Raw genomic sequence first — 57,671 nt, forward strand, 5'->3', positions numbered from 1 at the left:
ATCTGCAGATGGAAGACAGCCCGGTACGCCTGCTGATTCCTCAGACTGTTTAATTCGGGCCTGTTTAATTCGGGCCTGTTTAATTCGGGCCTGTTTAATTCGGGCCTGTTTAATTAGTGTTAACAGACCCTGGTCTATCTGGCCCTGATTCATCTGCAGGCAGCGGTTACATGTAACCCTCAAACTGTTACTCTTCACGATAACGGATGAAGGATAACAGGGAGGGTTATATGCGCATAACGCTGTCGTTACTGCTGTTTTCATTATGGGTCGCCAGCGCGCAGGCTCAGGTTTATAAATGGACCGACGATAAAGGTCAGGTGCATTTCAGCGACAAGCCTCCGGCAACCAGTCAAACGCCTGCTAAAGTCGAAACCGTTAATCCCGGAGCTCAGAAGCGTAACAGTCATTTGTCGACTGCTCCTGATAGCGCAGCTGCGCAGTTTGTTTCTTCATCCTCTTCTGATGCCATTCAGTTCATCGTTTCCTTACGCCAGATGCTGGCTGAAAAGAATTACACCAGCCTGAATCTGCGTCTTCAGGCTCTGAGCCGTTTGCGTGAAAAAGATATTCGCAGTGAGCGCAGTGAAGTTGCCGCCTATGCTGCTTTCCGGGTAATCCGCGAAAATTATCTCCAGCAACTGAACGACTGGGTGAACAGCAGCCCGGTTAATGTGCAACCCTATATGGCAAGGGCAAATTATTATTACGCGATGGCCTGGGCCAGTCGTGGCGGTAACGTCAGCTCCGAAACCAGTGATCAGCAGATTCAGGGTATGACATCCTATGCAGAACTGGCCCGTGCTGATTTACAGCGGGTTATTCAGCGTAAGGCCGATATGTTGCCGGCCTATGCGTTATTAATCTGGACAGAAAAATTATTAGGCAATAACGAGGGTAGCCAGCAGGCTTTTTTACAGGGCATTGAATTACAACCGGCCAGCTATACGCTTTATCGTAATTTTATTATCACTCAGGCTCCACGCTGGGGTGGCTCCTATGAAAACATGAAGGCTATCGCTGAAGCGGCAGTCTCAGAGGTAAACAACAATTCACTGCTGGCGCAGATTCCCGGATTTATACTGCAGGAAGCGGGCAAAGATTCACGCATCACGAATCATTATAACGATTCGCTGAAATATTATGATACAGCGCTGCAGCTGGGTGATAACGATGAAGCGCTCGATGGTAAGGGCCGGACGCTGTACGACAAAAAAGAATATTCCGCGGCGGCACAGGCGCATCAGCGGGCAATCACTCTGTATCCTTATGAAAGCAGCTATTACCAGCAACTGGCCTGGAGTGAATATAAACGAGAGGAATACAGTGCTGCCGGTAAAGCAATACGTCAGGCCTGCCTGCTGAATCCGGAGAACGAAAAATATCAGAGCCTGCGTAAAGATATTGCATTGAGTCTGGCGCGAAAGACCTATCAAAAGCGCTCAGAGATGTTACCCGGTGCACAGGTTGCGGCCTATGAACAAGCACTGCAGTTAGCCCCGGATAATGATGAAGTGTATTACTACCGCGCACTTTATTATGGTCATCAGGGAGACTGGCGCAATGCCGAGATTGATCTTAAAAAGGCCATTGAGCTGGACCCTGAAGATTTCGACAACTATTACCAGCTGGATTATGCCCTGATCCGGAAGAATAAAGATTTTGCCCAGATCGCCAGATACTGGTTGCAGTATCTTGAATTAAAACCGAATGACAGTAAGGCTCTGCTGGAGATTGCCGGGACTTATTATCATATGAAAGACAAAGAAAAAATGCGCTTTTATGCCCAGAAATCCGTCGATCTGGGCAATGTTGAAGCGCAGCAATATCTGCAATAAAGCGGGTTTTTACACCCAGTCGAAGGGTTTTTCTTCGCCGCGGATTAATTTAATCCAGCCTGGCTCATCGCCATCATGTTCTTCCTGCCAGCCACTGTCAGAGCAGCGTACTTCGCTGCTCAGTGCTGCGTGGGCAGCGCGGCCACAGTCGAGGTCGGTTGCCCATGGCGTCAGGTTCTGTTTAAACCACAGGCTGGCAAAATTTTTCTCGGCATTTTCGTTGAGAAAAATATCCATGCTGTTGCCATTCATCTGCACCTGCCAGTGGTGGCTGCCGGCGTTATCTTTCAGCGTCTGCAGAGGCTGTTGCAGCGCATCCTGCAGCCACTGGCGTACCGCCGCAGGGTCAGCTTTCATGATGTAAATTTCAATATCGGGGAAGTGTTCAGTCATTTTTCCGGGTCAGCCTTATGATGCGCAGAATGCTCAGCGCAATATAACCGAGAGCGGCACACAGAGCACCCACTGCTGCCAATATCAGGCCTGCAAGACTGATAATTTCCTGTACCAGTGAAGGCAGAAGATACTTTTGTGCCATCAGCATAATCCCCAGCCCGGCAAAGAACACCGCGGCTCCCAGTACAAATAAGCGCAGATTGGCGCGGTCCTGCTCAGCCCTGTGCTGCAGCCAGCGCAGCAGCGCAGTCCCTTTGTTTTCAGCCATTTATGATCTCCTGTCGACCGGCAGAGCATAGCAAAACCGTGGCTGCGGTGTGAGCTGGCATAACTTTGCACTTCGCATTGTTGCGAATAAATATCATTTGCGTTTATTATCTAAAAGATAATGATTCTCAATTGGTGTTTGTATGACACGCTGTCTGGTCGCCGGAGCAGAACCGGTTTTTTGCCATCTGCGGTGGTGGCGCTATGCATTCTGTGGCTGCCTGTTGCTGGCTATGTCTGCGGCTCATGCCAGCGGATTGCAGGGTGGTGCGGTATTTAATCTCAGCGATGTGGTGGTATCGGCCAGCCGCAGCGAACGGCCGCTGGCCGATACGCCGGTGCGTACCCAGATTCTCGATCAGGCCACCATTCAGCGTCTGCACAGCCGTGATCTGCGCGATGCCCTGCGTATTCTGCCCGGTGTGCAATTACGTGAGATTCACGGCAAGAGCGGCGAAGAAGTCTATCTGCAGGGCTTTAATGGCGACCGCGTATTAATTCTGGTTGACGGTCTGCCGGTGTCCGCCAGTACGGGTTCGACGGTGGATACTTCGCAGCTGGCGATGCTGGATATAGACCATATTGAAGTTGTGCCCGGTGCGGCTTCGGCCCTGTATGGCAGCGCGGCGATGGGCGGCGTTATTAATGTTATTACCCGTAAAAACCAGAATTCAGAGCGGCGCTTAAGTGGTCATGCTTCTCTGGATTCTGGCACCTATGGCTCGCGCCAGCTGGACGACAGCAGGGTATCCGGTGAGCAGCATCTGAATGCCAGCGTAACGCAACGGCTGGGGCAGAGTGAGCTGCGTCTGGGTCTTGATCAGCGTTATTCCTCCGGCTACGACCTGAACCCCGACAGCTGGAGCAGCGATGGTTTCAGCGGCTCGAAAAGTAATCTCAGCGCCATGCTGGCACGGCGTTTTGGTGACAGTCAGTGGCGACTAAATGCCGAGCGTTTTGAGGAAGACAGTGAAACCCGTCGCGCCGGCAGCAGCGGCAGCGATGGTGTTAAGCACGAATTATTACAGCGTAATCGTCTGGCGCTGCAGGGCGAATGGCAAAGCCGTATTGGCCAGTGGCAGTTGCAGGTTTTGCATGAAATGCAGGATGACCAGTCAGATCAGCTGAACAACGACAACGCGGTCCCTGCCGGTAATCTGTGGCGTGATACCCAATACCAGCAGCAGAAAGCCGCTTTGCAATGGCAGTACAGTCTGGATTCAGCACTGGGCTATGGCGCTGAAATGGTGGCCGGTGTTGAAGGTTTCCGTGAATCCATGGAGCAGGATAAAAACGAAATTAAACTGACTGATGAAGGCCTTGGAGAGAATGATCAGGTCAGTCAGCGTCCGGACGGTACCTATTATGTCAGCACCAATGAAGTGCCCTATGCACAGCGTAAAAGCGGCGAATTTTTCACCCAGCTGATTATTCCTCTGGGGGTTAACGGCGATATTTCTACTGGCGGTCGCTGGCAGAACGATAGTGATTTCGGAAGATTTTTCTCACCAACAATCAGTGTCAGACAAATATTTCAGTGGCATAACCTGCAACTTCAATGGCGGCAATCCGCCGGGTTGGGTTACCGCGTACCGAATTTAAAAAACCGCTATTTTATTTTTGACCACAGTGTGAACGGCTACAAAGTGCTGGGGAGCGAAGATTTAACCCCGGAAAAATCCCGCAGTTTACAGATGTCATTTTCCCTGACCGATAACGAACACTTCCATGCCGAACTGGCGCTGTTTAATAACCGCATTCAGGATTTAATCGAGGCGCAGGATTCCGGCGAAAGTGAAGATGGCGGCCGTGTGGCTATTTATCGTTATGCCAATTTTGCCAATGCCCTGACCCGTGGCTATGACCTGAGCCTGCAATGGCAATTACTGCCGGGGCTGCAGCAGCGTCTGTCATTTGGCTATCTCGATGCCCGCGATCTGGATCTGGATACGCCATTAATTAACCGTGCCCGTCATCACGCTAAAGCTCTGTGGCTGTGGGATATCAGCCATCGTTTGCAATTAACGCTGAGCGGTGAATATCAGGGTGAGCACGTCAGCAGTATCAGTGAAGCAGACAGTGGCAGCAGCCAGCTGAATGTCAGCCCGGCATACAGCCGCTGGGATATTAAAGGCAACTGGCTTTTAAACGCCCGCACCAGTGTCTACGGCGGTGTGAATAATCTGTTCGATACCGTACGCGACAGTGCAGATGCCTATGACCGCCGCCCGGTATTTGGCCGTATGCCTTATGCCGGTCTCTCTTATCAGTTTTAACCATCCCTAACCAAGGAAAAGAATATGAAACCATCAGGATTAATATCATTTAAACGTCTCATGCTGCCACTGGCGACGGGCAGTGCTTTATTGCTGAGCGGTTGTGGCGGTGATGATGGTGACAGCAGTAATGGCAATACGGACAGCAACAGCTTTTCCAGCCTGAAAATTAATGCCGCCAGCTATACCGACTGGCAGTACGTTAATCTGAGCAGTGGCGAGCTGGTAACTGTAACTGCAGAACAGACGGCCACTTCAACCGACTGGCATATTGCTCTGCGTCGTACCGAAGTCAAAATTAACGGCGGTGTTTCCGGCAGTGGTAACGGCAAGGGCGCGCTCGCAGCGACTCCGGATGGTTTTTACGATGCAGAAGGTAATGCCGTTGCTTCGGTATTTACCAATGCCGATGCAGACATTCAGGCTCAGGCATTAAGTGCGGAATATAATCTGGCTGACCTGACGTTTAAAGCCGACAGCTATGTTCCGGCCATTCAGGATTGGTATATCTATAACCCGGCCAACCATCAGATTAGCGCCAACAGCGCTAATGGCTGGTTATTGCGCCATGCCGATGGCACCACCTACAGCAAGTTCGTCCTTGATGCGGTGAGCTACAGCGAAATCACTGTGCGTTATGAAACTCAGGCAACGGATACCACACAGTTTGCCGGTGGTGAAAAAACACTGACCGCTACTGTTGCAGACGGAGCCACCGAACTCTGTCTGGATTTTGATGCTCAGGCTGCAGCAGATTGCAGCGGCTCTGACTGGGATCTGCGTTATGAAATAAACCTTGCCGCACGGGCAATTAATTTATGGAGTAACGGTGGTGTTTATGGCGACGGTAACGGCGCCGCCTTTGGTGCAATCGCCGCTGCTGAACTGGCGGCCTACACCAGTGCCACCATGGTCGACAGTACCAGTATTGCCGCTCATTACAGTGCCGATTCTGCCAGCAGTATCTTCAGCGAGTCCAGCTGGTACGCTTACAACCTGAGTGGCGCTCATAAACTCTGGCCAAATTTCCGTACTTATATCGTCGATGCTGACAGCAATACTGAGAACAGCGAAAAGTTCGCTGTACAGATCAGTAACTACTACAGCCTGGGCGGCTCTGGCAGCCCGGAAATCCGCTTTAAGAAAATCACCCAGTAACTCTGCCGGAGACATATTATGACCACAGCAACTATTAATTCGGTATCGGCCAGCAGCACAGCTGCGGATATTGTTCAGTTTTTTTCTGACCTTGCCCGGCGCTGGCAGGCACTGCGTGATGAAAATGAAAAACTGCGTATCCGCAATGCCGCAGAGCAGCTGGGAGTCAGCGAAGCGGAATTGCTGGCGACCAGGGTAGGTAATGGCGTTACCCGCCTCAACAGCGATTTTAAAAAACTGTTCACCGAAGTAGAAAGCCTTGGCTCTGTTATGGCGCTGACCCGTAATGACGCTATGGTGCACGAAAAAACCGGCCAATATAAAGACCTGAGTATTCACGGCAATATGGGGCTGGCGCTGGGCGTGATTGATCTGCGTATTTTCTTCAGCCGTTTTGTTTATGGCTTTGCGGTACAGGAGGGTGCGGGTAACAGTATGCGTGAAAGCCTGCAGTTCTTTAATGCTCAGGGTGAGGCTGTGCATAAAATTTATGCCAACACTCATACGGATATGCAGGCCTTCCGTGCTCTGGTGGAGCGTTATCGTGCGGCAGAGCAAAGCGCATTTATTGTATTGGAAAGAAACCTGCCGGAAGGTGATCAGGCAGAAAAGGATAACGCATTATTACAGGCGCCGGCACAGCTCAATGTACAGCAGCTGCGTAAGGACTGGAGTGAACTGAAAGATGTACATCATTTTCAGGCGATGCTGAAAAAACATCAGCTGGAACGCATCCCGGCATACCGTGCTATCGGTGCCGATTATGCCCAGCAGCTGGATAAGCAGGCCTTTGAAGATGCGCTGCTGCAGGCCGCAGCCAGTGAGCTGCCGATTATGGTGTTTGTCGGCAGCGAAGGTATGGTGCAGATTCATACCGGCCCGGTTAAAACCCTGCTGCGTACCGGTCCATGGTTTAACGTCCTCGATCCTGATTTTAATCTGCATGCCAATACTCAATTACTGGATCAGGTCTGGCTGGTGCGTAAACCCACAACCGATGGCGTTGTCAGTGCCCTGGAAATGTTTGATGCCGAAGGCAAACAGGTTGCTTTGTTATTTGGTGAACGCAAGCCCGGTAAACCGGAGCTTGAAGGCTGGCGCGGGTTGCTAAATAAATTACTGGCAAAGCATGCTCTGGCTGTTAATTCTGCCGTTGATGCAGATGCTGTGCAGTCCGTGGCCGGCGGAGAATAACTATGCGTTATTTTATTCAACTCCGCAGGATAGCGGTATTTTCAGCAGGACTGTTCTCGTTTGCCTTGTTCAGTTCCGCTGTGCTTTCTGCCGAGCGGGTGGTCAGTATTGATGGCTCGCTGACGGAAATTATTTACGCGCTGAATGCGCAGGATGCTTTGGTTGCGGTTGATACCACCAGTCGTTACCCTCAGGCGGCAACAGAACTGCCGGATGTGGGATATATGCGGCAGTTATCGGCGGAAGGCATTCTGGCGCTGTCGCCAACACTGGTATTAGCCAGCACCGATGCCGGACCTGACAGCGTGTTTGAACAACTGCAGCAGGCGGGTGTGAAGATTGTACGTGTCCGTAATCATTACTCCGTCGACGGTGTGCTGAATAAAATACAGGCTGTGGCTGACGCACTTAATAAACCGGACGCAGGACGCGCACTGGCGGGCAGTATTAAACAGCAGGCCGATGCGGCGCTGGCCAGTATTCCTGCAGATGCAGCAGCGCCTGCTGCGTTATTTATTCTCGGTGCCGGTAATCGCGGGTTAATGGCGGCAGGCAGTAAAACCCAGGCCGATGCCATGCTGGCACTGTTAAATGCGCGCAACGTTATGGCTTACAACGGCTATAAACCCGTCAGCGCTGAAGCGGTATTGCAGGCCGGACCAGAGGTTGTACTTATTGCCAACACAGAAGCCGCGGCGGATACATCGCAGGCGCAGAGTGCGGCATTAAATACACAACTGGCGATGACGCCGGCCTTCCGTCAGCAACGTATTCATACCCTGGATACTTCATTGGTTCTGGGTTTTGGGCCGCGTATTGGTAGCGCTTTAGAGCAATTAGTGACGCTGCTTTATCCGCCTGAAATACAGACGCTGTCTTCTGCGGAGCAACCCTGATGCCCGGTGCGGCAATACGTTTGCAAGGGCCACGCCTGGCCCTGTTGCAGTCTGCGGCGTTGCGTCAGGCGCTGTTAATTTTTACCGCCGCCGGGTTACTGGTTTTGCTGATTTTATTATCGCTGCGCACCGGCCCGGTAGAATTAACCAATGCCCAGGTGCTGCAGTCGTTATGGAATGCCGTCACCTTTGCCGACATTCAGGGGCAGAGCGACTGGGTGGTGCGTGAATTACGCCTGCCGCGCACTCTTCTGGCGGTGCTTATCGGTGCGGGTCTGGCGGCGGCCGGAGCGGTTACTCAGGGAGTTTTCCGTAATCCGCTGGCCGACCCCGGATTAATCGGTGTTGCCAGTGGCGCGGCACTGGCGGCGGTTGCCGTTATTGTTTTAAAAGACTCTCTGCTGGCGTTCTGGGTCGTGGTTATGGGGCCTCTGGCCTTACCGATTGCTGCATTTCTCGGCGGTCTGGCAGTTACTCTGGTGATTTACCGTTTAGGTACCCGTAATGGTCAGACGCAGGTAGCAACGCTGCTATTGGCAGGCGTGGCCATTAACGTATTAACCGGAGCATTAACCGGCATTCTTACCTACATGGCCGACGATCAGGCATTGCGTTCTATGACGTTCTGGTCAATGGGTAGTCTGGCTCACGGTCGCTGGCCGGAAATTGCGGCCCTCAGTGTCTGTATTATTTTGCCTTTATGTTTTCTGCCGCGTTTTGCGCGGTTATTAAATGCATTATTACTGGGCGAAGCGGTAGCAACCCATCTTGGTTATCGCGTGCAACAGGCCAAGCTTTGGTTAATTGCGGCAGCCGCGTTAATGGTTGGTGCCGGTGTCGCAGTGGCCGGCATGATTGGTTTTATCGGTCTGGTGGTGCCGCATTTATTGCGTCTGTTAATCGGGCCGGATCACCGTGCGTTATTACCGGCCTCTGTGTTATTGGGCGCTTCGTTGTTATTGATTGCCGATATGATTGCCCGTACCTGGCTGGCACCGGCTGATTTACCTGTAGGGCTGGTTATGGCGGTGATTGGCGGACCGGTATTTTTAAGCCTGCTGTTGCAGCAGGTAAAACACAACCGTGGCTGAACGGGGAGCTGTCAGCAACAGGAGCAGATAATGCTGAATGTTAAACACCTGAGTGTGAATCTGGGAAGCGCTGCAGACCGATCATCAAAAACACTTCTGAACGATATTAATCTGCATCTGGGTTATGGAGAAAAACTGGCGGTACTGGGTGCTAACGGGGCCGGTAAATCGACGCTGCTGAAGTGCATGTGTGGTGAATTCAGCAATTATCAGGGCGATATTATTCTGGATCATTTATCGCTTAAATTCTGGAACGACGCTGAACGTGCGCGGCAGATGGCGGTGATGCCACAAAAAGTGGAGCTGGCATTTCCGTTCCGTGTTGATCAGGTCGTGGCTCTGGGGCGCGCTCCCCACGGTGACGAACTGCACAGCACCGCGCTGCAGCGGGCGGCCATGCAGTGTGCTGATGTCTGGCATCTGCGCCGGCGCAATTATTCCGGGTTATCCGGCGGTGAACAGCAACGGGTGCAGCTGGCACGGGTACTGGCGCAGATCTGGCAAGCGGAGAAAAACAGCGATGGCCGCGAACTGCCGCGTTATTTATTGCTCGACGAATGCACCTCGGCCCTCGACCCGGCCCATCAGCACAGCATTATGCAGCGTGTTGGTGAATTTGCCGGGCAGGGCGTGGCCGTACTGGCGGTGATGCACGACATCAGCCTGGCGGCCTGCTGGGCTGACCGGGTGCTGATCTTACGCCACGGCGAAGTGCTCGCCTGCGGCGCGGTGGAGTTGCTGGCGGATGCGCAGTTACTGGCCGAAGCTTATGCGCTGGATATGCCGCTGGCGCAGCGTTATGCGCAGCAAAATCTGGGCTGGATGCAGGCCTGATACAGATTGTTCTTCAATAGCCGCTAAAGTCGGGGTGCATGGCCCCGGGCTTTCTGATAAAAAACTTATCTGCAGAAATACAACAAACACACAGAAGCAGAGGTTTTGATGAGCAGTATCTGGTTTGCCACCCCCGACATCGCGGATATGAACCGCCAGATGGAAAATACCGCCTGTAGTAATCTGGGCATTGTTATTACCGAAGTGGGTGATGATTATGTTGCCGGTACTATGCCTGCCGATGAGCGCACCTTTCAGCCGGTTGGGCTGGTACACGGTGGCGCCAACGTATTATTTGCCGAAACTCTGGGCAGCATGGCGGCCAACCTGTGTCTGGATAACAGTAAGGAATATGCGGTGGGGCAGGAAATTAATGCCAACCATCTGCGTGGCGTGCGCTCCGGTGAATTAACCGGTATCGCCAGACTGGTACACAAAGGCCGCAGCTCTCAGGTCTGGGAAATCCGTATTAATAACGCCGAAGGCAAGCTGAGCTGTATTTCACGTCTGACCATGGCCGTCATTGCCGCGCAATAAGCAGCAAGAGAGCGCAGTAAACTGCGAAAGAGCGATACCTGTTTACCGGTATCGCTTTTTTCTTCACCGCAATCAGAGCATTATTTTGTGTCTGGCTGCCATTCTTCAGCAGCTTTAATCCGCTCTAATGTATCCGGGTGTGAGCTCAGATATTCCAGTAATTCCTTACCATTGTCTTCACCGTTCCCATTGCCCTGCAGTTGTTCATCGCTGGCACCGTGAGATTTCATCAGTGCGCGCATGGCGTTGGCAAAATCCACCGGCGAATGGCCGATTTTATGCAACTGGGTGTAGGCATAAGCATCGGCTTCACGTTCCATATCGCGCGAAAATGCGCTTTGCAGCAGGCTGGTGCCGGCACCAATAATCATTTCTCCGGCACCGTCGATATCGCCGAACATCATGGCAAACATCATGGTGGTCGCCGTGGCCTGCGCCAGTGTTTTCAAGCTGTGCTTATGTTCAACATGACCAATCTCGTGCAGCAGAACCGCATTGAGCTGCTCCGGGTGATCCTGCATCAGCTCAACAATTCCGTCGGTCAGAATCACGCTGCCGTCGGGCAGGGCAAAGGCATTGGCGCCGATATTGCTGGCACGGAAATATAAGCGGAATTTATCCTCTGGCAGTTCCAGTCGCTGCAGAATGGCATGCCAGTCGGCGGTGATCTTTTCCTGTTGTTCGTTGCTGACCTGAGTGGGTTCCATATAAAACCGGTCAAGCAGGTCCAGGGTTTGTTCACCCAGTTCGGTGGCAACAAATTCGGGTAAATACTGCACGCTGGCACTGGCGGCAGAAGGAATCACCTTGTGTACCATCAGCCAGATAAAACCCGGAACCAGAATAACTGCGGCCAGTACGGCTACCCAGTGGGTTTCAAGCCAGGCCGGTAAACGTTTGGCACCGGATAAACCCGGCCAGCGATAGGATGCATCGGTGGGAATAAAACGGGCGCCGTCGGCAAAGATTAATTCGGCCGGCAGGCCAGGAATAATATCGCCATACTGCATATCCTGAGCGTTACTGTAATGCAGTGGGCGCTGATCATTGGCGGCGATAATCTGTACGCTGCCATTATCATTAATACGGGCAATGGCCGGGTGTGCTTCTGCACGACCGGCCAGCTGGAAGGTGCCCGCAATGGGTGAGCTATCGGTTGCCATGCGGGCTTCTCCCTTTGGGTTTACTGATTAATCAGGTCAGTGACAGATCCGCGTCAAACAGACCGGCGGCTTCTTCGCCAAAGGCGGAGTATTTATCATCAACCGTATTTACCAGATGATCTGCGGCTGGTTGCAGATTAACCAGTGTGGCATCCGCCAGAAACTTGTTTTTACGGATCTGGGTTACCGGATAGGCCAGACCCAGAGTAAAGATCAGCAGCAGTGAGTTAGACAGCATCAGCCAGATATAAGGCTTCACTTCCACACTGGAATTAAAAGACACCACGCCATCAATGCTCAGGTTGTTCATTACATGGTTGCGGATCATGCTCTGATACACCGCACCAATTACATAACCAAACATGAAATAGCTGATTGCGATAATGACCAAGCCGCCCAGTGCCGCAGGGTTTTCAGCAGCCAGAGCGGCAAATACGCCACCCCCCAGAAGGGCCAGAGCAATAAAATACAGAACAGACAGACCAATGCAGACCAGAACGGCTTTGTAGTAGTAACCGGCCGAAGAATTCAGGCTGAAGTTATGACCGCCAAAGCTGATGGAGTCATGAATATATTTTTGCAGACGCTGAATTACCCACGGCATAGCCAGACCAAAGGTCAGAGCGCCGAGAACAGGCAGCAGAATAAAGTGCAGTAATACGCCGCCGTAGTTGGCATCAAAAGAAAAACGCACATTACGGTAGGCGGTCATGCGCAGGGTAAAACGCAGCCCCTGAATCAGCAGCCATGGCAATGCAATCAGTAACAGCAGCATTAATACCAGGTTGGCAACCGGATGCAGGCTGGAAACAATCACATATAAACCAAAAAGAATTACCGCAATAATACGGCCGCGCAGAATCTGCAGTGGAGTAGCCAGATACTGTAAACGATGACCTTCAACCTGAGTGTGACCATACAGGTATTGGGTATTGCGGACTTTGGCCCAGGCACTGTAAATGCCCAGAGTGAGAATGCTGAGCAGCATATTCACCAGCCAGAGTTTCAGGTATTCACCTTTTTTACCGGAAAAAATAACCGGCAGGGTGCGGGTTTCGCCAGCATTGCTGTTGGCAGAAGAAACAGATGGATTCATCCGGATACGTCCTTGTTTGATTGGGCCGCAATTTATAACGAAATCAACGGCGGGCTGCAATCCTGTCAGCCGCCGAAAGGGTATATGGGTAAGGATTTTTTGTAACAGATCACAATGATTTGTTATATGGAGCGATTACAGCGGATAGATCAGCGCCTGCCGGATAAGATTACTTTTAGAGATGTTGTAACGCGATGCTTTGGCCAGAAAATCTTCCGGCCCCAGTATGCGGACAACAATATCCTCTTCTTTCAGCCCCTGTTGCTGCAATTGCTGCGCCTGCTCACACAGCCGGTAAAGGTTGTCGCGTTTTTCCTGCAGTGCGGCTTTGCCATCTTCAACAATGCCACGGTGTGGACAGAATAAGACGCTGAAATCCAGCGCCAGCAGTTTATCCAGACTGTGAATCAGATCGCCCAGATGCTCATCGCTGCGCAGATATTTCAGTGATTTGGAAATATACATATCGCCGCTGAATAAATATTTCTGCGCTGGCATAAACAGGCAGGTTAAATCTTTGGCGTGGCCGGGAGTATGCACAGGAATAACCGGGCTGCCATCGCTCAGCGTCAGGTTGTTATGCAAAGCCTGGGTCGCTACCGGCCGGGGGCTGCCCCAGATGACTTTTTGCAACAACGGGGTGCGATAACCGCGCGCCAGTTTTTCCTGCCCCTGAACCGGTGCATAAGGCAGAACACCGGTCAGCTGACTGATACGGCGGGCGTTACCGCTGTGATCTTCATGGTGATGGGTAATTAACAGCTGGCGCAGCGGTGTGTGTTGCTGGCTGCGCTCCAGTACCTGCTTTACTTCACGCCACTGGTTGGACGGGCCGGTATCAATCAGCGTGTCGCCAATACGATAGACAATAAAGGTGGTATTAATCCCCAGATTAAAACGACCGACACGGGTGCCGGTAACGGAATGCTCACCATTGTCGTAACGGTATTCTTTGCGGATCGGCATGGTCAGAGTTGCCCTGGCGTCGTTATTATTTTTGAAGTGGCAGTATGGATTTAAAACAGACCGGGGTTAATAGCCTTATGGCGCAGTCTTTATGGCAAAAATGCCAGTTTCTGCCGCAGCGGAGCTATTAAACAGGGGTAGGAGCGCAAAGCAGGGCTGGGTTTTACGGTGGGCACCTGTGCTTTGCGGACAATATACCGTGGCAAAGAACAAAGGAGCTGACACAAATCCACCCGCAGGCAGGCGGCCATTATCCGCCAGACCAGAGACGGCGCGGCTCTGGCGCGAAGTATGGCTGCTGTTGCCTGACGGCCTGGGCGTCTCTATCAAAATTGACGAGCTATTCCGCTTTGGGTAGTCTGCACTAAACCGGAATGGGTAATCAGCTTTGAGCCAGGAACAATAACAATGAAAAAAACACACTGGGATACCATCATCATCGGTGCCGGCGTCAGTGGTATTGGCGCTGCGATTAAACTGCTGGAGCAGGGCTTCAGCGATTTTCTGATTCTGGAAAAATACCCGGATCTGGGTGGTTGCTGGCGCGACAATACCTATCCGGGTTGTGCCTGCGATGTACCCTCGGCGCTGTATTCCTATTCGTTTGCGCAAAAGCCGGACTGGAGCCGTGCCTTTGCACCGCAGGCGGAAATTCTCAGTTATGTGCGCAGCACAGCAGAGCGTTTTGGTATCACACCTTTCATCCGTTATGGCATCGCAGTGGAAGACAGTTTCTGGCAGGAAGAGTCACAGCAGTGGTTAATTAAAACCGCAGAGGGCGATGTTAAAACCGAGCTGACGGCCAACAAAATCATTTCGGCGGTAGGCTATCTGCATGAGCCCATTATGCCGAAGCTGCCGGGCCTTAAGGAATTTAACGGTGAGGTGTTCCATTCTTCGCGCTGGAATCACGACTGTGATTTAAACGGCAAGCGGGTGGCGGTGATCGGTACCGGTGCCTCGGCCATTCAGTTTGTGCCGGAAATACAGCCCAGAGTTGGCAAGTTGAGTATTTTCCAGCGCACGCCACAGTGGATTCTGCCCAAACCCGATCACCGTATTCCGGCCGTTGAGCGTGCATTTTTCCGTTTGCCGTTAACTCTGAACAGCTGGCGTAAACTCATTTACACTGGCTTTGAGGCCTTTGGCGTCGGTTTCCGCAAACCGCTGTTATTAAAGTGGATGCAAAAAATCGCCACCGCGCACATTAACCGCAAGATTAAAGATCCGGAATTACGCCGCAAATTAACCCCGGATTACACCATGGGCTGTAAGCGTGTATTGCTGTCGAATGATTATTATCCGGCGGTGGCACAAAGCAATGTTGAGGTGCTGGCCACCGGTGTTAAAGAAATCCGTGGCAATACTGTGGTTGGCCAGGATGGCAGCGAAGCCGAAGTGGATGTGATTATTCTCGGCACCGGTTTTCATGTGTCCGATGTGCCTATTGCCCGCCATGTGCACGGTCGCGATGGCCGATCGCTGGATGATGTCTGGCAGGGCAGTCCGGAGGCTTACCGTGGCACCTGTATTCATAATTTTCCGAATTTCTTTTTAATTCTTGGTCCTAATCTGGCGATTGGTCATAACTCCGCCTTTATCGTGATCGAAGCGCAGATTAATTACATTATGGGCGCAATAAAAACCATGCAGCGAAATCAGCTGCAGACGCTGGAAGTAAAAGCTGAGGTGCAGCAGGGTTATAACCAACGGGTGCAGCAGGAACTGCAGGGAACGGTCTGGAATACCGGTGGCTGCTCCAGTTATTACCTCGATCAGAATGGTAAAAACAGTATCGGTTTTCCCTGGAGTACTTACCGTATGCGCCAGCTGTTAAGCCGCTTTGATATGGCGTCTTATGTTGGTCTGGCTAAGGTCGACTGGGCGGCTCAGAACATAACAGCCAACAGTACGAAAAAAACAACAGCACGGCGGAAAAAAGCCACGGAGGCCAGCGTATGAGTCAGCCAAAACGGGCGCTGGTGTTGGGTTGTGGTGCCGTTGCCGGTGGTGCCTGGAGCATTGCTGCTTTGCAGGCGGTGAGCAAGCAGCTGAACTGGAATCCGGCCGATGCCGATATTCTGGTGGGCACTTCGGTTGGCGCAGTGCTGGCTGCACTGCTTGCCAGTGGTGTCAGTCTGGAGCGCTTAGTCGCCGCGCAAAATAATGAGCCACAGCATGGCTGTTACTGGAATCATGCAACCGACTCCGGCGGTAAATTACCACCCTGGCCACAATGGAAATTCAGCGGCCCGGCGTTATTTAAAAAAGCCTTAAACCGTGAAGTCAGTTTATTAACCGGACTCTGCGGCATTTTGCCCCGCGGCCGTACCGATATGTCGGGCTTTGTGCGTCTTATTCAGTCGGCATCGGCTGGTGACCTCTGGCCACAAGCACTACAGACCGGACAGCAAACACAGAAAAAACTCTGGCTGATGGCAGTGGATGCAAAAACTGCCGAGCGCCGTGCCATTGGCAGTCAGGCCGATGATTTTACTCAGGTGCCATTATCGCGTGCGGTGTGTGCATCCTATGCGGTGCCGGGTTGTTGTCCGCCGGTGAATATTCAGGGGAATACCTACCTGGATGGCGGCATTATGTCACCGGCGTCGGCGGATTTACTGGTTAACGAAGACGTCGATGAAGTCATTATTATCGCACCGATGGCATCACGCTGGCCTGGTAAAGCCGGCAGTCTTTTTAATGCCGTTGAACGTTATGCCCGGCGGGGGATGACACGCATAGTAGACCGTGAAGAAGCCATGCTGCGCGCCGCCGGTAAACGGGTTATCCGCATTGAACCGAACGAAGATGACCTGCACGCCTTTGGCTGGAATCTGCTTGATCCGGCACGGCGGCAGGGCGTGTTTGATACCGCGTTATTAACCACACCGGCAACGGTAGCTCAGGCCATCGCTATGGCCTGAGCCCGGGTCTGAGTCTGTGCCTGAGTCAGGATCAGATGTTTAGCTGTTCAGCTGTGTTGCCGTCGTTAAGTTGCCTGTTAATTTGTCTGGCAGCGCAAAGTCCAGTAAGGCAAAGCCCAGCAATGTCAGACCGCTTAACGGGAACAGTAGCGCAAAGCTGATCAGCAGCAACAGCCATAACGGGTTTAATGTTTTATCCGCAGCCGGCGGGCGTAACAGGCTGCCTTTATTTGGCGAACGGCGCTTCCACCACAACACCAGACCAGCCAGTGCCAGCAACATTAATAACAGGCAGGCGATAATGTTGAGCCACAGATTCCACAGCCCTGCCTGACCTTTATGCAGGGCAATTCCGGCGGCCATGCTTTTTGCCAGCAGGTTGTAATTATCCCAGCCAATATCGGCTAACACCCGACCATCCGCTGGGTTAATATGCACCGTTCTGTCCTGCATCGGATCGGTAATATCACCGCTGCCGGTTGAGGCAATCAGGGTATATACGCCTTGTTCACCACGCGGAAAGCTGATGCGGAAATAACCGGGCAGAAGCTGTTTGCCGATATTTATAATCTGTTGCGCTGTAAGCGGATGCGCGGTGGCAGGTTCTGCTATCGGGATCGGCAATTGCTCAGCACTCCAGGATATTTCATTCAGATTTCCACTGTTTAACGTCGCGGTATCCGCCATGGCGCTGTGGTGCCCTGCATGAGGATTAACTGCTGAATTTTTCTCCGGCTGCCAGAATTGGGCCGATTTTTCTGCGGGAAAACTGCCCCAGGGTTGTACGATTTTTTGCCCCCATACGCCGCTCCAGGCCAGGCCGCTTAAGGCAAAAAATACCAGTAGCAGACTCAGCCATAATCCCAGCGCGCCATGCAGCTGGCGCCAGCGTGAGCGTTTATTATTCAGTTGTAGCGGAATATGCCATAAAGAACTTTTACGGCTGCGTGGCCAGTGCAGGTAGAGCCCGGATATTAATAAAAAAATACACAGGCCTGCAGAGGCTTCGAGCAAAGCATCACCAAACCATCCGGCCAGCAGGGTGCCATGAACATCATCGGCAATGGCATACCAGGTATCCGCTAACGCCATACTGCCAATAATGCTGGCCCGGTAAGGATCAACAAAAACAATACGGTTGCTGTTACCTTCACGGATATGAAAACGTGCACTGCTGTGCGGTGTTCTGGCCGGCAGGTACTGTTCAATCGCTGCGTCCGGAAAGGCTGTTTTTACGGCCTGGTATTGGTCGTCGGCAGATAGCTGCTGAGCGCTGGGGCTAACGGTTAAATAATTGCCAAACTGCCATTTTTCCAGCTGTGGTTGCAGCAACATGGCAATCCCGCTCAGGGCCAGAATGAGCATAAAGGGCAGTACAAATAATCCGGCATAAAAATGCCAGCGCCAGATTTTCCGGTAGAGATTATGGTTCATTATCAGAAGCGGTAACCGCCCTCCAGATACAGTGTGCGTGACGGATAAGGGTGATGAACGTAGGCTACCCGGTCAGTAATATTATCGGCACCAACCGACAGCTGAGCATGGCGGTTAAACTGGTAACGCATTTTGGCATCGATAAAGGTGTAGGCATCAATCGCACCGAATACGCGCTGCTCGTGGTCGCTGTTATCCAGTTCGTTATAGCTGTCGCTTATATGGCGCACACTGGTGCTGAAATCCAGTGCTGTACTCTGATGCCAGGTCAGAGTCAGATTCTGACTCCAGCGCGGAATACGTGGCATATCTTTGCCTTCGCTGTCAGCCACGCCGTCGTTTTTATCAATACGGGAACGCAGGGCGGTGGCATTAAAACGCACATCGAGCTGCGGCATAAACAGCGCGCGGCGCTGCAGGCTGATATCGGCTCCGCGGGTTGATACGCGGTCGATATTCAGAAACGAACTGATGGTCAGCGGATTACCGAAAGCATCGGCATAAATGCCGCTCTGGTTAAAAATAGTGTCGCGGATTTTTTCGTAAAACAGATTAATCTGCAGGCTTTGCCGGCCATCATCGAACTGAATATTGAGGTTATGGTGGATACCGGTTTCGGGCTTCAGACTGGCATTGGCAATTTGTTGTACATCGTCGTTGCTGGCATTTTCGTACAGCTCTTCAACGATAGGAAAACGTACCGCGCGGGCAAGGGAATAACGGCTGTGCCACAGCGGAGCCAGTTGCCAGCCAAGGGAAAATTTGGGTGAAACGGCGCTTTCGTTGCGGTCCGGATTTACATCATTGCCTTTAAAGCCGTTCAGCCCCTGCCAGCGCTCATGGCGCAGGCCCAGTGTCAGATCCAGTGTATTGGTAAATTGCCAGCCATAGTCGGCAAACATTGCCTGTATCCGGGTTTCACCTCCCGATAACGGTGTCTGTCCGGCACTTTGTCCGGCGGCATAATCGTAAGCGCCTTTTTCCAGCTCAAGCTGATAATCTCCATAGTGATAACCGAGCAACAGGTTCATATCGCGGCGGCCAAACAGTCTCTGTGTGCCGCTTTTAATATCCGCCGTTTGCCAGCCGGTATCGCGGAAATTCTGAATATCACCACTGCCATCCCAGGCAGGATCAGCAGGGTTTCTGGCCGAGCGTATCTGCTCGTCTTTTAAAATATCAAACTGGCTGATATCCGCCTGCCAATACCAGCTGCCCGCTATTGGCAGAGTCACGCCCAGCGCACTGAGCAGCGAATGGCGGTCTTGCCGGCTGTGGCGGAAACTGCTGCCACTGAGGCTGTAGTTATGACCATCCTGACTGATATTGCCGCTGTAAACGGTATTGCCGCCGGCGTCACGTATCAGGCTGCGGGCATCGGTATTATTATTCTGCCGTTGCTCATATACCAGGCTGGCGCGGACTTCGCCGTCGGGCAGATTGTAGCGTGCGCGGATTTTATATAAATCAGTTAGGGTATCGGCGATACCGGCATCACCGTAATACAGCACCGGGTTGCCCTTACTGTCCCGCCCCTGAATTCCGCCACTGGCTGCGCTGCCGGCGGTTGGTTTTTCGGCGCTGTAATAAAAGCTTTGCGGCTGACCATCATTTTGCAAACGCTGAAAACCAGCCAGTAACTGCAGGTTACCAAAACGCTCGCCCCAGCTGGTGTATAAACGCTGGCCGGATAATTGTTGTTTACGGCCGATGCGGTCGTAGTCCTGTACAAAGCTGCTGCCTTCAATGCTGATTTCCCGCTCGTCGGGCAGACGGGTCTGAATATTAACAACCCCGCCCATGGCGTTGCCGGAATATTCCGCTGCAAAAGGGCCGTACAGAATATCCACCTGCTGGATTTCGGCCGGTGCAACAACCGACCAGCGCGGTGCACCGCTGTAGCGTGTCTGCAGGTGATAATGCAGTGGCATACCATCAGCAAAAACCAGCGAACGGGTGGTCTGGAACATATTGCTGCCGCGCATGCCGAGGGTGGCATTCGGATCACCGATGTAACGTTTACGTACGATAATACCGGGCTGGTCACGTACGGCATCTTCGGTATTAATAAAGTTGATGCTCTGTAATTGCTCGCGGGTTATTTCCCGCAGCGGGGTGCTGACATTTTGTGGCATACCACTGGCACGGCTGACCTGCGGTTCCAGCTCGGCATCAGCGGCAGATACATTCTTGCCTGCGAACAGCAGGGGTAATAACAGGGGGAATAACAAGGGCAGGGGTGTGGTTGCCAGCAGGCGGGCAGGAGCGATTGACGTCGGCTGAGCCATTACAGCATTCCATATCTGAAAATTTGCGCGACGATAGCAGAAAGTTCCCGGCCTTCCCCTGCGGCGACTTGTCGCACCTGATCTTGCCCCGATAAAACGGACATGCGCTCTGTCCGGCTTGTGATGCGGAGCTTGTACCCGGAGCGCAGGCTGGTTATAACAATGCACCATTTAATCTTCAGGATATCGCCATGTCCGCTGCTATTACTCCTCAGCCCTTTGCGCCCTGTGTGTCTTTTATTCTGCTGCGCGATGATTGTGTATTGCTGGAAAAACGCCGCGACGATAAAGAAATCGATCCGGGTCTGGTGATGGTGCCGGGCGGGCATATGGAAGAGGGCGAACATCAGCACGACACTTTGCTGCGCGAACTGGATGAAGAGCTAGGCATCCGGCCGCTGAATGCCCGTTATGTCTGTTCGCTGTTGCACCCCACCGATGAACTGCAGCTGCTGCATTATTATTTAATTACCGAATGGCACGGGGATATTCAGGCCCACGAGGCAGAAGCCGTATTCTGGCAACCCTTGTCGGAGCTGGGGGCGCTGGATATTACGCCTGATCATACCGCCATCGCCGAAGCGCTGCGTTTATATGGCGCTTAATTATTTAATCAACGCGGTAAAAAATTCCTGTGCTGATTATTAAACCCGGCATTCTGGCCTTTTACAGCCCGCATATACTCGCCGATAAGCACCAGCATGCGGCTCTGCAACTGGTGTGGCCCGGCGCGCAGGGGCACTGGCAACTGAACGCTGAAAAAGGCACTGGCCCATTGCTGATTGCACCGCAAGCGGAGCACGATCTGGCTGCTGAACAGTGCTGGATTATTTTGCTGGAGCCTCTGTCTGTTGCCGGTAAACATGCTTTGCAACAGATGAACGGCCAGCTGTCGGTATCCATGCCTGGCCCGGCATCTGCGGCTGACAGCACAGAGTTACTGGCGGCGTTAAGCCATTTGCTGGGGCTGGATAAACAGGCATTTAATCTGCAAATAACCGACAGCCGCCTGCTGCGACTGCAGCAGCAACTGGATCAGTGTTTTAACGGCGGCTGCATCAAACCTTCGCAATGGCGTGCGCGGGATATTGCCGCCGGACTGGCGTTGTCGGAGAGCCGTTTTCTGCATCTGTTCCGTGAGCAGATGCACATGCCCTGGCGGCCCTATCTGTTATGGCGCCGCCTGCTCTGTGCGGTGCAGGCGTTACATCAGGGGAAGAGTGCGACCACTGCAGCGCAGGATGCGGGCTTTGCCGACAGTGCTCATCTGAGCCGGACTTTCCGTCGTCATTTTGGGTTATCGGTGCGTGAGGCAGTGCAGCTGGCCCGCAATTAATCACCACCATAAATCACACGAGCAAGTCAGCCAGTTTATTCAAGTTATCAGCCTGTACCGGCGCTAGTCTGGTAAAAAACAGGAGGTACACCATGGCTGACAACACAACAAACACAGCAGATAGCTATCTGGCCACAACCCGCATGCTGGATTACCGGCATCCGGCCATTCAGCAGCTGATTCAGCAACGGGGCTGGCGCCAGCTGGATACCCGCCAGCAGATTGCAGAGGTTTATCGTTTTGTGCGCGACGATATCCGCTTTGGCTACAACGCCGATGACAGCCTCAGCGCGAGTAAGGTGTTGCGTGATGGTTACGGCCAGTGCAACACCAAAGGCACGCTGCTGATGGCGCTGTTGCGGGCGCTGGGCATTCCTGCCCGTTTTCACGGTTTTACCATTTATAACGAGCTGCAGAAGGGCGCAATTCCGCTGTGGATGTTCGCTTGTGCACCCGCGCGTATTCTGCACAGCTGGGTCGAAATCTATTACGATGGCCGCTGGCTGGAAATAGAGGGTTATATTATCGACCAGCCGTATTTGCAGCAGGTGCAGAAAGCCTTTGCCAGCGAGTGTGAAGCCTTCAGTGGTTATGGCATTGCCACGCCTTGTCTGCAAAAACCACAGAACGACTGGCAGGGCGGCAATACCTATATTCAGAAGGAAGGTATTGCCGACGACTACGGTGTTTACAACACGCCGGATGAATTTTACGCGGCGATGGGTACTAACCTGCGTGGGCTAAAACGTATTCTGTACCGTTATCTGCTGCGTCATCTGATGAATATCAATGTCAGAAAAATCCGCCGCGCCGGTATCCGTTAAGCGCAAGATCCGGGTTGTGTTCGTGGCCCGGATTTTTATGATGAAGTGAATTGGACCTGTTTCACTTAGTGTTAACAGGCCCTAATACCTAACCGGCGCGGAGCTGCTTATGTCTGACTATCAACGAATCGCAACGGCTATCCGTTTTATTACGCAGCATGCGCGCGAGCAGCCAGCGCTGGAGGATATCGCCGCGGCGGTTAATCTCAGCCCTTTTCATTTTCAGCGTCTGTTCAGTCAGTGGGCGGGTACCAGCCCCAAACGTTTTCTGCAGGTATTAACACTGGAGCGCGGTAAATTCCTGCTGCGTCAGCAATTGCCGTTGCTGGAGGCGGCCGATGAGCTGGGCTTAAGCGGCAGCAGCCGGCTGCACGATCATTTTGTTCAGCTGGAAGCGGTAACGCCGGGTGAATATCAGCGCGCCGGCGCCGGGCTGACCATCCGTTACGGCGTGGCAGACACGCCCTTTGGCCCGATGTTTATTGCGCAAACACCCCGTGGCTTATGCCGTGCTGCTTTTATTGCAACAGGAGCGGATGAACCAGATTCACAGCAGCAACATCAGCAACAGCATCAGGAACTCAGTGCCGCCGAAGAACTGGCCGCGTTACAGGCTGAATGGCCGGCGGCCGACTGGCACGAAGATAACGCCGCAGCACAACAGCTGGTCGCCACGCTGTTTGCCCGCAAGCGCAGTGACACTGGCGCGCCGTTGTCGCTGCATGTGCGCGGCACCAATTTTCAGCTGGCGGTCTGGCGCGCGTTATTAACCATTCCTGCCGGCCATGCGCTCAGCTATGGCCAGCTGGCGGCGCAGCTGGGTCAGCCAACGGCGGCACGGGCGATTGGTAATGCGGTTGGCGCCAACCCAGTGGCTTTTATGATTCCCTGTCACCGGGTGATTCAGCAGAGCGGGGCGCTGGGCGGTTATCGCTGGGGGCCGCTGCGCAAGCAGGTTATGCAGAGCTGGGAACGGCTGCGGCTGGCGGCTGAGGAGTAGCCGCCGCCGCCGTGTCAGACCCGCCGTATCAGGCGGTTGCTTCTTGCCGGGCAAAAGAAAATACAAACGGAAAACGACCGAGTATTTTTTCTGCGGCCCGGCGTTGTGGGTCACTGTCCTGCTCAAGATAAATCAGCAGCTGCATACCTTTTTGTTTGGTGTCTTCCACCAGTAATTGCGCACAGGCGATGCCGGCCTGCTCCAGAGCTTCGATTAATGCTGAGTGAATTTCGAGTTTTTTCAGGGCGGGTTTAAAAATTTTGCCGACCGGGGTGAGGGGGATGGCGTCGGTCAGACGGATATATTTCGGCTGCGCGGCCCGTTCAGAAATATGCGTGGCAGCAAAATGCTGTAATTCAGCCGTACTGACCCGCGCGCCCGGTTTCAGCTGTACATAGGCGACAGGCAGTTCACCGGCATGAGCATCCGGACGGCCGACGGCGGCAACCAGCTGAACAGCGGGGTGACGGTGTAAAGGCTCTTCGATCATGGCCGGGTCGATATTATGACCACCACGGATAATCAATTCTTTCCGGCGTCCGGTGAGCCAGAAATACCCATCGTTATCCTGATACCCAAGATCGCCGGTATTCATCCAGCGATGTGTGTCGTGGCAGTCGAGCCACAAATCTTTGTTCTGGCTGTCGATACGGTAGCCGGCAAAAACATTGGCTCCGGAAATAACCAGCACACCGCTTTCCCCTGGAGAACAATCGCGCAGGTAAGCACCTTGCTCATCTACGGCAACGGCTTTCATCTGTTGTCCGGGTACCCGCAGGCCAACAGATCCCAGACGGCGTTCACCTGCAGGCGGATTAACGCTGCTGACGCAGGTGCCTTCTGTCAGTCCGTAACCCTCGAGAATTTTCAGTCCGGTGCATTGCTGGAAACGGCGGAATACTTCTACCGGCAGAGGGGCGGCACCACAAAGTCCATACTCCAGCGAGCGGATATCATGATTGCCGATGGGTACATCAAGCAGGTTGGCATACAGGGTTGGTACACCGCTGAAAAAATGAATCCGGTGTGTTGCGACGATTTCCCAGAAGCGCTTCACCACACCGTCGCCACGGTAACCTTGCGGGGTGCCGAGAATCACATGGGCGCCGCGCGAGAATGGCAACAGCCCGGTAATCAGCACCGCATTGACATGAAACAGCGGTAAGCCGCAGAACACATTTTTTCCGGGACCGATATTGGCTCCCATAAACTGTGCAACCGAATGCACATTGGCCACTTCATTGCGATGACGGCGCATAGCAATTTTCGGCAGGCCGGTGGTGCCACCGGTACAGAAAAAAGAAGAATAATCGTCACCATTAAAACGACGCTTGCTGAGCAGTTCTGTGGCGTCCTGGGTCTGGCATAAACGCCTGAAATCATGCAGCTGAAGCGTGGCCGGTAAGCCGTGCCGCAGACTGCGCCAGCCGGATTGTGAACGCGCTTCTTTTTTTTGCAGCAGGCGGGCAGCGAGACCTTTAAGGCCGCTTATATGGTCAGCCATATTGATCAGCAGCAAATGCTTAAGTGTGGACAATTGCGGCAGTATTTGCCGCACTTTTGGCCACAGATCGGTTCCCGGAAAAGGGGCCAGGGTTACCAGAATGCTGGCGTTGGCAGCATTAAGCAGTTCGGCCATCGCCTCCGCTTCGAGCAGCGGGTTAATGGCGGCTACGATTCCGCTGGCCTGTCCGCCCCAGATAACAAAATGCGTTTCCGGCAGGTTAGGCAGTATGTAAGCAATGACCGTATCTTTATCGGCTCCGAGATGGTGGAACATATTGGCCGTACGGTGCACCTGTTCCAGCAGCTGCTGGTAAGTGAACACTTCCGGTTTATGGTGGCCGTCGGTCTGCAGAAAAAAAGACAGTGCCGGTTGGCTGGCATATTTTACGGCGGCATCATGCAGCAGCTGATAAGTGCTGGTGGGCAATGGCGCAGGTGCCATGGCTTCTGCTGCCAGTACATCGCGGTAATTTGCAATTCCTTCCATCAGGCGGCTCCCCGCACAACCCGGTGCTGCTGCCGGCCAAGATCGATTACGCCGTCAGTGCTGCGGATAACGGCTTCGACCAAGTCGCCATCCTGCAGATACTGTGGTCTTGCACGTTGCTTTTTCATAAACAGCTCCCACTTTTTCTGCTCCGGGAGAAGAGCTGCCAGCCGCACCAGAAAGGCAGAAGGCAAAGCCAGAGCGCAGCCGCTGGGCGTGCCGGTCATAATGACATCGCCCGGATTAAAATCGGTGATCTGAGAATACTCGGTCAGTGTTTCTGCCGGACGGAATACCATGTTGCCGCTGTTGTCGTGCTGACGGACTTTACCGTTAACGCTGAGAGTCAGCTGCAGGTCGTTCAGGTATTTCATTTCCTGCCGGTTCAGCAGGCATAAAACCGGTCCGAGCGGACAAAACGTACGGTAGCTTTTGCCTTTATGAAACTGCATTTGCGGAATCTGAACATCGCGTGCAGACACATCATTACCAATGCAGATGCCGGCAATATATTCGTGCAGATTATCGGTGGTTACCTGCACGCTCTGGCGGGTTTCCCGGGCCAGTACCAGTGTCAGCTCAACTTCATAATCCAGTAGTTGCACATGGGGCGGGCGGATAATTTCTCCGCTGGGGGCTGTAATCGACGCAGACGATTTGGTGAAAAACATATTGAAGGCTTTGGCGTCCGGATCGACACCGGAATCGAGCATATGCTGGCGATAATTAGCTCCCTGGCACAGCACCTTGGCGTCCCCGGTAATAGGGGACAGCAACTCAACACTGTTGTCTGCCAGAGCTTCGCCGGCGTTATTGCAGGCATCGGCGACAGCCTGATAACCCAGCGCAATCAGCCCGGCGGTGGTGGTGCAGGGCAGGGGCAGCGGATGAATAAGATTATCGGCGCTGAGGCCCCAGCGAATCTGGTTGTTATGACGGAATCGGACAATTGCTAAAGGCATAATAGGGCTCCTGTCAGCCAAAGATTCTGGCGAGTGTTTTTAATTTTTTTATCGTAACGTCCGGGCTGTAACGCAGACTTCTGAGCAATCCACGGATAGCGCTGAGCGTGATTTTGGGTTTGGTGAAACTGACTGGCATCACCTGCCCCCACTGTGACATGGCATTGCGGCTGACAGGATGCACGCCCATGGGCCGCTCTGCTGTAAATAAATCACCGTCACAGTAATGCTCATGCTTGGCTCCCCAGGGGTCTTGCCAGTAATCAAAAATCTGGCTGCCGAGAATATGGCGGCCGATTCCCCAGGCGTGCTGCCATTTCTTTTCGCGCATGACGCGCTGTCCCATGCCAACCGCATCGGCATCCACCAGTTCGTAAGCACTGTGACTGTATGCCGGCATAAAGCCCTGTGCCATCGCCAGCGTGTGGTGATCGGCCGGGGTGTCTCCCAGATCAAGACGGAAAAAGACCACGGCTGGTGAGCCGTCGGGCAGAACCTGAACATCACTCGGAATAAGGCCGAAGTGGCGTGTGTACCAAGCGCTGGTCTGCTGAAAATCGGCTACTTCGAGAACCAGATGGCCGAGACGCAGTACATCCGGCGCTGTGGCCGGCGGACGCTGGCAATCATTCACGCGCACATGTTCGTTATTGAAATTGAACTGCAGGGGCGCACGGTGCCGCAGAGGCGCGACGCTGTTCTGGCCACAGATGGCTTCTACCCGGAAACCGGAAGGATCGCGCAGACACACCCGCTGGCCACCGCCGGGATAAGGTGCTTCTTCAATTGCCGATGCTCCGTCCAGCTCACTCAACGCCTGCAGGGCGGCTATATCCGCGACTTCAAAGCCAAATCCGGCAAACCCTGCTTTTGCTGCCTTACGGATGCAGTAGCAGAAAGGGGCATTGTCGGCGGCACGCAGAAAGATGGCGTCTTCACTGCGGCTGGCCGTTTGCAGGCCAAAGTCATGCAGGAAGCGTTCGGCTTTCTCAGGTTCCGGCCGCTCAAACACAAGATAAGCCAGCCGGCAGGCTTTACTGGTGGGCGAGGGATGCCGTTGGGGTTGCTGGGTAGAGAGTTCAATCATGGCGGACTCCGTTGCTGGGAACGATCATTGTTATTTTGTTATGAGATTAAAACCAATATTGAAACATATTTCAATATTGGTTTTAATCTCATTCGTTGGCGTCGCCAGGATGCCGTTAGCGGAGAATAAAAATGAACAAAGAACGTGACGGAAAAGAAGCAGCAACAACAGAGGTTCTGATTGTTGGCTGCGGCCCTGTGGGAGCAACCCTGGCAGCCTTACTGGGGCGCTATGGCATCAATACACTGGTGATCGATAAAGCGCCGGACATACTGCTGATGCCAAGAGCCATTGCACTGGATAATGAAGCGTTGCGGGTTCTGCAGATGGCCGGTCTGAGCGAAGACTCGTTTGCCCGTATTCCGATTCCGCAGGTGCAGATGCACAGTCCGGTTATGGGACGCTTTGCTACCGCGAATACCCGCGGCAGTCTGGATGGCCATCCCAAGCTGGTTACTTTTTATCAGCCGGAACTGGAGCAGGCGCTGGCCGGACGGCTGGCGGCTCTGCCGTCGGTAACGGTGCGCCGCTGTCTGGAGCTGGTAACACTGCGCGATGAGGGCGATGTTGTCAGCGTGGTGGTGAGTGATGACGCTGGCCGGCAGGAAGAAATCCGCGCCCGTTATCTGATTGGTGCCGATGGCGCCAGCTCCCTTGTCCGCAGCCTGATCGGTCAGGATTTTCAGGGCACAACCTATGGCGAAGACTGGCTGATTGTTGATGCCCGGCAGCGGGCAGAGCAGGCCATCGACCATGTTGAGTTTATCTGCGATCCCAGACGATCTGTTCCCCATATGCCGGCTCCCGGTGGTCGTGAGCGCTGGGAGTTTATGCTGCGCCGTGGTGAAAGCCGTGAGCAGATGGAGCACCCGGACAAAGTGGCAGAGCTGATGGCTCCCTGGATCAGCAGCAGCGATCTGCAGATTGAGCGGACGGCGGTGTACCGTTTTCATGCCCGTTGTTGCGAGCGTTTCAGTAAGGGCCGGGTTTTTCTGGTCGGTGATGCTGCGCATATCACGCCACCTTTTGTCGGTCAGGGGTTGGTTGCCGGCTTGCGTGATGTGGCGAACCTTGGCTGGAAACTGGCCTGGGTGCTGCGTGGCCAGGCGCAGCCGCAGATCCTCGACAGTTATGATCAGGAACGGCGTCCGCATGCTGTGAGCATGATCAACCTCGCCCGCTTTATGGGCCATCTGGTGATGACCCGTCATGCAGTCTCTGCATTTATGGTGCATGGTCTGATGCGCCTGTCGCGCTTACTGCCGCCGCTGCGTCGCCATCTGGAAGAGTTACGGATTAAGCCGGCTAACCGTTTCCGCCAGGGGTTATTCTGTGCCGGGCAGGGGCTGAAACATCTGCTTCCGGGCAGCCAGCTGGGACAGGGATGGGTACGCAGTGGCGGGGAGGTCCGCCTCAGTGATGATGTGTTGGGTGAGCGGTTGCTGCTGGTGGGCTTCAATACCAATCCGCAGGCAGGGCTGAGCGCCGCTTTACGGTCGCGCTGGCAGGCTGCCGGTGGTGGCTTTCTGCAGGTTGGGGTACAGAATCAGAGTCCGGAAACAACCGAGCTGCTGGAAGACCTGGCACAGTCATTATCGGCTCCGGCGTCTGCGGCGCTGGCGGTGGTGCGTCCGGATCGCTTTATTCTGTGCTCCGGTCCGGCAGGCTGTGCTGCGGAGCTGCTGCAGCAAACGCTTGGCTTGCTTGGAAAGTAGCTGTCATCTCAATATTGAGACGGTTTCAATGTGGTACACTGGCGTTCTGTTCCCTTCAGAAACTGGTGCGATCCGCATGACCTCGTCTGCCGAGAATGAAAAACTGACCCGTGGTCACAAGAAAAAAGCCCGTACACGCCAGCAATTGCTGGATGCGGCGCTGAAGATTTACGCCCATAAAGGTGCCGGGGAACTGGCACTGAACGAACTGGCGCAGGAAGCAGGGGTATCCAACGGAACGGTATACAACTACTTCCGTACCAAAGAAGAGGTGCTGGATGCCGTCAGCCTGGCACAGGCGGAAGCCTTGTCTCATGAGGTTGCGCTGATCAGCCGTGGCGTTGCTGATGGTGCCGAGCGGGTTGCAATCGGTATCCGTGCGTTTATCCGCCGTGCAGCACAGGACCACGAATGGGCCAGTGCCCTGATCAATATCGTACGCTATGCCGAGGGTATGCGTTCGGCACTGGGCGATTATGTGCGCCATGATGTGCGCACGGGGCTCAGTCAGGGACAGTTTGATTACAGCAGTGAAGATCTTGCCATCCGCCTGCTGGTCTCCGGCGTGATCAGCGCAATGATTGCGATTGTTGAAGGCCGCTATGAAAACGGGGATGACAGCACTGTGGCGGCGATGTTGCTGCAGGCTCTGGGCATGGCGCGGCCACAGGCTCTGTTAGTGGCGGTTAAGGCTTTACCGTCGTTACCGGTGGAGGAATAACAGGAGAGTTGTTTCTGAGCCGGTCCCGGCACAGCCTTATGCCTTTTTCTTTGTACGGGTGGTGTGTACCGCCCGCAATCGTCTAAAAAACCAACGCTTTTCAGCAACCCCCACGGACTATGGCTCCGGCCTGCTTATCGCCAACTTATCCAGTTAGTTATCCACAGAATCTGTGGATTCAATGTCAGCTTTGTCCCCATGTCGCCGGGCGTCTTATCCGTCTGGCGGAGAATGCCTGATGCTTCTGTGCTTGCCGTGCCGATTTTTTTGTGATCCTGCTACAACCCTTGCCATGCCTTGAAAAATAAAGAAATTTTTAGTTTTTTCTGGCTGTGTAAAAAACACACGGTTTTTACCGGCTGGCGTATTTACTGCATTCAGGAGAGTTCTCAAAAGAATATGCACAGAAATATCCACAGCTTCTGTGCAAAACTTCAGGGTTGACAGAAAGAACTTATGCACAAATCGAAGATGATGCTTGACGGCGCTTTTTTCTCTGTGTTTGCCGGTAGTGACGAGACGCTGCCTTATTGATATCGCCCGGCAGGTGAAGCGGTTGCGATCGACTGTGCGCTAGCCTGCAGGTTGGCTGCTGTCATCTGTACCTATCGTTTTTCTTTTTTCTTGTCCTGTCAGAGACACTGTCTGATTGATATTTTCCCCCGCCTGACAGACAGAGGGGAGAGTGATACGGATGTATCGGTACGATGAATATGACAGGACGCTGGTTAACGAGCGGGTAGATGAGTTTCGCGATCAGGTTGCGCGCCGGATGAGTGGTGAACTCACAGAAGAAGAGTTTCTGCCGCTGCGCTTGCAAAACGGTCTGTATTTGCAGAAACACGCTTATATGATGCGGGTCGCTATTCCCTATGGGGCGTTATCCAGTGATCAGATGCGCGGTCTGGCGGCAATTGCCAATAAGTTTGACCGTGGTTATGGGCATTTCACCACCCGTCAGAATATTCAGTTTAACTGGATTGAATTAGCCGATACGCCAGATATTCTGGCGCATCTGGCGTCTATTGATATGCACGCGATTCAAACATCGGGTAACTGCGTGCGTAATGTGACTACCGAAGCCTACGCGGGCGTTGCCCCCGATGAAGAATATGACCCGCGTATTTTTGCCGAGATTATTCGTCAATGGGCTACCGTAAATCCTGAGTTTTTGTTCCTGCCCCGTAAATTCAAAATTGCAGTCAGCTCCAGTCAGGAAGACCGGGCAGCGGTGCGTATGCACGATATCGGTTTGTATTTGTATCGTGATGAAGAAGAAACGCTGCGCTTTCAGGTTATGGTTGGCGGAGGGTTGGGTCGTACGCCTTTTCTTAATCAGCTCGTAAAAGACAATCTGCACTGGTCGGAAGTTTTGTCATATATCGAAGCGGTTCTGCGGGTATTCAACCGCTATGGCCGGCGTGATAACAAGTACAAGGCACGTATTAAAATTCTGGTAAATTCACTGGGCATAAGCGCTTTTCGTGAAGAAGCAGAAGCCGAATGGCAACAGATTCGCGGAAGTTTTTCGACGCTTACTGAAGATGAGCTGAGTCGTGTAGCTTCTCAGTTTTTATCGCCGCTCTATAAAGCGTTAGATGATACTGACCTTCAATATGGTCATCACTTAACAAGCAATAGCGAATTTGCTTCCTGGGCATCACGCAGTGTGAAACCGCACAAGGTGAAAGGTTATGCCTCCGTGGCAATTTCTACCAAATTTCCCACCAATACGCCGGGCGATCTAACCGCAGAACAAATGCAACGCATTGCCGATTTGGCCGATTTATATGGCTTTGGGGTGATTCGGGTTGCCCATGAACAAAACCTGGTATTGCCGGATATCCCGAAACAAGACCTGTTCAGCGTCTGGACAAGTTTATGTGAAGTGGGCTTGGCGTTACCTAACGTGGGTTTAGTCAGCGATATGATTGTTTGTCCCGGAGCAAGCTACTGCAATCTGGCGACGGCCCATTCCTTTCCTGTCGCCAGGAAAGTCGCTGAGGCTTACAGCCTTGAAGAGCAACTGGATGTCGGTGATATCAGTATTAACTTATCGGGTTGTATTAACGCCTGTGCTCACCACCATATCGGAAATATAGGAATTTTAGGATTGAATAAATCCGGTAAAGACTATTACCAGATCACCATTGGCGGCGCTCAGGGAAAAGACAGCCAGATCGGTAAGGTTATTGGTCCGGCGGTGAGTGAAGAGGTGTTACCCGGAGTGGTAAAAAATATCACCAATGCATATTTAGCCAATCGTAATGATCACGAAACCTTCCATGAAACTTTTTTGCGCATAGGGCTGGAGCCTTTTAAGTTGGCCGCTTATGGCCCGGCAGGAGCTTAGTATGAAGAATATTATCCGCATTCATTCTGGTGATGCTGCTGTTATTAAGTCAGACGATTGGGTTATTGCAGAAGACGTTCATGACACGCCAGATCCCCATGACGTTTTACCCATGGCAGTCTGGTTAGCGCGTGTTGAGCAGGGTGAGGAGGTAACGCCAGCAGTCTGGATTGGTGTTAATGATGATCCGATGGAATTACAGAGCGTGATTGATAAGCTCTCGTTTATCGGCGTTTTCTTCGAAGATTTCAAGGATGGGCGTGGCTACTCAACAGCGTATTTACTGCGTAAACGGTTAAATTATCAGGGCGATTTACGGGCGTTTGGTGATGTTTTGCGGGATCAGCTGAGCCTGATGCGTCAGTGTGGTTTCGACAGCTTTGCTATTAAAGAAGGCAAAGACCCGTACGATGCGATGAAAGGCCTCAAAGGACTTTCCGTTACCTACAGCAGCAGCGTGTCGCAACCTAACCCGCTTTATAAACGGGTTCGTCGATAGACTTAATCTTTAATGCCCAAGCAGCACGCTGAAAAGCTTTTTGACCGCGGCTTGCCTTTTTTCTGTTAAGGGATGGATATAACTCAAACGTAAAAAGTTTTTATATTGTCCCGAAGCTGAGAAAAGCGAGCCGGGTGTCATAATCACACCTTGCTCCAGTACCTTGTTGTAACTGTTTTGTGTATTAATGGTTTCGTCTAATTCCACCCACATAGAAATTCCGCCCTGGGCGTTGGTGTAACGAATTTCATCATGCCAATGGTTGCTCAATAAGGTCATCAGTTCCCTTTGTTGCTGCTTCAGCGTATTAACCTGTTGAGCCAGATAGCGGCGGTAATGTCCCTCTTCCAAAAATGTTGCAAGCCCTTGTTGAGTGGATTCGCTGGAAGATAACTGGGTGACCAGTTTGAGCTGAGCGATTTTGTCGTGCCACTTTCCGCCAAACACCCAGCCAATCCTTAAATCCCTTGATAAGCTTTTTGAAAACGAGCTGCACAGAATAACCCGCCCGTCAGGGTCGAGTTTTTTTAGCGGTTCGGCCGTAAACGGCGGGAAGGAAAGATCGCCGTAAATGTCATCTTCTATAATGCAAAAATCTTTTTCTATCGCCAGATTGATCAATTCCTGACGGGCTTTTTCTGGCATGCAGGCCCCGGTAGGGGTAGCGTAATTCGGGGATGTTATGCAGGCTTTTATCGGCCATTCGGTTATTTTTTTTGCTAAATCCTCAATGCTTAAACCCTCTGAAGGATCCGTCGCAACCTCGATAATTTTCAGCTTCAGCTGCTCCATGATCTGCAGAACGCCATAAAACGCTGGTGATTCCACCGCTACGGTATCGCCCGGTGAGCATGTCGCCATAAGCGAAATAAATAACGCATGCTGGCAGCCTCCGGTGATGCAAACCTGTGCTGGGTCCTGATTCAGACCGCGATGGCGGTAATGGTTCACAATGGCGTCTTTCAAGCGCATGTCGCCGCTTGAATCATTGTAATAAAGAGCTTTCTGAGTCGGTCTGGAGCGTAAAGCTTTGCTCAAATGCCGGTTCAGTGTGATGAGGTGGCTGGCATCGTTGGCAGTGCCTGCGGTTGGTAAAATATCAAAAGCGGCACTGCGCGCCATGATGTCTCTTAAAATAGCCGGAACCGTTACGTCTCTGGGCGCCGCCGGAGGGTTAATGCGTTTTGGCGGCAGCCGGTCATGGTGTGTCTCAGTTTTGACAAAGTAACCGGATTTAGGCTTGGAAAAGATCAGGCCTTCTGCTTCGAGCCTGTGTAAGGCGTGTAATACAGTGGCTTTGGAAAAGCCTAAGTTCTGGCATATTTCCCGGACGGAAGGAAGTTTTCCACTCGGTAAGAAATGATTGGCTTGTATATCTTTCCGTAACAAGTGTTCCAGCTCTAGGTACTTAAACTGATTCATGGCGACACCTCGATCAACAAACTGTACCTATTCTAAATTAGTTTATTGTGCCTGTTCTGTATTTTTTTTAGTCGTACACTCAACGCGGTTGTTATTTTTAGCTTCGGCTTTCTGGCCGTGCAGAAGGTAGGCAGGACACAATGATTGATTTAAGTGCTGTTGATCTGGCGCGGATACAGTTCGCGTTCACCGTCTCGTTCCACATTATCTTTCCCGCGATAACGATCGGTCTGGCCAGTTATCTGGCTGTGTTAGAAGGCTTATGGCTGTATACCAGAAAGCCGGTCTATATGACTCTGTGCCGGTTCTGGATGAAGATATTTGCCGTTAACTTCGCCATGGGGGTGGTTTCTGGCATTGTTATGGCGTATCAGTTTGGTACCAACTGGAGCCAGTTTTCTAACTTTGCGGGGGCGATTACAGGCCCGTTACTCAGCTATGAAGTGATGACGGCTTTCTTCCTTGAGGCTGGCTTCCTGGGGGTTATGTTGTTTGGCTGGAAAAAAGTTGGAGAGCGGCTGCATTTGGCCTCCACTATTCTGGTTGCCATCGGCACCCTGATCTCAATGACCTGGATTCTGGCATCAAACAGCTGGATGCAAACCCCTCAGGGTTACGACATTATTGATGGGCGTGTTGTGCCGCTGGACTGGTTCGAAATTATATTTAATCCCTCTTTTCCTTACCGTTTAGTGCATATGGGGCTGGCTGCATTTTTGGCGACGGCGTTGTTGGTCGGTGCTTCCGGTGCGTGGCATTTGCTTAAAGGCTCCCATATTAACGTAGCGAAAAAAATGTTATCCATGGCGATGTGGATGCTGCTTATTTCTGCGCCATTACAAGTGTTGGTTGGTGATCTGCATGGTCTGAATACCTTAGAGCATCAGCCAATCAAAGTGGCTGCAATGGAAGCTCATTGGCATAAAACTAAGCCCGGTGAAGGTGTGCCGCTTGTTCTGTTCGCCTGGCCAGATATGGAGAAAGAACAAAACGATTTTTCGATAGAAATCCCCAATCTGGCCAGCCTGATTCTGACCCATTCTATGGATGGCTCTATTCCGCCATTAACTTCCGTTGCCCCGCAAGATCGCCCTAATGTGCCAGTCGTTTTTTTTAGTTTCCGAATTATGGTTGCGCTTGGCATGTTGATGATTGTACTGGCGCTTGCTGCGTTAATTCTGCGTAAAACAGGCAAGCTCTATGAGAAAAAATGGTTCCTGAATTTTTGTATTGTCATGGGACCATCCGGTCTGATCGCCATGCTGGCCGGTTGGTTTGTAACGGAAGCCGGTCGTCAGCCCTGGGTTGTATATGGTTTGCAGCGCACCGTGGATGCAGGGTCGCCCAACAGCGTTACTGCAATGAGTTTGTCTTTGCTGGCGTTTGTAGTGGTGTATGTCTGTGTCTTTGGCGTGGGTGTGCGTTATATGTTGGCGCTGATTGCCAAAGGGCCGGCAGAAGACTACTCACTGGAGGATGATGAACACCTGAATAAACGCCCGGCCCGTCCGCTATCCGCCGCAGATGGCGTAGAAATTTAGGAGACCCTGTCATGCATTTTGATTTACCGACTATTTGGGCTTTTATTATCGGCTTTGGCCTGATGATGTATGTGATCCTGGATGGCTTTGATCTGGGGATTGGCTTGCTGTTTCCTTTTATAAAAGACAAGCATGAACGGGATATTATGGTGAACTCGGTTGCCCCCGTGTGGGATGGTAACGAGACCTGGCTTGTGCTGGGTGGTGCTGGCTTATTGGCGGCTTTTCCGATGGCTTATTCAGTGATTTTGTCCGCCTTATATGGGCCGATTCTGCTCATGTTGTTTGGTTTGATTCTTCGTGGTGTGGCCTTTGAGTTTCGTTTTAAAGCCACAGAGTCTCATCGTCCGGTGTGGGATAAGTTGTTCTTTGTTGGTTCTTTAATTGCAACCTTTTCTCAGGGTGTTGCTGTGGGGGCTGTGATTCTTGGTTTTCAGGTTGAAAATGGTGAATTTTCCGGTGGCGGACTGGATTGGTTAAGTCTGTTCAGTCTGTTTACGGGTTTCAGTTTGCTGTTTGCTTATGGGTTGCTGGGAGTTACCTGGCTGGTTATTAAAACAGAGCACGGTTTGCAGAAGAAAATGCGCGTACTTATTAAGCCATTAACGCTGCTGTTAGCGACCTGTATGTTTATTATCAGTATCTATACACCGATGGTTAACGAAAGCGTGCGGGATTTATGGTTTAACCTGTCAAATATCGTGTATCTGGCACCCTTGCCCATTCTTACTGCTGCTTTTGCTTTTTTGCTGATGGGGGCTGCGCATTCCAAAGACGAGTGCCGGGCTTTTATTTGTGCTGTATGCATGCTGCTTCTTGGTTATCTGGGGCTGTGTGTCAGCCTTTGGCCAAACATTATTCCGCCCGGTATTACGATCTATCAGGCCGCGGCTCCGGCATCCAGTCTCCGGTTTACCCTGGTGGGTGTTGTGCTCATCGTTCCTGTGATTCTGATTTATACCTTTTGGTCTTACCGGGTATTTCGGGGAAAAGTCGTTGATACCGATGGTTATCATTAGGGCCCTAAAAGGCTCTGGAAAAAGGCTGCAACGGGGCAAGCATTTACCGGGCGCTTATCTCTGCTGTAAAACGTAAATCCGGAGGAACAGGGGATGAAAAAAAGTCTTCATCAATGGAAGTGGCTCTTAATCTATTGGGCCCTCGGTGTAGGGGCGCTTTTCGTGGTCGCGACGGTTATACGTTTTGCCATGACCCTGGCCGGAATGGAATCCGGATGACTAAATCCGAATAACTACATCCGAATAGCTATATCCGGATTTCAGGAGGGAATATTCAATGCATTCCTTTTTGCATGAGTGACTCTTACCCAGTGCACAGTCTGCTTGAGTCACCCGGATAAAACGGTCATTTTTATTGGCAATGTTGCCTTGAGTATGACCCACCAGAGCAGGTTTTTAATGCCCGTATCGGGTTGTTGTTTTTGGCAGGCGCAACTGAGCGACGATCACGGCCAGAGCTATGCCGCCGAGCACGTCGGCACCGTAGTGGTAACGCAGATACAGGGTAGACAGGGTAATGCTCAGGGTCATCAGCAACACCAGAACGCGCAATGGCCAGGAATACCAGCGCCAGCAGACCAGCAGTGTTACCCAGGGCACGGCGGTATGCAGACTGGGAAAGCAGTCGTAGGCATAACGGAAGCTGTTTACCGCGTCATAGACCAGACCATCCTGGGTGCCAAGGCTGACACTGAATGCGCTTTCCAGCCACTGACCGGGGCCGATGACCGGCACCAGTAGATACAGCAACCAGCCAATAACCAGGGTGTAAATAATTCCCTGACGCACATGAATAAACGCCGCGGGGTGCTCTGCCCGGCAATAAAACAGCCACAGTAACGAGCCGATGGGTACGGCGTAATAAAAGTGCAGGTAGGCGCTTTCCATCAGCAGGGTCATGGCCGGGCTGACCCAGTGCTGAATCAGCAGCGGCAGCGGCTGACCGAACAATGCTGTATCAAAGGCAATCATTTGCGGGTCCATCAGTTCAATGCCCAGGGCATCAATGGCCAGCTCCAGCCGTAACAGCCGCATCAGCAGATAACCCAGCAGCATCGCCGGTACAGGCCACAGTTCGCGCAGCAGCCATTCATAACGCGGGCTTAAGGTATGGCGTGCCAGTGCCAGACGGGTAAGAACAATCAGCAGGAAAAATATACCGGCACCGGTAAGTGCCGCTTTATTTTCACCGGGCAGCCACTGGCGGATATCACCAAACAGCAGGGCAAACAGCAGAATGCCGGCGGGAAACAGCAGCGTCAGCTGTTTATCCAGTGGCCACTGGCGCAGAGAGTCAGGCATCTGCTGCAGGGAATACGACCAGCCACGCGGCTTTAATTCATGGGATATCATGGTTCTGTACAGCTTATTGTTTTTGTTGTTATCAGAAGCAGCCAGTTTACTGTTTTATGACAGTGTCCGGGAGGGAGAAAACGGCCGTGATGTGTCAGGAACTGGCCGTTCCGTACAGGCCAAAGCCAGAACCTGTACGGTTGCCGGTGCCGCTCAGGAAGGCTGGGCAGCAACAATATCCGGACGCTTGGTCTGAATAAACTTCACCAGCATGCCGAATTCCAGCAGGCACTGTTCCGGAAATTCATCACGGAATTCCTGAATATTAAAAATCTCCAGCTGGCCGTCCGGTGATTTGGCCGACTGACTCAGATCGGTTACGGCCGGTGCATCACGATGCAGCAGGAAGGGAATGGCAAACAGGTAAAAACCATCCAGATTCAGGTCGTAGCGCGCCAGCATTTCCGCAGGCCAGTTCACATGGCTGTGAAAAGTGCCGGCAAGAAATTCGGCCGGCACCTGAATAGCGCTCTGGCCTTCGGCAACGGCGGTTAACGCCTGCGGATCACGGGTGGCGAGCAGGGCATAGAGTGCCAGCCAGGGCGTGGTGCCTTTTTCATTAATCAAATACTGCGGGTCAATGGCACGCGGGCAGGAGATGGCCGCTGGTGCGTTCACCATACCGAGCAGTGCCTGCATCTGTTCGTTGCTGAGGCTGATGTCCTGCGGCGGCACACGGCTGATGCCGGTAAAGTACAGGTGGCGCCATTCGCTGGCGCTGTGGCCGGTGTTTTTCTTTTCTTGTTCGCTCATTCGGTATCCATTAGCCCGCTATTCTGCACGGGGCTTTTTCAGGTCTGCTTTTTCAGAGTCTGTCATGCTAACCGCGGGGCAGGGTGGTGGGAAGACAAAGCAGTGGGGGTACAGAGAGAAAACAGGGAAAAGGAAAAGATAAGAAAAAGGGAATAAGAAAAAACAGGCGCAGCGGACGGGGTGTACAGACCGGAAACGCTGCGCCTGTCAAAGCGTGGAAACGTTAAGTTGTGCCGGGAGTTACTGACTGACAGCCGCCGCTCTGATCAGACGACAGCACCACAAACACTCCGGTAAACCCGGCGGACGGCAGCTTGCCACCCTCATAGCGCACTGCCGAACACAGGCTGTCAGAATATGCCCTGGCGGTTATTTTGTCGCTGCGACAGGTTGTCGCAGGATGCGTTTATGGCCATGGGGCTGCAATCGGGTCGGCAATCGGGTAATCAATAAAGAAACCTGTTCATGCGGGGCTGGTCGTTTTACCCTTCAGGCGAAATGCCATCTCCCGGCTATCGGTCTTTTCACCACGCATGTATTTGCCGGTTCTAAGGTCCTGATAAGGGAGCATATTATTGATAGCAGCCCCGTGGGTGAGGTGCTCCTGCCATTAACGGGCAGGGGGAGCCGTCATCCGGCGCGCCTGAAATGCATCATGGAGGAAACCGGTGTCCGCATATCCGATAAAAACCGTTGTTCTGATGAGTTTGTATATCGTGCAGGCAGGCTGTGCTTCAGTACCGCAGGGCGCGCTTGAACAGCATATTGGTTGGTTGCACGGGAATTGTCTGGCAATTAAAAATCCGGATATCGGGGTTTCTGAAAAAATCAGACTGGTCAGTTTCGATCAGAAACCGGTATACCGCACCGTACTTATCACTGGCAGAACCAATTCCGCCGATGGCTGCCATGCGTTGAGCGATGATCGGCGCCAGGTGAACCTTAGCGCCGGTTATTATTTTTATCGGATTGATGGTGAGCCTTCAGATAACTTTGCACTTGGCTTCGCTGATCTCGACCCCACAGATTTTACGCTGGCGTACTGTATGACAAGCGAAGGTATTGTGTTTAGTGCCCATTCGCCGGGTGGTCAGGCCTGGGATGGTTATTATTATCTCGGTTATGAATCATCAGCCACCTGCGAGTGAAAACCTGACAATTGCGTTCGCCGACAGGAGCGGTGAGTACCACCGCACCTGTTTCAGCTGTTCTGCGTATTATGTTTAGCCTTCAGTACAGATTTTTCAGATCGTGTTTTACTACCTGATCGACCACTAGATGGGTGGCCTTACCCATTAATCCCTCGCCGCTCATATGCGCCGACAGTGCTTTGGCAAAAGGCGTCAGCTGTTTGGCCTCTACCCGGTGCTCCGGGTTAAATACGCCGGCATCGGTCAGGGCACTGGCGCTGGTAAAGCGGATGGCCTGCGGCTCAATCAGTAACCCCAGCTTCGGCACTTTATCGCTAATGGCACAGGCGGCGAGTAACTGCGGTTCGGTTGTCAGCTGCGCACTGCCGCAGATATGCAGCAGTTGTGGCTGGCCGGGTATCAGCAACAGCAATTCCAGCGCCGGGTTCTGCAGCAGGTTGCGCAGGCTGAGCGCCACTTTATTGCCCGGCCGCTCCGCCATAAATAAACGTCCATCGGGCAGCATACGGATGACACCGGTTTCGTCACCGCGTGGTGAAACGGAGGTGATGCCCTGGGCGTCGCAGGTTTTCAGCAAAAGATACATTGCCTGCTGCAGGTACCGGGTGCTGTCGGTCAGTACCGCAGCGCTGTGTTCTGTCTCGTTGTCCCAGAGACCGGAGCGCACAGCAGCGCGCGCGCAGTGCAGATAGGCGCTTTTAACCTGAAGTTGCCAGTGTCCCTGTGGTAACTGCCGGCTCAGACGACCGTTGACCCGCAGGGCATGACCGACCCCCGGAATCAGAAAATACAGGCTGGCGTTCTGACCGCTGTGGCCATGATTTGCTTGCCTGTCTGCTTGCCTGTCTGCTTGCCTGTCTGCTTGCTTGTCCGTTTGCAGGTCTGGCTGCTCGTCCGCTTCAGGCAGGCTGAAGCGCACGCTGTTAGCTGTAACATCCAGCTGGCAGTGGCTAAGGCTTACGGGTTGTAATGCCGGTGTACCGCTTTCGCTGGCGACTATCATCCCCCGGGCGTGGTTTATCACCTCAAAGCAATAAGCATCGAGTTGCGTCTGTACGCGCTTTTCCAGCAGCGCTGGTGGTGCAGAAATAAGTTGCCGCAAGTGCTGTTCGTTCTGAATGCGGTGCTGCATAAAATTCTCCTGCAGGGCTCTGGGTTACTCGTAGGTCCCTTTATCCTAATCCGCTTGCGAGCGGCAGCTCAGGCAGCTGGTTGCAGAGTTATGGAATCTGGTTGCAGACAGGGTACTTTTGCCTGGCTTTCAGGCATTCTTGGCAGTATGAAGTGCATTGACAGAAGGGTGTTAAGTTGTTGGTTGGGTGGTTATGTCCCGCAATAAACTGACCGTTTCGGCGGTAGCCGTGAAAGATCTGGCACAAGAGCTGCAGCGCCGTGGCGTGCTGGCGCCCGCTCAGATGTCAGCTGATAGCGCGGCAGAAGCGGTTGCGGCAGGCGCAGAAATGCACGAGCAGCGTCAGGCCGAAAGTGCGTTGCGTGCACTGTGGACGGAAGCCCGTAACAACAGCACCGATGACGCTTTGGGGCTGAAGATTGGCCTGCAGGTTAATCCCGCTGCCCGCGGTTTACTGGCGCGCTGGATCGCGCATTGCGCCACGCTGGGCGAGGCACTCACCACCTTTATTGATCATATTCAGCTGCTGAACCCGGCCGAACGCTGGCAGTTGTTGCCGGCCGGCGATGAAGTGGAAATCCGCTTTGAATTTCTGCTGCCATATCCACAGATTGCGGTTGAGCGCAGCATGGCGGCGATGCTTGCCTGGGGCGCGGTTCTGGGCGGTGAGGTTTTTAGGGGCGAGGCTACAGCAGGTACCGAAAATGCCAGCCGCCTGCTGCCGGTGCGCAAAGCCGAACTTGCCCGTACCGAGCCGGCCGACAGCAAGTTGTTTTATCAGACATTCGGCCCCGGAATACGTTTTACCGGGGCGCCTGGCGGCGTTAACCGTCTGTGGCTGGATGCCGCGCTGCTGCAGCATCCATTGCCTGCGGCGGATGTCTATCTGCGCGATTTACTGGCGGCGCGGGCGCAGCAGCTGCCAGTGGCCGGGATATTGTCAGCGGGAGCGCAGTCAAACAGCGCCGGGCAGACGGCAGCAAAGGCACCGCTCAGTCTGCGGGTGCTGGCACTGCTGGAGCAGGATATCCATAAATTCAGTCAGATTCAGGCGGTGTGCGCCGCCGTGCACCTCAGCCGTTCGACGCTGTTCCGTCGCCTGAAAGCGGAACACACCAGCTTTACCGAACTGCTGAATCAGCAGCGTTTGCGGCTGGCACGCAGTCCGCAGGCTCAGGGGCTGAATGCCACCGAACTGGCCGATTTACTCGGCTTCTGCGACAGCAGCTCATGTTACAAATTTATGCGGCGCTGTTTATTGTGATGCGTCTGGCAATAAGAAAGCTGGTATTGAATATTTGACGTGATTGATTTTGTCGGGGGAGGGAAAGACTGCTTATCGAGTATTCATTTATCAAATAAGTTTTTAATGAATATTAAATCCACTGCCCGCCCTAAGGTATAAGTACCGGGTTCTTTATCCTGAATGGAATACAACCTCTGCTGTTGAGCACAGAAGAAGTTATCAATAACTAATTTCATTGCATGTTATTCAAAATAGAATACGCTGGCTTCGCCATGTCGCATGCAGTTCGTTTTAGCGGATGAGTGTTAGCGCTGAAATGATGTGTCAGGGATTCGTTTTTTATGAATTTATTTCTGCACCGCTGAATGATTCAGGGGGGCACTGATAAGTAATCGATTTTAATAAAGGATTATAAATATGTCAGATAAGATCAGATCGATCCCTTTTAAAACAGCGGTAGGCATGACACTGATTGGATTGCTGTCATCGTCTGTCGTCAATGCCAGTCAATTTGTTGCGGATCTGGTTCCGTCTGCCTGGGAAACGATTAACCGTCAGGTGGTGGTTCGGGATAAAATGTATTCAGCAAATTTATACGGTGCATCCGCAACAATTCAGGTAATGTTCGAAAGCAATGGTCAGCCTTCTGCATTTCAGCCTGATCAGTTATCAGCCAATAATGCCAGTTTTTCATGCCGTGACAGCGTGGCTGGTGATGATATCGATACGGCTTCCGGGTTTGTGGAAAGCCTCACTAAAGTGTGTGAATTTCTTCCAATGCAGACGCTGACGACGAGGGATAGCAGCAATGTCCTGACCACGGAGGAAGTCAGGACATACGTTATGCGTGTGAAGTTTAAAAAAGCGACTGATCGTAGTGTCAAGCTCCGGCATGCCCGTCCGGCGGATCGCCATTGCGATACTGCAGGAGATTCCTCTTCTTACAATCCTCTTGATACTTGTTTGACAGTTACCAAAAGTCTGACTCTGACGGGTAGTAATATATTCAAACCTTTTGTCTCACGGGTAAATTCACAGGGTGTCACCGAGCAGTGGACGCCTCTTGCCTTAAAAAATAATGTTTACGAAGTTACATTGGCTATTGGCGGTGGAACGAATAACAATAAGAAAGTTTTGGTAGAGAATGGCCTGAAATTAAAAGTCTCAGGCAGTATTTCGGCTTTACCCAATGATGAGTTGCTTGAAGGCGCAGAGTTTTCTGATACCAACTGTGTATTTGAAAAACAGGTTACGCTGACACCTGGTAACTACACCTGTACCTTTACTGCAGAGGAAGATGGGTTTATTCATATTCCTTTGAAAAAGGCTGGTTCTGCTACCGGCGGACGTAATGTTACGGTGACCATCAAAAACCTGTCAGTAACGCCATAATCCTGTTAAGTCTTATTTATCTGTAATACCACAGCCGGGATCTGATAATTTTCAGATCCCGGCTGTTATTCTGTATTCGCTGTAACTCACTGCTGTCATCATCCGGTCATCCGCTGGTCATCAATCCGCCACTTTTCTGCAACCATATGGTCAGCAAAGCGCAACCGCGCTGTCATCCTCTGCTCATTAAATAGACCGCGTTCAGTCTTTGCTGCGGAAAGCACCATGACCCTGACGCGCCGGAATTTTTTGCTTAATTCGTCCCGCTCTGCGGCTTCTCTGGGAATGGCTGCAGCGGCTGGCCCGGCGCTGGCAGGCACGGGTCTGGCCGACTCATTTTTGCCGCAGCAGGATGATCTGATGGCGGTGCCACGCTCCAGTGCTTTCCCGTTTCAGCACGGGGTTGCCAGTGGTGATCCGCTCACCGACCGGGTGATTCTCTGGACCCGCATAACCCCTCCGGCACTGGCCGAAACCTACAGTATTCCTTATCGCTGGCGCATCGCCCGTGATCCGCAATTGCGCGAGCTGGTTAACGAAGGCTTCGGCTATACCGATGCCGGCCGTGATTTCACCGTTAAGATTGATGCTGATGGTCTGCAGGCCGGGCAGAGTTATTACTATGTGTTCGAAGCCCTGGGGCAGATGTCGGATATCGGCCGCACACGTACTCTGCCGCAGGGCCGGGTGGAGCATCTGCGCATTGCCTTTACCTCCTGCTCGAATTACGCGCGTGGTTATTTCAATGTGTATAAAGAGCTGGCACAGCGCAGCGATCTGGATGTGGTGCTGCATCTGGGTGATTACATTTATGAGTACGCTAATCTCGATGCCAGCCTGGGCAGTGGCCGTATCAATCAGCCGCCGCGCGAAATCATCACGCTGGACGATTATCGTCAGCGCCACGCCTGCTATAAAACCGATGCCGATTTGCAGCAGGTGCACCGCCAGCATCCTTTTATGGTGATCTGGGACGATCATGAAGTGGCGAATAACGCCTGGCCCGGCGGTGCGGATAACCATACTGAGGGTGAAGAAGGGCGCTGGCAGGATCGCCTGCGCGGCGCGGTACAGGCGTATATGGAATGGATGCCGATCCGTGAGATGCGGGCCGGCCAGCAGGGCATTTACCGTAACTTCCGTTTTGGCGACCTGCTCGACCTGAGCCTGCTCGATACCCGTCTGGCCGGGCGTGATGCCCAGGCCGCCGACAATGCCGACCGCAACCGTGAAGAGCGTACGCTGCTCGGTTATGAACAGGAAAGCTGGCTGGCAGAAACGCTGACCAGTGCACAGCAGGAAAACATCCGCTGGAAACTGCTGGGGCAGCAGGTGATGGTCGGCCAGCTGGGCACCAACGACACGCCGTTTAATTATGATCAGTGGGATGGGTATCCGGCGGCACGTCAGCGTCTGTTTGATACGGTACGCAACGCCGGAGTGGATAACTGGGTGGTGCTGACCGGTGATATTCACTCCAGCTGGGCAATGGAACTGCACGACGATCCGTTTGCCGCTGAGCCGGGTAAGGCGTTAGGCATCGAGCTGGTGACTCCGGCGGTAACCTCGCCCGGTATTGATAACTACACTCAGGCGCAACTGGCCAGCCGTTCGCTGCAGGCCTTGCTGCCACATCTTAACTTTGTCGATTTTTATTACCGCGGCTATGTGCTGCTGGATATCACCCATGAGCGCCTGCAGGCGGAGTGGTGGGTGGTGGATAATATCGATTCCCATCGCTATGTCAGTGAGTGCTTACGGGCGCTGGTGGTGCCGTCCGGTGAGTCTGTTCTTCGCCCGGCGCCTGCGATTTCAGCCAGTAAGCTGGCCGCCGCACCGGCGCCGGATTTTGCTCCGGGCTTTGCCTGGTTGCGTCACTGGCGCCGTGATCCGGCGGGCAATCTGCTGGACGGTATGCTGGCTTCCCAAAGTGGTGTTGGCAGTGCGTTACCCGGCGGCTGAATATCGCCGGTTGACTGGCGTCAGAAGTCAGGCGCCGATGGTGTAAATAATAACGTCCTTATTAGTGCCTGAGCCGTCCCGAACGGTGATTACCCTCGTCGTAATTCGTCTTATCGTTTCCTGCAATCGAGGTTTTGCACAGTGTGCGGCCCGTATTGCCATAGGTTGCATCTGAACTCCATGACCATGCTGCAAACGGCCCGTTTACGGCAGGCAGGGAGAGGAGTCAGTCGCCAGCCGTCGCGGAACTTTATTCGGTCGCAGTGTGACTGCGGCCGGTTCGCATGGACACATAATAATGAAAAACTCAGCACATACGCAGCGCTGGCTGCTGACCTCCATGGTCGGTGGCGCAGCATTATTTGGCAGCACGCTGTTTTGCGCACAGCAGGCTGCTGCTTTCTCGCAACCACCCCCTGCACCTGCTCCGGTAGAGCAGCGGCAGAATGCCGAAATGGCGGTACATGAACTGGCCCAGGGTTGTTATGCCATTCAGTCACCGACCAACGGCAAATATATGAACCGCTATACCAAAGGCGGTGCTATTGATAATGGTCTTGGCTGGCAGCTAAAGGCGACCGATCTGGATTCGGCAGCCAGCTTCTACTTTAAGCCGACATCGTTTTTCCACTATATGCTGACGGATAAAGACGGCCGTTATCTGGCAACCCATTTGCCGAATGAAATTTCGGCCGGGCGTTACGCCGGTGAGTTTGCCGAATTCAAGATCACCGCTCACAGCCAGGATAACGGCGCCTACCGCTTCAGCTTTTATGGCCCTAAGCTGGCCAAAATTCTGCGCCATAACTACGGTGGCACCGGTTATTACGCCGATGGTGGCCTGTACGTGATTGATATCCTCAACCCAACCAATGCCGGTTCGGAAACCGAGTTCAATCTGGTGCCGAAGAGCGACTGTAAGCCGTTCCCGGAAGCCGAGCTGAACACTGTGGGTGAGGTACCGAAAAGCGATGTGAACACACCGGTTCGTGGTGCCATCGACCCGCACACCCATATCACCTCCTATGAGTTTATGGGCGGTAAGTTCCTGCATGGCGAGCCTTTCCACCGCTGGGGTGTTGAAACCGCGCTGCGCGACAGTTCCGATATTCATGGCCCCTGGGGATCGCTCGATATCATCGGTAACCTGATGGGTTATGACGATGTAAACCACCGCTACGATACCCGCGGCTGGCCGGACTTCCCGTTCTGGCCGAACCGTAAGCAGGTGTCGCATATGCAGTACTACTACAAGTGGATCGAGCGTGCGCACAAAGGTGGTATGCAGATGATGGTCAGCCATCTGGTGGAAAACGAGGTTCTGTGTAATGTGCAGAAAACCGTCAACCCGGCCAGCTGGATCAACCCGAATAACTGCAACACCATGGCCAGTATTCATCTGCAGATCCGTCGCCTGCAGCAGATGCAGGATTATATCGACGCGCAGCAGGGCGGGCCTGGCAAAGGCTTCTTCCGTCTGGTGAAAACCCCGCAGGAAGCCCGCAAGGTGATTGCCGATGGCAAGCTGGCGGTGCTGATGGGCATTGAAGCGTCTGAATTGTTTAACTGTGGTCTGAAAGACGGTTGCAGCAAAGAAAGCATCGAACGTCAGCTGCAGGAAGTGTACGACGCCGGCGTGCGTGCGCTGTTCCCGGTTCACCGCTTTGACAACCAGCTCGGTGGTACACGTATGGAAGATGGCTTTATTAACGTCGGCCAGTGGCTGTCGAGTGGCCGTTTCTTTGAAACCGAAGTCTGTGATGCCGAAACCGATGGCTCCCGTATGACCAGTGGCTTCCCGCTGCTGGGCACCGTGCCGGTGATCAAAGATATTCTTGCTGGTATTGGCCTGAATCCGCAATACGATGAAAGCCGCCGTCACTGCAACCAGCATGGTCTGAGTGCCAATGGTGAGTATCTGGTGCAGCGTATGATCGATAAAGGCATGATCATCGAAATTGATCACACCTCGGTGAAGAGCGCACGCGCCATTATGGATATCGTCGAGTCGCGTAATTATTCCGGTGTAATTTCCGGTCACAGCCATATGCATCGTAAGCCGGATGGTTCAGCGCACGAAGTGCACCAGCGTATCGCCCGTGCCGGCGGTATGATGTCGCCGTATAACAGCAGCGCCAACAGCCTGAACTGGAGCATCGGTGAATTTATCGACCTGATTGAGCCAACCGGTTATCTGGTGGGTGTGCCATTTGCTACCGATATGGGTGGTATTGGCTCGCAGGCTTATCCGCGCGATAACACCGACACCGATCCGCTGATTTATCCGTTTGAAACCGAAGCCGGTGTGGTGATCGATAAACAGAAAACCGGTAACCGCATCTTTGACCTGAATAACGAAGGCCTGGCTCATTACGGTCTGGTGGCTGACCATATTCAGGATATCCGCACCCATTCCAACTCACGCATTTATGAGTCGGTGATGAACTCGGCGGAAGCCTATCTGCAGATGTGGGAGCGGGCGATTGCCAATGATTCGCCGAAGTATTCCAGCTCGGATGAAAACTGGTTCTCCATCGTTAACCGTGCCAGTGGCCGTTGTATGGATATTCCCGGTAACGACAATAATCTGAACAACGGCAGCAATGTGCAGTTGTGGGATTGTCAGCTGACCTCACAGGATCAGAAGTGGCGTTACGATGCCGCCAACCAGATGTTCCGCAACAAGGCGAATCCGGAAAAATGTCTGGATAACCGCGGTCAGGCCTATAACAACGGTGGTGTGGTGATCTGGGATTGTGTGGATTCCGACAACCTGCGCTGGACTTACAGCGGCAATAAACTGGCCAGCAAGCACAACAGCAATATCGTGGCGGATGCTTATGGTAACGGTAATGACGCTAACGTTGGCCAGTGGACTTACCACGGTGGTGCCAACCAGCAGTGGGAACTGCGCTTAATGTCGGCGGAAAACCGTTATGCACAATACCGCAGCGAATCCACCGGCCAGTGCATCAGCGCAACCGGTGGCAGTCATACCGGTGCGCTGGTGGCGATGGAAGCCTGTAATACCAGTGCCAACCAGCTGTGGCGTTTTGATACGGCTACCGGTCTGATGATTAACGGTGTCGCCGGAGCCAAGTGTCTGGAAGTGCCGGATGGTCTGATTTACGACCATACCTTACTGCAGCTGGCCGACTGCGATGCCGGTAATCCGGCTCAGCAGTTTAACTATGCCGGCAAACTGCTGCGTTCACGCATCGACAGTAATCAGGTGCTGGACGTTTCCGGTGGCAGTTCTTCGACGCTGATTATGTATGGCGTACATGGCGGTGCGAATCAGCGCTGGCATGCGACGGCCAACGGTCAGTAATTTAACCGGGTTAGAACAAACGGGAGCTCAGGCTCCCGTTTTTTTATGCCCAAAGCCGGTGCCATTGGCAGTCACCATGATGACTCATGCCAGTAACCCCTCAGATTGAAGCTGGTGGTCATCAGTCCATTCAAATATGAATATTTGAAATAAATTTATGGCGGTATTGCCAACAGAAATGCAGGGATAGAATTATTTTCAGGAATAACATTAACCGGCCCGAGAGGCGTATTTATGAATTCATCCATCCGTTTCTGGAATCGCAGTGCCGAGCGCTATGCCCGGCGCCCTATTACTGATCATGGCGCCTATCTGAAGAAAATTGCGCTCACTCAGGAATACTTTCGCCCGGAAATGGATGTGCTGGAATTTGGCTGTGGTACAGGATCAACCGCACGAATTCACGCCCCCAGAGTCCGCAGTTATCTGGCGACGGATGCATCCCCACGGATGATTGATATCGCCCGCGAAAGACAGGCGGATGATGTAGGTAATAACCTTCGTTTTGAGGTTGCCACACTTGATGATATTCAACGCCGGCAGCAGTCGTTCGATGCAATCTTGGGACTGAATATCCTGCATCTGCTGCGTGACCCGGAATATGCGATACAGCAGGTTTTCAATATGCTGAAGCCAGGCGGAGTTTTTATCAGCAATACTGCCTGTCTGCAGGATACCCGTCCATACCTCAGGCCCGTCGCACTGGTCGCCAGAATTCTTCGCCTTGCACCTTTCGTAAAGTTTCTGTCCCGCAGTGACCTTGAAAAAGAGATGGAAGGAGCGGGCTTTATCATCAGGCACCGATGGATTCCTGAAGACTCTGAAGATGTTTATTTCCTTATCGCAAGCAAACCCTGATACCCCGGAAAATATGAGAAACAGCATGAGAAATATCGTTTTATTAATGATGAGCCTTGCGCTCATTGCCTGCGGCGGCAGCAACTCGGACTCCCGGAATTCCGCTACATCCGAAAATGAAGCTAAGGGTATTTATACCGGCCTGACGGATTCCGGTAAGGAGTTGACTGCAATTATTCGAAGTGATGGAGAGTTCTATATTTTTATTCAGGAATCCGATGGCAGACGAGATGATCTTTCTGGCCTGATCTCCGGAACAGCGACTGCAGCGGAAGGAAATTTTGTTTCTGATAATGCGCTGGCCAGAAACTTCGACGGCGGAGAAAGCCGCGCATACAACGTGACGGCTTCCTATGTTGCTGCCGATTACCTGACCGGAATTATCACCGATGTATCGAGTGGTCGCGGTATTGGTTTTACGGTTTCTTCGAGAACAGATAATGATAGTGATCCGGATCTGGAAAAGCTTTCCGGAGAATACTTTTCTGGCCTTTATAAGGGGGTATCAGACACTACCGTAGAATCCATCTATGTGGCGGTTCAGGTTGAGGTCGATGGTTCATTGTCCGGTTCCAGGGTTTTTAGCCGTATGCTAAGTTCAGGATTCTGCAGTTTTTCCGGAACCTTGTCTCCGCGTAGTGGCAGTCACCTTTTCAATGTCGCTGTTTCATTCCCGGACAATGAATGCTTACTGAGCGCTGAGGAACTGAACGGGATTGCTTACTATGATGAAGATGTGAATCAGTTGTTTGTGGCGGTATTCAATGCTGATCGCTCAAGTGGCCTGTTCTTTTCCGGGCTGAAAGGTTACTGAATTTCTGTATTTAATACCTTCGGTTTCTGAGTCTGGTTGCAGCCTTGCTGGTCAGAATCAGTACGCCGCAGGTATTAAATATTGTTACCCATTCCTGATCAGGCTTCAGTTTTTTTGAAGTACTGACCAAGCTCGGTAGCCAGAAAGTCGAAGACTGTCCGCACCCTAAGGTTCATTCTCAGCTCCCGGTGCGAAACGAGCCACACATCACCACCGAATATTTTATCTGCAAAGACTCTTTTAACCGCAGGCTCCGCATCACCCAGTTCTATGGGCATGATGCCAACGCCGATACCTGCACGGGTCATTTGCCAATTCACCAGATGACTGTCTGTTCTGGCAACAAAATAGTCTTCCAGCAGTTTTATACCACTTTGTGCCAGTGCTTCCATATAGGCCGGATTATTTGACAGGAAACCGATAAAGGGCCCTTTGCAAAGACCATCGCTTAAAGGTAATGGCAAGGTCGAGATAATTTCTGGTGTGGCGTAAAGGGTTGCGGAAAACTCTCCTACCTTGCGGGCGATCAGGTCGGGTTCGGTTGGGCGGAAATTCCGGATCGCAATGTCCGCAGCACGGCGTCGAAGATCACTGGCTTCGTTGGATACAACGAGATTGATGTGAATCCCCGGATACTGGCTACGCAGTTTTTGGATAATCGGAGGCATAATATAAGCGGCGGTAATTTCCGATGCCGAAATCGCAATGTCCCCTTCAATTGATGTTGCCTGACCCGTTGCTGCAAGCGAGAGATTGCTTGCGGCATCGCCCATCGCACGCACATAAGCAAGCAGTTCCAGCCCATTCTGTGTTAATTCCAGCCCCCGGTTACCACGCTCAAAAAGTGCAGTAGAAAGTTCCTCCTCCAGCGCTGCGACCTGCCTGCCAAGAGTGGGTTGTGAAACACCGAGAGCCTTGGCCGCAGCAGAAAGAGATCCTTCTTCGGCGGTAACCAGAAAAGCTCTGGCCCGGTTCCAGTCGAATTTAATGGCTTGCCAGTTCATTCAGATATGAATACCAAGAATAGAATTATGGTGATACTAGCAGCAGAAGTGTAGAGATAGAATGGATGTCAGGAATTAAATTAAGCATTTCTGAACGCTTACTTCTTTATTTAAATGACCTCTGAGAGATGAGAGATAGTCTGATGAAACACGTAGTATCAGTAATCGCCACTCTGGCTCTTGTTGCCTGTGGTGGCGGTGGTTCAACATCAACCAGCCCTGAAGTTCCGGACACTAAGGTTCAGGGGTTTTACAAAGGAGTGACCGATAGCTCCAGTTACTGGAATGTTTTTATTCGTAGCAATGGTGAGTATTATATTCTGACTCAGGCTCCTGACAGCGGAGGAGACGACTTTTCAAATGCTATTTTCGGTACTGTCACGGCTGAGAATGGCGATATCACTTCAACAGATACGATCTTAAGATCATTCAGTGGCGGCGGTACCTTAAGCCGGAATCTCTCTGCATCTTATGTCGCGGGTGAGAATATCACAGGAATTCTGGAGCGACCGGAAGACGGGACTGGTTCCGGTTTTACCGTTTATTTTGATAGTGACTATCAATACCCTCCGGATCTGAAAAATATTTCTGGTGCATTTCAGGGAAAAAATAAAGGTTTTTCCGGTGATTCCAGCGAGTCTGAGCCGGCTTTAATTACTATTGATATTAACGGCAAACTGGTCGGGAGCAGACCCAGGATCTCTGGGTGTGGTTTCGAAGGAACTATCCGGCCAGGCACTATAGATAACTTCTTTGATGTGAGTATTTCCTTTCTTCGTCCTGACTGTTTACTGGGTGATATTATTCTGGACGGCGTCGCTTACTATGATCCGGTTTATAAACAGCTTCTTATCTCGGCGCTGACATCTGATAAATCTGCGGGGCTGTTTTTCTCCGGTATAAATAAATTCTCAGAACCCTGAATGAATCGCATCGGAATAAATTCTATGAATATCTGTTTTTCTTGGAATGTAATGTTATCGGGATTTTTATTGTTTTTTTCAATGAATGCGTTTCCACTGAGTGCTCAGCAATTTTCAGAAATCTGCCGGTCAGGCACGGTAAAATGCAGTGATGATCCCGTTATGCATGCCTATGTTGGAGGGGCGCTGGACCTGCTGGCAACCCTTCAGGAGGAAACTGGTTATCTGGAAAAGATCTACTGTAAAGCGCCGTTAGCGCTGTTTGATGTGTCGACTATCATTGGCTTTATGGAGGAGCGGGCAGGCGTTGATGATCAACGGAATGCTATGCTTCTGTTTATTGATTACTTTGAGCAACAGGGTGGTTGCGGCCAATGAACAGATTTTTGCTTTTACTCGTTTTTGGGATAACGGCGGCTGGATGTAGCAGCAGGGCTGTCTATGACAACATTCAGATAAATCAGCGTAATGACTGTGCTAAGGAGCCAGCATCAGATTACTTCGAATGCCTTGAACGCGCAGATAAGTCCTTTGATGAATATCAGAGAGAAAGGGAAGAGCTGTTGGAAGGCGTGGAACCTGAGAGCAAATAGCATGATTCAGATGGAATATCTCAACACTGACCACCTGTTATAAAAACCAGTGTTACTGCTCTGCATCCATTCAAAGCAGATTTTTCGGGAACGATGAATAAACAGAAAAGACCGGAAGGCTTATCTGGTCTGATAGCGAACCGGCATCAGATCAGTGGAAATTCCTGCTGGTGTTGCAGAAAAAAGTCGATAAATACGCGCACCCGGTTGGGCATGTGTTTACGTGCGGGATAAACAAGAAAGAGTGGCAGCAGTGGCAATCCGGCCGGGTTGGGCAGGGCCTGCAAGGTTCCTGCGGCCACTTCCGCTGCGCAAAAGCCAACCGGCAGTATGGCCAGATTCTGACCCTGCTGGCAGAGCTGTTTGGCCAGCGTCAGGTTGTGGGTCTGCAGCTGGCTTTCGCGCCAGTTAAGGTCAGTGGTTAACAGTGGGCGGATATTCAGCGGGTCTGCGATTGGGTAATGCTGCCAGTTAACAGGAGTTTCGTTCCGGGCGGGGTGGCTGGCCGCGCAGAAAAAGCCCAGCTGTACATCGCCCAGTTTACGCGCAATCAGGCTCAGTGAGCCCGGCGCCCGTCCGCGAATAGCAACGTCTGCCTGGCTGTTAATAAAGTCGACGGTTTCATCGGTGCTGTGCACCTCAACACTGAGTTTGGGATAGCGGGCACTGAACGCCTGCAGCAGAGCGGCAAGCGGGGCCATGGGCAGATCAAGGGGAACACTGATTCTGATGCGGCCGGTCAGATCCTGCGGGCGAATCAGACTGTCTTCCAGATCCAGCAGTTGATCCAGAACTTCTTTGCAGCGACTGAAGTACAGGCGGCCTTCATCGGTCAGGCCGACGGAGCGGGTGGTGCGGTTCAGCAGCCGCACGCCGAGGTGCTTTTCCAGTGCCTGAACCCGGGCGCTGACCGCGGATGTCGATACCGCCAGACGCCGGCTGGCTTCGGCAAAACTACCGCTGCTGGCGACCTCAATAAAGGTCTGAATGTGCTCTAAGTTTTTCACTATCCCAAAATCCCGGACAGACTATCCATTATGAGCCTGATTATGTGGATAAAACGCGATGATATTCTCCGCCGGACTCATAAACAACCGGGGAAATCGTTATGCATCATTACCTTAGTGCGCTGTGTCTGAGCCTCTTTCTGGGCTCGGCTGATCTGCTGGCCGCAGAGCCCGCGACCACGGAAGCGGGTGTGGTCAGCCTTCCTCCTCAGCTCAGTATTACCTGGCTGGGCGGCCCGACCATGCTGCTGGAATTTAACGGCTTTCGTCTGCTGACTGACCCCATGCTGGGCAGTGGTCAGCATGCCTTTATTATGGGCGATCCGAACGAGCCCTTTGACCTGAAGCGCGGGCCGAACATTAAAGAACATGCCCGTTTAACGGCGCTGCCTGAGACCGATCTCAGCCAGCTGGATCTGCTGTTGCTCAGCCATGCTCACGAAGATCATTTTGATCAGCAGGCACAAAGCCAGCTGGATAAAGGTCTGCCGCTGCTTGTTCCGGAACATGATCTTGGCGCACTGCAGGCGAAAGGCTTTACGGCCGCGCAGAGTCTGGCCTGGCAGCAGAGCCTGGAATATCAGGCCGGTGCCGGTCATATACGCATTACTGCGGTTGCGGCACACCATTCGGCAGATCCCGCTATTGATACCTTATTGGGTGCCGGCAATGGCTACTGGCTGGAATTTTCTCAGGGAAGCTGGAGCAAGCGTTTGTACTGGACGGGTGACACTATGCCGGTTGGTGCTGTGCTGACTCAGGTGCAGACGCTGGCTGATAGCCGTGGGGCGCTGGATATTCTTGTTCCGCATCTTGGCCGGGTAGGGACTCCCGGCCCGCTGGGACAGATCAGCATGGGGGCTTCTGATGTGGTGGATATGGCGCGGGCGCTGCAGCCTGAGCGCCTGTTACCCATTCATCATTCCAGTTATGCGCTGTATCTGGAGCCAATCAGTGTGTTGGCGGAGGCCAGTGCTGGTGAAGACTACCAGCTGGATTTACCGCAGGAAGGGGTGACGTTGCACTACTGAGCGGCGAAGCACTCAGCGGCTGTAGGTCGGCTGGTCGTACAGGCTGTAATCAATGCCTTCGGCTATCCGGCCGGCTTCCTGCTGCAGACGACGCTCGCGGATACTCATAGAAAATACCTGCTGGTGCATCTCTTCCATTAACTGCTTCAACTCGCTGTTGCTGCTTAATCCGAGAAAAACACCGGCCTGCATAAAACCCTGCAAACGGAAGCGTTCAGCATCGGTGGCTTTAATGCGTTGTTTGCTGTTGTTAAACATCGTCAGCAGCCGTTGTTCGGCTTCCTCTATAAATTGCTGGCGCAGGGGTGTGGCTGTGGTGGTGTTATTCATGGTGATCCTTCGCGTGTTGATTGTTTCTATTCTGACCGGTGTTATTACGGCTGCCAACGAGCAAATTTCTGCCGGTAAGCCTGTGGTGTCAGACCTGTGCTGCGGCGGAACAGTTCGCGGAAAAAACGCACATCGTCGTAGCCACACGCTCGTGCAATCTGTTCAACCTGACGGCGGCTGCCGCTCAGCGCCTGCCGGGCTTTTTCCATACGCAAAGCCTGAATATAGGCCAGCGGCGATTGCCGCACGGCCTGGGTAAAACGGCGTTTGAACTGGCGCTCGCTGAGGTGAATCTGCGCGGCCAGATCGGCGAGGTTAAAAGGCTCACAGCCATGCTGATCGAGCCAGTCCTGAATTTCCAGAATACGTTCATCCTGATGCTGACGCTCAGGCATAAAACCGCTGTACTGCAACTGGCTGTGGCGGTCGGAATCAATCAGCACCGTACGCGCCACCTGCAGGGCGACACTTTCACCAAAATAATCGCGCACCAGTTGCAGACTCATATCCTGATAGGCGCTGGCTCCACCGGAGCAGCTGATGTTGCCGTCGTGGGTCAGCATGGCGTTTCTCTGCCATAAAACAGCGGGAAACTGCTGCTGCAGCCAGTCGGTAACCGCCCAGTGGCTGGTGGCCTGTCTGCCTTCCAGTATGCCCGCCGCTGCCAGCACAAAAGCTCCGGTGCAGATGCTCACCATACGGGTGCCACGCTGATGAAGAGTGTGTATCTGTTGCAGGGTATTGGCCTGCAGGGCGTCGCTGCGCAGACGCGGATCACCGATGGCGGCGACGATCAGTAAATCGGCCTGACTGACATCGGCCAGACGGGTATGGGCACTCAGGCAGATACCACCCTGACCACGGATTTGCGTTGTGTTTTCTGCCGCGACCTCAATCTGCCAGTCGTGTGCGGCAGCCAGGCGCGCGCCCAGCAGCAGAATTTCCAGCGGCCCGGAAACGGATGACAGGGGGCTGTGATCAAGGGCGAGAATAACGCAGCGTGGCATGGGGCATCTCCGGATGTTATGACCTGATTGTCTACCATGTTGGTCATATGTGCCACCTTCTGACGTACCGGATATTGCGCCAGAATGATCAGGCTAATTATCAGAACAGGAGCAGGACATGACTGAATCCGGCAACAAAGCATTGATCGAACGCTTCTATCGCGCCTTTCAGCAAAAGGATTATCAGACCATGGCGCAGTGCTATCACCCGCAGGCGACCTTCCGCGATGAAGCTTTCAGGCTGAATGGCGCAGAAGAAATCGGCGCCATGTGGCAGATGCTGTGCGAGCGCGGCAAAGATATGCAGCTGAGCTTTTCCGTCAGTGAAGACAACGGCCGGATAACTGCACACTGGGAGGCGCTGTACACCTTCAGCCAGACAGGCCGGCGGGTGCACAATAAAATCGATGCCAGCTTTGAATTTCGCGACGGCAAAATAATCCGCCACGACGATCGCTTTAACTTCTGGAGCTGGAGCCGCCAGGCGCTGGGACTGCCGGGCTTATTACTGGGCTGGACGCCGCTGCTTAAGAATAAAGTACAGACGATGGCGATGAAAAACTTGCGCTTATTTATGAACGGTAACGGGCGCTGAACGCGTTGCTCCCGTTAACTGGAGTACCTCTGAATTACTCAGAGGTGCCCCGGATCATTATTTATTGCTTTAAAAAAGCCAGCGCATCGGCGGCACTTTCGGCCGGTAACTCTTCCATCGGCATATGGCCGCAATCATCATAAATAATGGTGCGCGCCTGAGGCAGGGCCCTGGCAAATTTCTCTGCATGGGAAAGCGGAATCCAGGCATCGTTGCGGCCCCACATAATCAATACCGGCTGCGTCACCTTCTTAAGTGGAGCGGTGTCAAAGCCGGCGCGATTACGGATAAAGCGTAACACCGCCGCCCCGGCGCCACGGTTGCCGGAACGCATAAATAAATCGTAATAGCGGTCC

At 52.7% G+C, this 57,671-nt stretch carries 52 protein-coding genes (2 of these 52 cut by a window edge); 33 read left to right on the plus strand and 19 right to left on the minus strand.

Translation table 11 applies throughout. The annotated features are described in order from the left end of the window. Together HUF18_RS15745 and HUF18_RS15750 are read left to right on the plus strand one after the other, a co-directional pair. Positions 1-53, plus strand: the 3' portion of a protein-coding gene (locus HUF18_RS15745) for a diacylglycerol/lipid kinase family protein (protein ID WP_225692843.1). It extends 847 nt beyond the left edge of the window; the window shows 53 of its 900 coding nt (coding positions 848-900); the start codon falls outside the window, past its left edge; the stop codon is at positions 51-53. A 177-nt stretch (positions 54-230) separates the two neighbouring features. Continuing rightward, a complete protein-coding gene (locus HUF18_RS15750) occupies positions 231-1,838 on the plus strand; it encodes a DUF4124 domain-containing protein (protein WP_225692844.1) in 1,608 nt (535 codons plus the stop codon). 9 nt (positions 1,839-1,847) lie between these two features. Here HUF18_RS15750 and HUF18_RS15755 read toward each other — a convergent pair whose 3' ends face one another. Together HUF18_RS15755 and HUF18_RS15760 are read right to left on the minus strand one after the other, a co-directional pair. After that, positions 1,848-2,231, minus strand: a complete 384-nt coding sequence (locus HUF18_RS15755) for a hypothetical protein (protein WP_225692845.1) — start codon at positions 2,229-2,231, stop codon at positions 1,848-1,850. Further along, complete coding sequence (locus HUF18_RS15760; RefSeq protein ID WP_145466660.1) at positions 2,224-2,502, minus strand: hypothetical protein; 279 nt, start codon at positions 2,500-2,502, stop codon at positions 2,224-2,226. The genes HUF18_RS15755 and HUF18_RS15760 overlap by 8 nt, the downstream gene beginning before the upstream one ends. 142 nt (positions 2,503-2,644) lie before the next feature. On the opposite strand from HUF18_RS15760, the gene HUF18_RS15765 reads away from it, so the two are divergent. From HUF18_RS15765 to HUF18_RS15795, 7 genes are all read left to right on the plus strand, one after another. Then, a complete protein-coding gene (locus HUF18_RS15765) occupies positions 2,645-4,777 on the plus strand; it encodes a TonB-dependent receptor plug domain-containing protein (RefSeq protein WP_225692846.1) in 2,133 nt (710 codons plus the stop codon). A gap of 24 nt (positions 4,778-4,801) precedes the next feature. Beyond that, positions 4,802-5,935 (plus strand): HmuY family protein, encoded by a 1,134-nt coding sequence (locus tag HUF18_RS15770; RefSeq protein ID WP_225692847.1) that lies wholly within the window; start codon positions 4,802-4,804, stop codon positions 5,933-5,935. A gap of 18 nt (positions 5,936-5,953) precedes the next feature. After that, positions 5,954-7,129 carry a hemin-degrading factor gene (locus HUF18_RS15775; protein WP_225692848.1) on the plus strand — a complete coding sequence of 392 codons (1,176 nt, stop codon included), beginning with the start codon at positions 5,954-5,956 and terminating at the stop codon, positions 7,127-7,129. Positions 7,130-7,131: 2 nt separating this feature from the next. After that, on the plus strand, positions 7,132-8,025 hold the full coding sequence (locus tag HUF18_RS15780; protein ID WP_225692849.1) for a heme/hemin ABC transporter substrate-binding protein: 894 nt from the start codon (positions 7,132-7,134) through the stop codon (positions 8,023-8,025). Positions 8,026-8,045: 20 nt separating this feature from the next. Continuing rightward, a complete protein-coding gene (locus HUF18_RS15785) occupies positions 8,046-9,116 on the plus strand; it encodes a FecCD family ABC transporter permease (RefSeq protein ID WP_225692850.1) in 1,071 nt (356 codons plus the stop codon). Between the two features lie 30 nt (positions 9,117-9,146). Continuing rightward, a complete protein-coding gene (locus HUF18_RS15790) occupies positions 9,147-9,950 on the plus strand; it encodes a heme ABC transporter ATP-binding protein (protein WP_225692851.1) in 804 nt (267 codons plus the stop codon). Between the two features lie 108 nt (positions 9,951-10,058). Next, complete coding sequence (locus HUF18_RS15795; protein WP_145466653.1) at positions 10,059-10,487, plus strand: hotdog fold thioesterase; 429 nt, start codon at positions 10,059-10,061, stop codon at positions 10,485-10,487. A gap of 80 nt (positions 10,488-10,567) precedes the next feature. On the opposite strand, the gene HUF18_RS15800 is transcribed toward HUF18_RS15795, so the two are convergent. The 3 genes from HUF18_RS15800 to HUF18_RS15810 all read right to left on the minus strand — a co-directional run bounded on the left by HUF18_RS15800 (position 10,568) and on the right by HUF18_RS15810 (position 13,712). After that, the gene (locus HUF18_RS15800; protein ID WP_225692852.1) at positions 10,568-11,650 is read right to left on the minus strand and encodes a M48 family metallopeptidase; all 1,083 of its coding nucleotides are present in this window, start codon (positions 11,648-11,650) and stop codon (positions 10,568-10,570) included. A 31-nt stretch (positions 11,651-11,681) separates the two neighbouring features. Beyond that, a complete protein-coding gene (locus tag HUF18_RS15805) occupies positions 11,682-12,746 on the minus strand; it encodes a YjgN family protein (RefSeq protein WP_225692853.1) in 1,065 nt (354 codons plus the stop codon). Positions 12,747-12,881: 135 nt separating this feature from the next. Further along, positions 12,882-13,712, minus strand: coding sequence for an MBL fold metallo-hydrolase (locus tag HUF18_RS15810; protein ID WP_145466650.1), 831 nt, complete (start codon positions 13,710-13,712; stop codon positions 12,882-12,884). Between the two features lie 408 nt (positions 13,713-14,120). Between HUF18_RS15810 and HUF18_RS15815 the strand changes: the two genes are divergently transcribed. Together HUF18_RS15815 and HUF18_RS15820 are read left to right on the plus strand one after the other, a co-directional pair. Continuing rightward, positions 14,121-15,674, plus strand: a complete 1,554-nt coding sequence (locus tag HUF18_RS15815) for a flavin-containing monooxygenase (RefSeq protein ID WP_225692854.1) — start codon at positions 14,121-14,123, stop codon at positions 15,672-15,674. Then, positions 15,671-16,639: a patatin-like phospholipase family protein gene (locus HUF18_RS15820; protein ID WP_225692855.1), complete on the plus strand. Its 969-nt coding sequence runs from the start codon at positions 15,671-15,673 to the stop codon at positions 16,637-16,639. The genes HUF18_RS15815 and HUF18_RS15820 overlap by 4 nt, the downstream gene beginning before the upstream one ends. A 39-nt stretch (positions 16,640-16,678) precedes the next feature. On the opposite strand, the gene HUF18_RS15825 is transcribed toward HUF18_RS15820, so the two are convergent. Both HUF18_RS15825 and HUF18_RS15830 read right to left on the minus strand, forming a co-directional pair. After that, positions 16,679-18,073 carry a PepSY-associated TM helix domain-containing protein gene (locus HUF18_RS15825; protein WP_225692856.1) on the minus strand — a complete coding sequence of 465 codons (1,395 nt, stop codon included), beginning with the start codon at positions 18,071-18,073 and terminating at the stop codon, positions 16,679-16,681. A 2-nt stretch (positions 18,074-18,075) separates the two neighbouring features. Continuing rightward, the gene (locus tag HUF18_RS15830; RefSeq protein ID WP_225692857.1) at positions 18,076-20,361 is read right to left on the minus strand and encodes a TonB-dependent receptor; all 2,286 of its coding nucleotides are present in this window, start codon (positions 20,359-20,361) and stop codon (positions 18,076-18,078) included. Between the two features lie 191 nt (positions 20,362-20,552). On the opposite strand from HUF18_RS15830, the gene HUF18_RS15835 reads away from it, so the two are divergent. The 4 genes from HUF18_RS15835 to HUF18_RS15850 all read left to right on the plus strand — a co-directional run bounded on the left by HUF18_RS15835 (position 20,553) and on the right by HUF18_RS15850 (position 23,521). Beyond that, positions 20,553-20,966, plus strand: a complete 414-nt coding sequence (locus HUF18_RS15835) for an NUDIX hydrolase (RefSeq protein ID WP_225692858.1) — start codon at positions 20,553-20,555, stop codon at positions 20,964-20,966. Positions 20,967-20,995: 29 nt separating this feature from the next. Beyond that, positions 20,996-21,697, plus strand: coding sequence for a helix-turn-helix domain-containing protein (locus HUF18_RS15840; protein ID WP_225692859.1), 702 nt, complete (start codon positions 20,996-20,998; stop codon positions 21,695-21,697). Positions 21,698-21,789: 92 nt separating this feature from the next. Further along, the gene (locus tag HUF18_RS15845) at positions 21,790-22,521 is read left to right on the plus strand and encodes a transglutaminase-like domain-containing protein (protein ID WP_225692860.1); all 732 of its coding nucleotides are present in this window, start codon (positions 21,790-21,792) and stop codon (positions 22,519-22,521) included. Between the two features lie 109 nt (positions 22,522-22,630). After that, a complete protein-coding gene (locus HUF18_RS15850; RefSeq protein WP_225692861.1) occupies positions 22,631-23,521 on the plus strand; it encodes a methylated-DNA--[protein]-cysteine S-methyltransferase in 891 nt (296 codons plus the stop codon). Between the two features lie 28 nt (positions 23,522-23,549). Here HUF18_RS15850 and HUF18_RS15855 read toward each other — a convergent pair whose 3' ends face one another. From HUF18_RS15855 to HUF18_RS15865, 3 genes are read right to left on the minus strand one after another with little or no spacing between them, the layout of a single operon-like run. After that, on the minus strand, positions 23,550-25,514 hold the full coding sequence (locus HUF18_RS15855) for an acyl-CoA synthetase (protein ID WP_225692862.1): 1,965 nt from the start codon (positions 25,512-25,514) through the stop codon (positions 23,550-23,552). After that, positions 25,514-26,476 carry a fumarylacetoacetate hydrolase family protein gene (locus tag HUF18_RS15860; RefSeq protein WP_225692863.1) on the minus strand — a complete coding sequence of 321 codons (963 nt, stop codon included), beginning with the start codon at positions 26,474-26,476 and terminating at the stop codon, positions 25,514-25,516. The genes HUF18_RS15855 and HUF18_RS15860 overlap by 1 nt, the downstream gene beginning before the upstream one ends. 13 nt (positions 26,477-26,489) lie before the next feature. Beyond that, a complete protein-coding gene (locus HUF18_RS15865; protein WP_225692864.1) occupies positions 26,490-27,563 on the minus strand; it encodes a VOC family protein in 1,074 nt (357 codons plus the stop codon). Positions 27,564-27,694: 131 nt separating this feature from the next. Between HUF18_RS15865 and HUF18_RS15870 the strand changes: the two genes are divergently transcribed. The 4 genes from HUF18_RS15870 (at position 27,695) to HUF18_RS15885 (ending at position 32,851) form a co-directional block, all read left to right on the plus strand. Further along, entirely contained in the window at positions 27,695-29,278 is a 1,584-nt protein-coding gene (locus tag HUF18_RS15870; RefSeq protein WP_225692865.1) for a bifunctional 3-(3-hydroxy-phenyl)propionate/3-hydroxycinnamic acid hydroxylase, read from the plus strand. Between the two features lie 76 nt (positions 29,279-29,354). Further along, positions 29,355-29,999 (plus strand): TetR/AcrR family transcriptional regulator, encoded by a 645-nt coding sequence (locus HUF18_RS15875; RefSeq protein ID WP_225692866.1) that lies wholly within the window; start codon positions 29,355-29,357, stop codon positions 29,997-29,999. A 694-nt stretch (positions 30,000-30,693) separates the two neighbouring features. Continuing rightward, entirely contained in the window at positions 30,694-32,352 is a 1,659-nt protein-coding gene (locus HUF18_RS15880) for a nitrite/sulfite reductase (RefSeq protein WP_225692867.1), read from the plus strand. A 1-nt stretch (position 32,353) separates the two neighbouring features. Next, complete coding sequence (locus tag HUF18_RS15885) at positions 32,354-32,851, plus strand: DUF934 domain-containing protein (RefSeq protein WP_186435781.1); 498 nt, start codon at positions 32,354-32,356, stop codon at positions 32,849-32,851. Positions 32,852-32,860: 9 nt separating this feature from the next. On the opposite strand, the gene HUF18_RS15890 is transcribed toward HUF18_RS15885, so the two are convergent. Further along, the gene (locus HUF18_RS15890) at positions 32,861-34,273 is read right to left on the minus strand and encodes an aminotransferase-like domain-containing protein (protein ID WP_225692868.1); all 1,413 of its coding nucleotides are present in this window, start codon (positions 34,271-34,273) and stop codon (positions 32,861-32,863) included. A 140-nt stretch (positions 34,274-34,413) separates the two neighbouring features. Between HUF18_RS15890 and HUF18_RS15895 the strand changes: the two genes are divergently transcribed. The 3 genes from HUF18_RS15895 (at position 34,414) to HUF18_RS19870 (ending at position 37,052) form a co-directional block, all read left to right on the plus strand. Next, positions 34,414-35,814 carry a cytochrome ubiquinol oxidase subunit I gene (locus HUF18_RS15895; RefSeq protein ID WP_225692869.1) on the plus strand — a complete coding sequence of 467 codons (1,401 nt, stop codon included), beginning with the start codon at positions 34,414-34,416 and terminating at the stop codon, positions 35,812-35,814. An 11-nt stretch (positions 35,815-35,825) separates the two neighbouring features. Then, complete coding sequence (cydB, locus tag HUF18_RS15900) at positions 35,826-36,833, plus strand: cytochrome d ubiquinol oxidase subunit II (RefSeq protein ID WP_225692870.1); 1,008 nt, start codon at positions 35,826-35,828, stop codon at positions 36,831-36,833. A 93-nt stretch (positions 36,834-36,926) separates the two neighbouring features. Continuing rightward, positions 36,927-37,052, plus strand: a complete 126-nt coding sequence (locus tag HUF18_RS19870) for a DUF2474 family protein (RefSeq protein WP_145466632.1) — start codon at positions 36,927-36,929, stop codon at positions 37,050-37,052. Positions 37,053-37,229: 177 nt separating this feature from the next. Here the strand turns inward: HUF18_RS19870 and HUF18_RS15910 are convergent, their stop codons facing one another. Beyond that, on the minus strand, positions 37,230-38,186 hold the full coding sequence (locus tag HUF18_RS15910) for a phosphatase PAP2 family protein (RefSeq protein ID WP_225692871.1): 957 nt from the start codon (positions 38,184-38,186) through the stop codon (positions 37,230-37,232). Positions 38,187-38,339: 153 nt separating this feature from the next. Then, positions 38,340-38,939, minus strand: a complete 600-nt coding sequence (locus tag HUF18_RS15915) for a hypothetical protein (RefSeq protein ID WP_145466630.1) — start codon at positions 38,937-38,939, stop codon at positions 38,340-38,342. A 707-nt stretch (positions 38,940-39,646) separates the two neighbouring features. Here HUF18_RS15915 and HUF18_RS15920 point away from each other — a divergent pair. Continuing rightward, on the plus strand, positions 39,647-40,087 hold the full coding sequence (locus HUF18_RS15920; protein ID WP_225692872.1) for a hypothetical protein: 441 nt from the start codon (positions 39,647-39,649) through the stop codon (positions 40,085-40,087). A gap of 82 nt (positions 40,088-40,169) precedes the next feature. On the opposite strand, the gene HUF18_RS15925 is transcribed toward HUF18_RS15920, so the two are convergent. Continuing rightward, a complete protein-coding gene (locus tag HUF18_RS15925; protein ID WP_225692873.1) occupies positions 40,170-41,222 on the minus strand; it encodes a pyridoxamine 5'-phosphate oxidase family protein in 1,053 nt (350 codons plus the stop codon). 193 nt (positions 41,223-41,415) lie between these two features. Here HUF18_RS15925 and HUF18_RS15930 point away from each other — a divergent pair, with 193 nt between their 5' ends. From HUF18_RS15930 to HUF18_RS15955, 6 genes are all read left to right on the plus strand, one after another. Continuing rightward, entirely contained in the window at positions 41,416-42,486 is a 1,071-nt protein-coding gene (locus HUF18_RS15930) for an AraC family transcriptional regulator (protein ID WP_225692874.1), read from the plus strand. A 399-nt stretch (positions 42,487-42,885) separates the two neighbouring features. Then, positions 42,886-43,860, plus strand: a complete 975-nt coding sequence (locus tag HUF18_RS15935; protein WP_225692875.1) for a hypothetical protein — start codon at positions 42,886-42,888, stop codon at positions 43,858-43,860. A 225-nt stretch (positions 43,861-44,085) separates the two neighbouring features. Further along, entirely contained in the window at positions 44,086-45,822 is a 1,737-nt protein-coding gene (locus tag HUF18_RS15940) for an alkaline phosphatase D family protein (RefSeq protein ID WP_225692876.1), read from the plus strand. Positions 45,823-46,120: 298 nt separating this feature from the next. Beyond that, positions 46,121-49,153, plus strand: coding sequence for a ricin-type beta-trefoil lectin domain protein (locus tag HUF18_RS15945; RefSeq protein WP_225692877.1), 3,033 nt, complete (start codon positions 46,121-46,123; stop codon positions 49,151-49,153). Between the two features lie 234 nt (positions 49,154-49,387). After that, positions 49,388-50,011, plus strand: a complete 624-nt coding sequence (locus HUF18_RS15950) for a class I SAM-dependent methyltransferase (protein WP_145466623.1) — start codon at positions 49,388-49,390, stop codon at positions 50,009-50,011. Beyond that, complete coding sequence (locus tag HUF18_RS15955; RefSeq protein WP_225692878.1) at positions 49,980-50,825, plus strand: hypothetical protein; 846 nt, start codon at positions 49,980-49,982, stop codon at positions 50,823-50,825. Before HUF18_RS15950 ends, HUF18_RS15955 begins: the two co-directional genes overlap by 32 nt. 98 nt (positions 50,826-50,923) lie before the next feature. Here the strand turns inward: HUF18_RS15955 and HUF18_RS15960 are convergent, their stop codons facing one another. Then, positions 50,924-51,829, minus strand: coding sequence for a LysR family transcriptional regulator (locus HUF18_RS15960; RefSeq protein ID WP_225692879.1), 906 nt, complete (start codon positions 51,827-51,829; stop codon positions 50,924-50,926). A gap of 143 nt (positions 51,830-51,972) precedes the next feature. On the opposite strand from HUF18_RS15960, the gene HUF18_RS15965 reads away from it, so the two are divergent. Next, a complete protein-coding gene (locus HUF18_RS15965; RefSeq protein WP_225692880.1) occupies positions 51,973-52,752 on the plus strand; it encodes a hypothetical protein in 780 nt (259 codons plus the stop codon). Next, positions 52,753-53,130: a hypothetical protein gene (locus tag HUF18_RS15970; protein WP_225692881.1), complete on the plus strand. Its 378-nt coding sequence runs from the start codon at positions 52,753-52,755 to the stop codon at positions 53,128-53,130. It begins immediately after the preceding gene. Positions 53,131-53,491: 361 nt separating this feature from the next. Here HUF18_RS15970 and HUF18_RS15975 read toward each other — a convergent pair whose 3' ends face one another. Beyond that, positions 53,492-54,352: a LysR family transcriptional regulator gene (locus tag HUF18_RS15975; protein ID WP_225692882.1), complete on the minus strand. Its 861-nt coding sequence runs from the start codon at positions 54,350-54,352 to the stop codon at positions 53,492-53,494. Between the two features lie 101 nt (positions 54,353-54,453). Here HUF18_RS15975 and HUF18_RS15980 point away from each other — a divergent pair, with 101 nt between their 5' ends. Beyond that, positions 54,454-55,383, plus strand: a complete 930-nt coding sequence (locus HUF18_RS15980) for an MBL fold metallo-hydrolase (protein ID WP_225692883.1) — start codon at positions 54,454-54,456, stop codon at positions 55,381-55,383. A 12-nt stretch (positions 55,384-55,395) separates the two neighbouring features. On the opposite strand, the gene HUF18_RS15985 is transcribed toward HUF18_RS15980, so the two are convergent. Continuing rightward, positions 55,396-55,713 (minus strand): hypothetical protein, encoded by a 318-nt coding sequence (locus HUF18_RS15985; protein WP_225692884.1) that lies wholly within the window; start codon positions 55,711-55,713, stop codon positions 55,396-55,398. A gap of 44 nt (positions 55,714-55,757) precedes the next feature. Further along, on the minus strand, positions 55,758-56,720 hold the full coding sequence (locus HUF18_RS15990) for a GlxA family transcriptional regulator (RefSeq protein ID WP_145466614.1): 963 nt from the start codon (positions 56,718-56,720) through the stop codon (positions 55,758-55,760). A 118-nt stretch (positions 56,721-56,838) separates the two neighbouring features. Between HUF18_RS15990 and HUF18_RS15995 the strand changes: the two genes are divergently transcribed. Further along, positions 56,839-57,315, plus strand: coding sequence for a nuclear transport factor 2 family protein (locus tag HUF18_RS15995; protein ID WP_225692885.1), 477 nt, complete (start codon positions 56,839-56,841; stop codon positions 57,313-57,315). 61 nt (positions 57,316-57,376) lie between these two features. On the opposite strand, the gene HUF18_RS16000 is transcribed toward HUF18_RS15995, so the two are convergent. After that, a protein-coding gene (locus HUF18_RS16000) for an alpha/beta fold hydrolase (protein WP_225692886.1) crosses the window boundary here: on the minus strand, positions 57,377-57,671 show its 3' end. It continues 626 nt past the right edge of the window; only the last 295 of its 921 coding nucleotides appear in the window; its start codon lies off the right edge, out of view; it ends in the stop codon at positions 57,377-57,379.

The sequence above is a fragment of the Thalassolituus sp. ST750PaO-4 genome (genome assembly GCF_020320405.1).
Taxonomy (GTDB): domain Bacteria; phylum Pseudomonadota; class Gammaproteobacteria; order Pseudomonadales; family Oceanobacteraceae; genus Venatoribacter; species Venatoribacter alkanivorans.

Coding starts and splice junctions, on each gene's coding strand:
- HUF18_RS15750 (WP_225692844.1), top strand. CDS start 231: ATGCGCATAACGCTGTCGTTACTGCTGTTTTCATTATGGGTCGCCAGC.
- HUF18_RS15755 (WP_225692845.1), bottom strand. CDS start 2,231: ATGACTGAACACTTCCCCGATATTGAAATTTACATCATGAAAGCTGAC.
- HUF18_RS15760 (WP_145466660.1), bottom strand. CDS start 2,502: ATGGCTGAAAACAAAGGGACTGCGCTGCTGCGCTGGCTGCAGCACAGG.
- HUF18_RS15765 (WP_225692846.1), top strand. CDS start 2,645: ATGACACGCTGTCTGGTCGCCGGAGCAGAACCGGTTTTTTGCCATCTG.
- HUF18_RS15770 (WP_225692847.1), top strand. CDS start 4,802: ATGAAACCATCAGGATTAATATCATTTAAACGTCTCATGCTGCCACTG.
- HUF18_RS15775 (WP_225692848.1), top strand. CDS start 5,954: ATGACCACAGCAACTATTAATTCGGTATCGGCCAGCAGCACAGCTGCG.
- HUF18_RS15780 (WP_225692849.1), top strand. CDS start 7,132: ATGCGTTATTTTATTCAACTCCGCAGGATAGCGGTATTTTCAGCAGGA.
- HUF18_RS15790 (WP_225692851.1), top strand. CDS start 9,147: ATGCTGAATGTTAAACACCTGAGTGTGAATCTGGGAAGCGCTGCAGAC.
- HUF18_RS15795 (WP_145466653.1), top strand. CDS start 10,059: ATGAGCAGTATCTGGTTTGCCACCCCCGACATCGCGGATATGAACCGC.
- HUF18_RS15800 (WP_225692852.1), bottom strand. CDS start 11,650: ATGGCAACCGATAGCTCACCCATTGCGGGCACCTTCCAGCTGGCCGGT.
- HUF18_RS15805 (WP_225692853.1), bottom strand. CDS start 12,746: ATGAATCCATCTGTTTCTTCTGCCAACAGCAATGCTGGCGAAACCCGC.
- HUF18_RS15810 (WP_145466650.1), bottom strand. CDS start 13,712: ATGCCGATCCGCAAAGAATACCGTTACGACAATGGTGAGCATTCCGTT.
- HUF18_RS15815 (WP_225692854.1), top strand. CDS start 14,121: ATGAAAAAAACACACTGGGATACCATCATCATCGGTGCCGGCGTCAGT.
- HUF18_RS15820 (WP_225692855.1), top strand. CDS start 15,671: ATGAGTCAGCCAAAACGGGCGCTGGTGTTGGGTTGTGGTGCCGTTGCC.
- HUF18_RS15825 (WP_225692856.1), bottom strand. CDS start 18,073: ATGAACCATAATCTCTACCGGAAAATCTGGCGCTGGCATTTTTATGCC.
- HUF18_RS15830 (WP_225692857.1), bottom strand. CDS start 20,361: ATGGCTCAGCCGACGTCAATCGCTCCTGCCCGCCTGCTGGCAACCACA.
- HUF18_RS15835 (WP_225692858.1), top strand. CDS start 20,553: ATGTCCGCTGCTATTACTCCTCAGCCCTTTGCGCCCTGTGTGTCTTTT.
- HUF18_RS15845 (WP_225692860.1), top strand. CDS start 21,790: ATGGCTGACAACACAACAAACACAGCAGATAGCTATCTGGCCACAACC.
- HUF18_RS15850 (WP_225692861.1), top strand. CDS start 22,631: ATGTCTGACTATCAACGAATCGCAACGGCTATCCGTTTTATTACGCAG.
- HUF18_RS15855 (WP_225692862.1), bottom strand. CDS start 25,514: ATGGAAGGAATTGCAAATTACCGCGATGTACTGGCAGCAGAAGCCATG.
- HUF18_RS15860 (WP_225692863.1), bottom strand. CDS start 26,476: ATGCCTTTAGCAATTGTCCGATTCCGTCATAACAACCAGATTCGCTGG.
- HUF18_RS15865 (WP_225692864.1), bottom strand. CDS start 27,563: ATGATTGAACTCTCTACCCAGCAACCCCAACGGCATCCCTCGCCCACC.
- HUF18_RS15870 (WP_225692865.1), top strand. CDS start 27,695: ATGAACAAAGAACGTGACGGAAAAGAAGCAGCAACAACAGAGGTTCTG.
- HUF18_RS15875 (WP_225692866.1), top strand. CDS start 29,355: ATGACCTCGTCTGCCGAGAATGAAAAACTGACCCGTGGTCACAAGAAA.
- HUF18_RS15880 (WP_225692867.1), top strand. CDS start 30,694: ATGTATCGGTACGATGAATATGACAGGACGCTGGTTAACGAGCGGGTA.
- HUF18_RS15885 (WP_186435781.1), top strand. CDS start 32,354: ATGAAGAATATTATCCGCATTCATTCTGGTGATGCTGCTGTTATTAAG.
- HUF18_RS15890 (WP_225692868.1), bottom strand. CDS start 34,273: ATGAATCAGTTTAAGTACCTAGAGCTGGAACACTTGTTACGGAAAGAT.
- HUF18_RS15895 (WP_225692869.1), top strand. CDS start 34,414: ATGATTGATTTAAGTGCTGTTGATCTGGCGCGGATACAGTTCGCGTTC.
- cydB (WP_225692870.1), top strand. CDS start 35,826: ATGCATTTTGATTTACCGACTATTTGGGCTTTTATTATCGGCTTTGGC.
- HUF18_RS19870 (WP_145466632.1), top strand. CDS start 36,927: ATGAAAAAAAGTCTTCATCAATGGAAGTGGCTCTTAATCTATTGGGCC.
- HUF18_RS15910 (WP_225692871.1), bottom strand. CDS start 38,186: ATGATATCCCATGAATTAAAGCCGCGTGGCTGGTCGTATTCCCTGCAG.
- HUF18_RS15915 (WP_145466630.1), bottom strand. CDS start 38,939: ATGAGCGAACAAGAAAAGAAAAACACCGGCCACAGCGCCAGCGAATGG.
- HUF18_RS15925 (WP_225692873.1), bottom strand. CDS start 41,222: ATGCAGCACCGCATTCAGAACGAACAGCACTTGCGGCAACTTATTTCT.
- HUF18_RS15930 (WP_225692874.1), top strand. CDS start 41,416: ATGTCCCGCAATAAACTGACCGTTTCGGCGGTAGCCGTGAAAGATCTG.
- HUF18_RS15935 (WP_225692875.1), top strand. CDS start 42,886: ATGTCAGATAAGATCAGATCGATCCCTTTTAAAACAGCGGTAGGCATG.
- HUF18_RS15940 (WP_225692876.1), top strand. CDS start 44,086: ATGACCCTGACGCGCCGGAATTTTTTGCTTAATTCGTCCCGCTCTGCG.
- HUF18_RS15945 (WP_225692877.1), top strand. CDS start 46,121: ATGAAAAACTCAGCACATACGCAGCGCTGGCTGCTGACCTCCATGGTC.
- HUF18_RS15950 (WP_145466623.1), top strand. CDS start 49,388: ATGAATTCATCCATCCGTTTCTGGAATCGCAGTGCCGAGCGCTATGCC.
- HUF18_RS15955 (WP_225692878.1), top strand. CDS start 49,980: ATGTTTATTTCCTTATCGCAAGCAAACCCTGATACCCCGGAAAATATG.
- HUF18_RS15960 (WP_225692879.1), bottom strand. CDS start 51,829: ATGAACTGGCAAGCCATTAAATTCGACTGGAACCGGGCCAGAGCTTTT.
- HUF18_RS15965 (WP_225692880.1), top strand. CDS start 51,973: ATGAAACACGTAGTATCAGTAATCGCCACTCTGGCTCTTGTTGCCTGT.
- HUF18_RS15970 (WP_225692881.1), top strand. CDS start 52,753: ATGAATCGCATCGGAATAAATTCTATGAATATCTGTTTTTCTTGGAAT.
- HUF18_RS15980 (WP_225692883.1), top strand. CDS start 54,454: ATGCATCATTACCTTAGTGCGCTGTGTCTGAGCCTCTTTCTGGGCTCG.
- HUF18_RS15985 (WP_225692884.1), bottom strand. CDS start 55,713: ATGAATAACACCACCACAGCCACACCCCTGCGCCAGCAATTTATAGAG.
- HUF18_RS15990 (WP_145466614.1), bottom strand. CDS start 56,720: ATGCCACGCTGCGTTATTCTCGCCCTTGATCACAGCCCCCTGTCATCC.
- HUF18_RS15995 (WP_225692885.1), top strand. CDS start 56,839: ATGACTGAATCCGGCAACAAAGCATTGATCGAACGCTTCTATCGCGCC.